Raw genomic sequence first — 57,509 nt, forward strand, 5'->3', positions numbered from 1 at the left:
CATCAGCGGCAAGCTCTACCTGCGCACGGCCTTCACTCCGGGAGACAAGGAAGTTTCCGCGGAAGGCCTCAGCGCGGAGTTCGCCGCCATCGCCGAAGAGTTCGACATGGAATTCGCCATCCACGATGGCCGCCCCCAGCGCCTGCTGGTGATGGTTTCAAAGTTCGGCCACTGCCTCAACGACCTCATCTTCCGCTGGCGCGCCGGCAGCCTGGGTGCGGAGATCGCCGTCGTGGTGTCCAATCACGAGGACCTTCGCCCCATGGCGGAAGCCGCCGGCCTGCAGTTCATCCACGTCCCGGTAACGGCCGCTACCAAGCCCGAAGCTGAAGCGCGCCTGCTGGAACTGGTGGCCGAGTACAACGCTGACCTGGTGGTCCTTGCACGCTACATGCAGGTCCTGTCCAACGACCTGTGCGCCAGCCTCCGCGGCCGTGCCATCAACATCCACCATTCTTTCCTGCCCGGGTTCAAGGGTGCCAAGCCTTACCACCAGGCCTATGACCGCGGCGTGAAGCTCATCGGAGCCACCGCGCACTACGTCACCGCAGACCTGGACGAGGGCCCGATCATCGAGCAGGAAGTGTTCCGGGTGGACCACAGCCTGGACCCGAACGCACTGGTCACGGTAGGCAGGGACGCCGAATCACAGGCACTGTCCCGTGCAGTTAAGTGGCACTGCCAGCACCGGGTCCTGCTCAACAACACCCGCACCGTCGTCTTCCGCTAACGCCAACGCCTCTTACGCAAAACAGGAGAAACAACCCATGAGCGCATCACCACGCGTTGTCATTATCGGCGCCGGCATTGTCGGAACCAACCTTGCCGACGAACTCGCCACCCGCGGCTGGACCAACATCACGGTGGTGGAACAGGGCCCGCTGGAACTTGCCGGCGGCTCCACGTCGCACGCGCCGGGCCTGGTGTTCCAGAACAACCCGTCACGGACCATGACCGAATTCGCCACCTACACGGTCAACAAGTTCCTCTCCCTGAGCAAGGACGGGGAGTCCTGCTTCAACCAGGTAGGCGGCCTGGAACTGGCAACCACCCCCGAGCGCCTGGCCGACCTCAAGCGCAAGATGGGGGTGATGACCTCCTGGGGAGTCGAAAGCCGGATCATCGACGCTGATGAATGCGAAAAGATCTACCCGCTGTTGAACACCGGTAAGCTCACCGGCGGCCGCGAGGTCCTGGGCGGCCTGCTCATCCCCACGGACGGGCTGGCCCTGGCTGCCCGTGCCGTGCAGCTGCTGATCGAGCGTTCCCGCGAGCGCGGCGTGACCTACCTCGGCTCCACCGCCGTGACCGGCATAGAACAGACCGGCGGTAAGGTCACCGGCGTCGAAACGGCCGACGGCGTGATCCCGGCGGACATCGTGGTGTCATGCGCAGGTTTCTGGGGCCGTGAACTCGGCAAGATGGCGGGCCTGGAAGTCCCGTTGCTGCCACTGGCCCACCAGTACGCCATTAGCACCCCGCTGCCCGAACTCGAGGGCGTCAACGAGCTCCCCAAGGGCGCCAGCAAGCCCATCCTGCGCTACCAGGACAAAGACCTGTACTACCGCGAATGGGGCGACCGCATCGGCATCGGCAGCTACGCCCACCGACCCATGCCGGTAGACATGTCCGCCCTGCCGAAGGTCTCCGCAGAGGAAATGTCGGACCACCGCATGCCCTCCCGCCTGGAGTTCACCCTGGAAGACTTCCTGCCCGCTTGGGAGGACAGCCAGGACCTGCTGCCGGCACTGCGTAGCTCCGAGATCCAGGACGGCTTCAACGGCATCTTCTCCTTCACCCCTGACGGCGGCCCGCTCATGGGCGAGGCGCCCGACCTCGAAGGCCTGTTCGTGGCCGAAGCCGTCTGGGTCACGCACTCGGCCGGCGTGGCCAAGGCAATGGCGGAGCTGCTCGTCGAGGGCCGTTCCCGCACCGACCTGCACGGCTGCGAGCTCACCCGCTTTGAGAAAGTCCAGACCAGCGACGCGTACGTCAGCGAAACGTCCCAGCAGAACTTCGTGGAAATCTACGACGTGCTGCACCCGTTGCAGCCCAAGGAATCCCCCCGGGACCTTCGGGTCAGCCCGTTCAACGTCCGGCAGAAGGAGCTGGGTGCATTCTTCCTGGAGTCCGCCGGCTGGGAGCGGCCGCACTGGTTCGAGGCCAACCGCGTCCTGCTCGAGGAGCTTCCCGCAGAATGGCAGGCGCCGGAGCGCGACGAGTGGTCCGCCATGTTCTCCTCCCCCATTTCGGCGGCCGAAGCGTGGAGGACGCGTACCGCCGTCGGGCTTTACGACATGACGCCGCTGAAGCGGCTGGCCGTTGTGGGGCCTGGGGCCCAGGCTCTGCTGCACCGGCTCAGCACCGGCAACATCGCCAAGAAGCCCGGCGCCGTCACGTACTGCCTGCTGCTGGAGCACGACGGCGGCATCCGCAGCGACGTGACCGTCGCCCGGCTCGCTGAGGAACAGTTCCAGCTTGGCGTGAACAGCAACGTGGACTTCGACTACCTCCGGGTCGAGGCCGGGAAGCAGTCAGCCGCGGATCCGGCGCAGTGGGTCCACGTCTCGGACATCACCGGCAGCACGTGCTGCATCGGGCTGTGGGGGCCGCTGGCGCGTGAAGTGATCGGCAAGCTCAGCACGGACGACCTCTCCAACGACGGCCTGAAGTACTTCCGCACCAAGGAAATCTCGGTGGGCGGGATCCCCGTCACGGCCATGCGGCTCTCCTACGTCGGCGAGCTCGGCTGGGAGCTGTACACCACCGCCGAATACGGGCTGAAACTGTGGGACCTGCTGTTCGAGGCAGGCCAGGAACACGGCATCATCGCCGCCGGGCGCGGTGCGTTCAACAGCATGCGGCTCGAGAAGGGCTACCGGCTGTGGGGAACGGACATGACCTCGGAGCACCACCCGTACCAGGCCGGCCTGGGCTTCTCGATTGCCAAGGACAAGACGGGCTTCGTGGGCTGCGAGGCCCTGGCCGCGCGGAAGGAGCAGCCGCTAGACAAGGTGCTGCGCTGCCTGACCGTGGACGACGGCACGTCCCTGGTCCTGGGCAAGGAACCGGTGTACGTCAACGGCGAGGCCGCCGGCTATGTCACCAGCGCCGCCTACGGCTACTCGATCCGCAAGCCCCTTGCCTACGCCTGGCTGCCTGCCGCAGTGTGCGAGGGCGACGCCGTGGAGGTTGAGTATTTCGGCCGGCGCATCGCGGCCACCGTCTCAGCCGAACCGCTGTTCGACCCAGGCATGGAGCGGCTGCGCGGCTAGGTTCTCTTACGCCGGAACGACGGCGACACACCGGTAAAGCCGGTGTGTCGCCGTCGTTCTCGGTTTAAAACGGGCAGGAGGGCTCGCGCAAAAGGTTCCTAGCCTGCCGCGTATGCATCCGTCTCGCGCTGCAGGCGCCGGGTGATCAGTTCCACCCGGCGGGACATCCGGGTGCCCACCTGGAGCCGGTCGCCGGGCCAGCTGGAGGCCTCCCACGAGTCTTCGAGCGCCTTGGCCAGGGCACGGGAAAGGGCGTAGACCTTCCAGGCGTGCTTCATGTAGTGGACCGCGCGCCTCTTGTATCCGGGGGCTTCCCGCACGAGTCCGACGGCGGCCCGGGCCAGGGCTTCACCCAGCAGTTTCTCCCCGATTTGAATTCTTTCCATGCGGACCTTCACCATCCCCGGTGCGCAGACTGACTCTTACTTGACCCTTCCCTTCGAGTGTGGCGAACGTAGCTCAGCGTCGGCTCAAAGAAGTGCAAGGATTGGCTCAAGGTCCGGCCAGGGAGCCGACCGAGTATGTTGGGAAGCTGACGAAAGGTGGATCTCCATGACGGAACCGGACTGGGTAAAACACGCAATCTGGTGGCAGGTCTACCCGATCGGCTTTGTCGGCGCGGAGCAGGCTGCCGCTGAACGGGCGTCCAAGGCGCCGACGTCCGAGGCGCCGGGCCAGACTGTGGCCCATCGGCTGGGGCAGCTGGTTCCCTGGCTTGACTACGTGCTGGAACTCGGCGCGTCCGGGCTCGCGCTGGGGCCCGTCTTCGCCTCGGAAACCCACGGCTATGACACCACGGACTACTTCAGGATCGATCCCCGGCTGGGCGATGACGCGGACTTTGACGAGCTCATCGCCCAGTGCCACGCCCGCGGACTGAAAGTCCTGCTGGACGGCGTCTTCAACCACGTGGGGCGCAGCTTCGGGGCGTTCCAGGGTGTGCTCACGGACGGTCCCGGGTCTCCTGCCGCCTCCTGGTTCCGCCTGCGGTGGCCGGAGTCCGGATGGGCGCCGGGGACCGAACCGGGCTACGAGGATTTTGAGGGCCATCATCACCTGGTGGCGCTCAACCACGATGAACCGGCAGTTGCCGCCCTGGTCACGGACGTGATGAAGCACTGGCTAGGCCGGGGAGCGGACGGCTGGCGGCTGGACGCGGCGTACGCTGTGCCGGCGTCGTTCTGGGCCCCGGTGCTGGCTGAGGTGCGCCGCGAGTATCCGGACTCCTATTTCGTGGGCGAGTACATCCACGGCGACTTCGCCGAGGAGGTGGAGCGGAGCACGCTCGACTCGGTCACGCAGTACGAACTGTGGAAGGCCGTCTGGAGTTCACTCAACGATGCCAACTTCTACGAACTCGCATCCGCGCTCGAGCGGCACAACGGGTTCCTGGACACCTTCGTGCCGCTCACGTTCGTGGGCAACCACGACGTCACCCGCCTGGCCAGCAAGCTGACGAACCCGGACCAGCTGGCGCTTGCGCTCACAGTCCTCCTGACCGTGGGCGGGACGCCCTGCATCTACTACGGAGACGAGCAGGCTTTCCGCGGCGTCAAGGAGGACCGGGCCGGCGGAGATGACGCCGTCCGTCCGGCGTTCCCCGCGGGGCCCGCAGAACTGGCGGAGGACGGCTGGTCCGTCTACCACCTGCACCAGGAACTGATCAGCCTCCGACGGCGGCATGCCTGGCTGCACCGGGCCCGCACCACGGTCCTGGCGCTCAGCAACGAACACCTCGTTTACCAGGTCCGCGGCGACGGTAAGGCAGCAGCAGGTAGCACAGAGGAGGGCGGCGCAGGCGCCGCGCTGACAGTCGCGCTGAACCTTTCCGGCACGCCGGCGGACCTGCCCGTACCGTCCGGGTCAGGCGGCCTCCTGGCCGGGCGGGCCCACCGGCATCCGGATCGGGATGCCGTGGGCCTGCCCGGTTACGGGTGGGCAGTGCTCGGGAACAGCTAGCTGCTTTAGCCGACCGACGCCGGCTGGGCTGCCGCGCCTTCAGGGTGCGGCGTTGTTTCCGCGGGGTGCGGCACGAAGCGGACGAACATGGCCTTGAACCCGGGGGTGTTGGATTCACGGGCCACGTTTTCCTTGTGGACCAGGGCGTTGGCCTCGGGGAAGTACGCCGCGGCGCAGCCCTTGGCCGTCGGGTAGGCCACCAGCCGGAACTTGTCCGCCTGCCGGTCGTTCCCGCGGAACGTGCTCACCACGTCCACCAGGTCCCGGTCCTTGAAGCCGAGTTCGGCCAGGTCCTCCGGATGCACCAGGATCACCCGGCGGCCGTCCGAGATGCCGCGGTACCGGTCATCCACGCCGTAGAACGTGGTGTTGTACTGGTCGTGGCTGCGGATGGTCTGGAGGACCAGGTGGCCCTCGGGCGGGGTCAGATACTCCAGCGGGCTGACCGTGAAACGTCCGCGGCCGATGTCCGTCTTGAAGGACCGGGTGTCCCGTGGCGGGTTGGGCAGCACAAAGCCGTTCCTGGTCCGGATCCGCTCGTTGAAGTCCTGGAAGCCCGGGATGACGCGGGAGATGTGGTCCCGGACCACGTCGTAGTCCGCGGCCATGGCCTTCCAGTCCACCGGGTGGTCCTCGCCGAAGGTGGCGTCTGCCATCCGGGCGATGATCACCGGCTCGGCGAGAAGGTGGTCGGAGACCGGGTGGAGCCTGCCCTGCGTGGAGTGGACCACGGACATGGAATCCTCCACGGACAGGAACTGGGCACCGCCCGGGTGCTTGTCGTCCTTGTCCGTCCGGCCCAGCGTGGGCAGGATGAGCGAGGTGCGCCCGTGCACCACGTGGGACCGGTTCGGCTTGGTGGACACGTGCACTGTCAGGCCGATGCGCTGCATCCCGGCTTCCAAGGTCGCGGTGTCGGAGCAGGCCAGGGAGAAGTTGCCGCCCATGGACACGAAGACGTCCACGTCGTCGCGTTCGAAGGCCTCCATCGCTTCCACGGCGTCGTAGCCGTGGCCGCGCGGTGACTGGATCTTGAACTCCTTGTCCAGTGCTTCCAGGAGCCATTCCTTCGGCTTCTCCCAGATGCCCATGGTCCGGTCGCCCTGGACGTTGGAGTGTCCGCGGACCGGGCAGGCGCCGGCGCCGGGCTTGCCGAAGTTGCCCTGCAGGAGCAGGACGTTGACCATTTCCTTGATGGTGTCCACCGAGTGGGGCTGCTGCGTGACGCCCAGTGCCCAGCAGAAGATCGTGGCCTTGGACCGGACCAGCATCCCGGCCACGTCCTCGATCTGCTTCCGGGCCAGGCCCGTGGCCTTCTCGGTCTCCGCCCAGTCCAGTTCGCGGCGAGCGTCGCGGTAGGCGTCGAAGCCGTCCGTCTGCGCGTCGATGAAGGACCGGTCGACGACGGTGCCCGGGTTCCGCTCTTCCTCCGCCAGGAGCAGGTGGCCGAGGGCCTGGAACAGTGCCAGGTCCCCGCCCACCTTGATCTGCAGGTACTCGTCCGCCAGCGGTGTTCCGTGCCCCACCACGCCGGAGACGGTCTGCGGGTCCTTGAAGTTGAACAGGCCGGCCTCCGGCAGCGGGTTCACTGCCACCACCTTGCCGCCCTTGTCCTTGCATTCCTTCAGCGCCGAGAGCATCCGGGGGTGGTTGGTGCCGGGGTTCTGCCCCACCACGAAGATGAGCTCGGAGTCGTGGATGTCATCCAGGGAGACGGTCCCCTTGCCGATGCCGATGGTCGGGTTCAGCGCTGATCCCGACGATTCGTGGCACATGTTCGAGCAGTCCGGCAGGTTGTTGGTGCCCAGGGCCCGCGCGAACAACTGGTACATGAACGCGGTCTCGTTCGCGGTGCGCCCCGAGGTGTAGAAGACGCAGCGGTCCGGCGTGCTGGCCCGGATGTGTTCACCGATCAGCTCGAACGCGTCCGCCCAGGAGATCGGCGAGTAATGCGTCTCGCCCTCGCGGATCACCACGGGTTCGCTGAGCCGGCCCTGGTTGCCCAGCCAGTACTCCGTTTTCCCTGACAGTTCGGCGATGGAATGCCGGGCCCAGAATTCGGCACCGACCGTGCGCAGGGTGTTCTCCTCGGCCACGGCTTTGGCGCCGTTCTCGCAGAACTCCGCCGTCTTGCGTTTCTTGTCCGATTCAGGCCAGGCGCAGCCGGGGCAGTCAAAGCCGCCACGCTGGTTCAGCCGGAGCAGCGAATGGGCCGTCCGGGACACCCCGGCCTGCGCCACGGCGCGTTCAAGCGCAACCATCACAGCCTTGACGCCGGCCGCTTCCCTCTTCGGCGGGTGGACTTCAAGCTCGTCCTCGTTGATGTCCGCAACCGGCGCCGGCTGCCTGCCGAACCTGGGAGGTTTCATTGGTCCACCTTGGCCAGCGTCTCGCGCTCGGCCCCGATGGTGGTGTTGTCGCCGTGGCCGGTGCGGACCACCGTGGCAGCGGGCATGGTCAGCAGCCGTTCGCGGATGGAGGCGAGGATGGTCGGGTAGTCGCTGTAGGACCTGCCCGTGGCGCCCGGGCCGCCGTTGAACAGCGTGTCCCCGGAAAACACCGTCCCCTCCTCCTCGAGCTGGAAACACGTGGACCCGGGCGAGTGGCCCGGGGTGTGGAGGGCGCGCAGGGTTGCCCCGCCTACCCGGAACACATCGCCGTCCGCGAGGTAGCGGTCCGGTTTGATGTCGGGATAGACCTGGTCCCACAGCACCAGGTCGTCAGGGTGCAGGTAGATCGGGGCGCCCACGGCCTCGGCCACGGCACGTGCCGCGCCGATGTGGTCGTTGTGCGCGTGCGTCAGCAGGATGGCCAGGACCTTCCGGCCGCGGACCTGGCTGATGATGGCCTCCGCATCATGCGGGGAGTCGATGATCACGCATTCGTCGTTGTTTCCCACGATCCAGACGTTGTTGTCCACATCCCAGGTGCCGCCATCGAGCGAAAACGTGCCCGAGGTGACCAGGTTCTCGATGGTCACGCTCATACGGCGGCCGCTTCCGGGGCAGTCTCAGCGGCAGTGACGGTTTCGGCGGACGGGTGGATTTCGACCACGGAACGCAGCACCTTGCCCTCGTGCATCTTGGCGAACGCCTCTTCCACCTGGTCGATGGTGATGCGTTCGGTCACGAACGCGTCCAGGTCCAGGTTGCCCAGCTTGTAATGCTGCACCAGCATGGGGAAGTCCCGGGACGGCAGGCAATCGCCGTACCAGGAGGACTTCAGGGAACCGCCGCGGCCAAAAACATCCAGCAGCGGCAGCTCAAGCTTCATGTCCGGCGTCGGCACACCCACCAGCACCACGCGGCCGGCGAGGTCGCGGGCGTAGAACGCCTGCTTGTATGTCTCGGGGCGGCCCACCGCTTCAATCACGACGTCGGCGCCGTTGCCGCCGGTGAGGGCCCGGATGGCTTCGACGGGATCTTCCTTGCTGGAGTCCACTCCGTGGGTGGCGCCCAGGGACTTGGCCATTTCCACCTTGTTGGCGTCGATGTCCACCGCGATGATGGTGGTGGCGCCGGCCAGCTTCGCGCCCGCGATGGCGGCAATGCCCACGCCGCCGCAGCCGATCACGGCGACGGATTCGCCGCGCTTGACCTCACCGGTGTTGATCGCGGCGCCAATGCCTGCCATCACGCCGCAGCCGAGCAGCCCGACGGCGGCGGGATCGGCGTCGTCGTCAACTTTGGTGCACTGCCCGGCGGCGACGAGCGTCTTCTCCGCAAAAGCACCGATGCCCAGCGCGGGCGAGAGCTCAGTGCCGTCCTCCAGCGTCATCTTCTGCGTCGCGTTGTGCGTGTTGAAGCAGTACTGCGGCTGGCCCTTGGCGCAGGCGCGGCATTCTCCGCACACGGCGCGCCAGTTCAGGATCACGCGGTCGCCGGGAGCCACTCCGGTGACGTCCGGTCCCACCGCGCTGACCACGCCGGTAGCCTCGTGGCCCAGCAGGTAGGGGAAGTCCTCACCGATACCGCCCTGCTTGTAGTGCAGGTCCGTGTGGCACACCCCGCACGTGAGGATGTCCACCAGTGCTTCACCCGGCCCCGGGTCCGGCACCAGGATGGTCTCCAGCGAAACCGGAGCGTTCTTCTCCTTGACGACAACGGCTTTTACTTTGTGCACCATGATTCTTGTGTTCCTTTCCTGAGCCCGGGGGGCTCGCTGGCAACGGCACCCATTGCCAATCTAGCTGACTCGTTGCGGTTCCAAATCTTCTTCTAGCGGCTCAAGGCCCTGATCGGCGCCCTGGCCGGGGCCTTGGCCGGCGCCCGAAACCCGGACCTGATCCGGGCCCGGGCCCGGGACGGCGGCGTGCGCTACTGCCCGGACTGCGGCGGGCACTGCGGCGTGCTCCGCCAGGACGCCCGTGCGGTGCCTGATCCTCAGACGGTAGAGCAACGCCCCGCCAATCGCGACTGCACCGACGAAGATGACGCCGCCCCACTGGAGGTACCACTCGAACGGCGGCACGGAGTTGTAGATCTCCGGGCGCGGCCAGATCAGGTTGAGGGTCATGGCACCGCCCCACAGTACGGCGAGGATATTTACCGGCATCCCCCATTTGCCCAGGCTGAAGCCGGGTTCGGTGTCGTCTTCAGCCAGCGGCCATTTCTTCTGCAGCCGCTTCCGCAGCATCGGCACCGTGACCAGCAGGTAGGACAGGTAGATCAGGACGATGCTGATGCTGGACATGATGGTGAAAATTGCCGGCTGCGTGATGTTGACGATCAGCGGGACGACGGCCAGGATGCCGATGACGATGGCGGCAACAGTGGGCGTCTTGCGGGCCGGATCCACTTTGCTGAGCTGGCGGCTAAAGGGCAGGTTGTTGTCCCGCGCCATGGCGAACATCATCCGGATGGCGGCGGCGTGGACGGCCAGGGTGCAGACCACGACAGCCACCACGATGCAGACCAGGAATGCCTTGCCGAAAGGCCCGCCCAGCACGGACAGGACCACGTACTGCAGTCCGCCGTCCGCAGCGCCCACCTTCGGGTCGTTCAGGTCCGGCGCAGCCAGCAGCCCGCCGAGGAGGATCAGGCCACCGAGCACGAACGATGCGGTGACGGCGCGGAGGATTGCTTTGGGGGCGGTGCGCTTCGGGTCCTTGGTCTCCTCGCCAAGGGAACTCGCAGTGTCGAAGCCGTACATGACGTAGCCGGAGGCCATGGCGCCGATGAGGAACACCCCGAAGAATCCCAGCGGGTGGTCGTCGCCGTAACCGGCGGTCTCGAAGAGGACTTCGGGACCGCGCACTACGTGCCAGCCCAGCGCCAGGATGAGCAGCACGGCCGCGGCCAGTTCCACAAAGACGCCGATGCTGTTGATCCGCGTCATCAGCTTCACGCCGAATGCGTTGATGAGGGTGGAGATGCCGATCATGATGCTGGCCAGGATCACGCCGTTGACGGCGAAGTCGTACGGACCGGTCCCGTCCCCGATGAACTGGAAGCCGGACCAGATCTGCGGCAGCGTGAGCTGCAGGGCCAGGGCGACCGCCCCAAGCGCCATCATGGAGGAGAGCAGGAGCAGCCAGCCGGCCAGCCATGCCCACGTCCCGGAGGAAAGCCGCTTGGCCCAGTTGTAGACCGAGCCGGCCACCGGGTAGCGGCCTGCCAGTTCGGCGAAGCACAGTGCCACCATCAGTTGGCCGGCGAAGACGAGGGGCCAGGACCAGGCGTAGGCCGGCCCGGCCATGGAGAAACCGAAGTAGAACAGTTGAAAGACGCCGGTGAGGATGGAGATGTAGCTGACTCCCGCGGCGAAGCTGGCGAACTTGCCGATGCTGCGGTCCAGGGTCTGGGCGTAGCCGAATTCGTCCATGCCGCTTGAGTCGGCGCTTTTGCTGGGTGCCGATGTGGTGGGTTCTAACATCTGAGCTCCTAAGTTCGAATAGCACGATGCTGCCGGCCCGCTGCCTGAAGGCGCAGGCGTAATCAACGGCCGGCGCACAAACTGCGCCTGACCGGTTTCCCCATAGGTGATGCTTGGCTGGTGGCGCGCCTTACCTTTCGGTGGAAGTGCCGAACCAGCGGCTGGGACCCGGCCGGGTGTTCTGCCAGATGTGCTTGGTTTCCCGGTACTCCGCCAGGCCGAGCACTCCAAGTTCCCGTCCGTTGCCGGACTGCCCGAAGCCGCCCCATTCGGCCTGCGGGACGTAGGGGTGGTAGTCGTTGATCCACACGGTGCCGTGCCGCAGTGCCTGCGCCACGCGCTGCGCGCGGGATCCGTCACCGGACCACACTGCGCCGGCCAGGCCGTAGACGGTATCGTTGGCCAGCCGGATGGCCTCGGCCTCGGTCCGGAAGGTTTCCACGGTGAGCACGGGCCCGAAGGATTCCTCCTGCACCACGCCCATGGTGCTGTTGCAGCCGTCCAGAATGGTGGGCGGGTAGTAGCTTCCCGCAGCCAGGTGCGGCTGTCCTGGGATGATCCCCCCGCACACCAGCCTCGCCCCTTCGGCCAGCCCCGACTGGACGTACGCGTGCACCTTGTCCCGGTGGGCGAACGAGATCAGCGGACCGGTCTCGGCCGTTTCGTCGAACGGACCGCCCAGGCGGATCGTGCGGGCCCTGCGGGCCACCTCGGCAACGAATTCCTCGTGGATGGACTCCTCGACGATCAGCCGCGCGCCCGCGGAGCACACCTGCCCGGAGTGCAGGAATACGGCGGTGAGGGCGAAGTCGACGGCGGCCTCCCGGTCGGCGTCGGCGAACACAATGTTGGGGTTCTTCCCGCCGAGTTCCAGGGCAACCCGTTTTACCGTGCCTGCGGCCGCGGCCATGATGCGCTTCCCGGTGGCCAGGCCGCCGGTGAAGGACACGAGGTCCACCCGCGGATCGGTGCTGAGGACGGCGCCCACCTCCGGCCCGGTGCCGGTCACCAGGTTGGCCACGCCCGCAGGCACCCCCGCCTCGCGGAGCGTCTCCATGAGCAGGACGGCCGTGGACGGTGTCAGCTCGCTGGGTTTGAGGACAAAGGTGTTTCCTGCCAGGAGCGCCGGTGCCACCTTCCAGGACACCTGCAGCAGGGGGTAGTTCCACGGTGTTATCAGCCCGCACACACCCACCGGCATGTGCACGATCCGGCTGACCGCATCCGGGTTTCCGGTGTCGATCACCCGGCCCGCGTCCGTGCCCGCGATGCCGGCGTAGTAGCGGAAGCAGGCGGTGACGTCGTCGATGTCGTACTCCGCTTCGACGTACCTCTTCCCTGTGTCCAGCGCCTCCGCCCTGGCGTAGTCGGCCTTGTCGCGTTCCAGCAGCTCGGCGACCCGCTGGAGAACCCTGCCCCGCTCGCGTTCCGGCGTTCGGGGCCACTCGCCGTCGTCGAACGCCCTGCGGGCGCTGGCGACCGCCGCTTCGGCGTCGGTCGCGGTGCCTTCGGCCACCACGGCAACGGCGGTTCCGTCGGCCGGGCAGCTGATGGTCCGGGTCCGGCTACCCGCCGACGGCGACCATCCGCCGTCGACATATACGCCCCGGGCGAGTTCCACTTGGGTTTCGATCGTCATGTTGCCTCCCTAGCCCTTCGCCGCTGCGGCGGCGGCCTGGTCCCGCATCAGCGGGCTGTGCCCATGGCGGTAGAACTCGGCATGCCGCGGGGCCAACGGGGCCGTTCCGGCAATCAGGTCGGCTGCCTTCTCGGCGAGCATCATCACCGGGGCGTAGATGTTGCCGTTGGTCACGTACGGCATGGCCGAGGCATCCACCACGCGGAGGCCCTTGACCCCGTGCACGCTCATGTCGAGCGGATTGACCACGGCCATCGGGTCCGATTCCGGCCCCATCTTCGCGGTGCACGACGGATGCAGGGCTGTTTCGGCGTCGCGCGCCACCCAGTCCAGGATTTCGGCGTCGGTCTGGACACTCCGGCCAGGGGAAAGCTCCCCGCCGTTGAAGGGGCCCATGGCGGACTGGCCGAGGATGTCGCGGGCGATATGGATGGCCTCCACCCATTCGCGGCGGTCCTGGTCGGTGGAGAGGTAGTTGAACACCATGGAGGGGTGCACGGTGGGATCCGTGGATGTGATCTTGAGGCTGCCGCGGGCGTCGGAATACATGGGGCCGATGTGCACCTGGTAGCCGTGCTTCGCATCCGCCTTTTGGCCGTCGTACCGCACGGCGACGGGGAGGAAGTGGAACATCAGGTTGGGGTACGCCACCTCATCGTTGGAGCGGACGAACCCGCCGCCCTCGAAGTGGTTGGTGGCCGCGGGACCCTTGCGGCCCAGGAGCCACTGGAGGCCGATGAGCGGGTAGCGCCACAGGTCAAGGTTCGGCTGCATGGACACCGGCTGGGTGCAGGCGTGCTGGATGTAGACCTCCAGGTGGTCCTGCAGGTTCTCGCCCACGCCAGGGAGGTGGACCACGGGCTTGATGCCGAGCGACTTGAGGTGGGTGGCGTCCCCGATGCCGGAAAGCTGCAGCAGCTGGGGGGTATTGATGGCGCCGCCGGACAGGATCACCTCTCCGGCGTTCACCTGGTGCGTCCTGCCGTTGCGGCGGTAGGTGACGCCGGTGGCAACGTTGCCCTTGAAGTTCACCTTCGTGACCAGGGCGCGGGTGCGGACCGTCAGGTTGGGCCGCTTGGCCCCGGGGCGCAGGTAGGCCCGGGACGCGGAAAGCCGCTGCCCCTTGTGCACGTTCCGGTCAAACGCCGCGAAGCCCTCCTGGCGGTAGCCGTTCACGTCATCCGTCAGCGGGAATCCCGCTTCCTGTGCTGCCTTGAAGAAGGCTTGGAACAGCGGGTTGGTGGCAGGGCCGCGCTCCAGGACCAAGGGTCCCGAGTGGCCGCGGAGGTCATCGTCCGGATCCGCCGCGAGCGCGTTTTCCATCCGGTTGAAGTACGGCAGGCAGTGCGCGAAATCCCAGGTTTCCATCCCGTCGTCGGCTCCCCAGCGTTCGTAGTCCAGCGGGTTTCCACGCTGGAAGATCATGCCGTTGATGGAGCTCGAGCCGCCCAGGACCTTGCCGCGGGCATGGGCCACCCGGCGTCCCCCCATATGCGGCTCCGGATCCGACTGGTAGCGCCAGTCATAGAGAGGATTCCCGCTGGGGAAGGTCAGGGCAGCCGGCATCTGGATGAACAGATCCCAGGGGTAGTCGCTTCGTCCCGCTTCCAGAACCAGGACGCTGCGCGTGCCCCCTGCGCTCAGGCGGTTTGCCAGCACGGAACCGGCACTTCCCCCACCGACGATGACGTAGTCGTAGCTGGTCTCTGTCATTCTGCAAAGTCTCCTTGTACGTCGCGAGGACCCGGCGTCGCCGTTCCTTGATCGAGAAGCAGGCCTGCGCACCGCGGATTAGGGTTCCGCTAATTGCGTATTACACAACACGATGCACATAGCGCGTACTGGAAAATATGACAGCCGTCACAAGGGGTGTCAATAGGTCACCGGAGTACTACGCCCGGGGGTCCGGCGCGGCATCACGGCGGACTTCCTTTGCGACGTCCTCAGACGCAACAGCGTCGCTTCCAGCGCAACCCACCTCACTCCATCACACTTTCAGCGTGCGCTCGCCCAGCACTTCAGGGGCTGAAAAGTTCACAATTCCGAAACGCAAAGGTATTGACTGTGTTACACGTCACGCATAATCTGGTGCAACAGCGTTGCGCTGAATGCAACCACAAACAATTTGGTGGATACATGAGTAACGAAACTTCCTCTCCCGCTCTTGCGGGAGGACTGGGCGCGGAGCAGGATGGCGTGCATGAAGGCCGCCGCGCCGGCCGCAGCACCTTGAGCGGCCAGAATTTCCAACCTGCTGACAACGATGTCAGCAGGGAAACGCGCCGGAGAGTCATCGCGGCCAGCTTCATCGGCAACTTCGTCGAATGGTTCGACTACGCCGTCTATGGCTACCTGGCCGTAACGATCGCGACGGTATTCTTCCCTGAATCGAATCCCCAGACCGGGCTCCTGCTGACTTTCGCCCTGTTCGCGATTTCATTCCTGGTGCGCCCCCTCGGCGGGTTCGTCTGGGGCCATATCGGTGACAGGGTGGGCCGGCGGACCGCTCTCTCCCTGTCGATCCTGATCATGTCCGGAGCGACTTTCTGCATAGCTCTCATTCCGGGCTACGACACGATCGGCATCTGGGCTCCGATCCTGCTGCTGATCATCAGGGTCGTGCAGGGCTTCTCCGCTTCAGGGGAGTACGCCGGAGCATCGGCGTTCCTGGTCGAATACGCCCCCGCCAACAAGCGCGGCGTCTACGCCGCGGTGGTTCCTGCAAGCACCGCAGCAGGCTTGCTCCTTGGTTCCCTGCTGGCCGGCCTGCTGACGGTCCTGCTCAGTTCCGACGCGATGCAAAGCTGGGGTTGGCGCCTGCCGTTCCTGCTGGCTGCCCCGATGGGACTGATCGGACGCTACATCCGTACCAAGCTCGAAGACACCCCGGTGTTCCGCGAAATGGCAGCAGAGGACGAGGCGGTCAAGGCACCTGTTTCCAGCCTGTTCCGGAACCACTGGCGGCAGCTGCTGCAGGCCGTCGGAGCTGTGCTGCTGAACGCCGTCGGCTTCTATGTGATCCTCAGCTACATGCCCACTTATCTGTCCTCAGAGCTGGGCCTGGGCGCAACGGAATCCTTCCTGGCCACCACCATCGCGTTGGTCACGTACATCGGGTTCATCTTCCTTACCGGAATGCTCTCGGACCGTTACGGCCGCAAGAAGGTGCTCATCAGTGCATCCGTCGCCTTCATCGTGCTGACGGTGCCGGCATTCGCCCTCCTGGGAACCGGGAACTTCCTGATTATCATCCTGGTCCAGATCCTGCTGGGTGCGATGCTCACCCTCAACGACGGCACGCTCCCCAGCTTCCTGGCCGAAATGTTCCCCACCCGTGTCCGCTACAGCGGCTTCGCGGTCAGCTTCAACCTCTCCAACGCCCTCTTCGGCGGCACCGCCCCGTTCATGGCAACCCTCCTTATCGCTGCCACCGCCAGCGATCTGGCACCGGCCTGGTACCTCGTAGCCGCGGCAGTGATCTCCCTGATCGCCGTTTCGCTCTCCCGGGAAACCTGCAAAGAACCGCTGCGCCACGAATAGCCAAACTTCTTCCACTCACCTCACGTAACTGCACCACGGAAAGGCAACACCACCATGACCATCACAGCATCCGAGAACGCAACGTCCGTCGCCGAGCTGGAGCGCACCAAGGTCCTGAAAAACGGGGACAAGGTGAAGCTCACATTCTCCGACACGGAGTTCGAACGCCGCCTCGCCGGCCTGCGCCGCATCATGGCAGAGAAGGACCTGGACGCCGTCGTCCTGACCAGCTACCACTCCATCAAGTACTATTCCGACTTCCTTTTCACCACCTTCGGCCGCTCCTACGGCATGGTGGTCACCAAGGATGACACCGTCACGGTCACCGCCAATATCGACGCCGGCATGCCGTGGCGCCGCAGCTACGGCGACAACATCGTGTACACGGACTGGCGCCGGGACAACTACATCTTCGCCATCCAGGAAGTGCTTCGCACCCGCGGCATCAACCCGCGCCGGCTCGGCGTCGAGGACGACTCGCTGCCGCTGGACAACCGCAACAAGATCCAGGCCGCCTTCCCGTCGGCAACCCTTGTGGACGTCGCGCAGGCCGCAATGCGCCAGCGGATGATCAAGTCCGCCGAGGAGATCGAGGTCATCAAGCACGGGGCGCGCATCGGCGACCTCGGCGGCGAGGCCATCCGCAACGCCATCACGGCAGGCATCACCGAGTACGAGGTCGCCCTGATCGGCACCGAGGCCATGGTCCACGAGATTGCCCGGACCTTCCCGGATTCCGAGATCCGCGACACCTGGGTCTGGTTCCAGTCCGGCATCAACACCGACGGCGCCCACAACTGGGCTACCACACGCAAGATCCAGGAACACGACATCCTGTCGCTGAACTGCTTCCCCATGACCTCCGGCTACTACACCGCCCTGGAACGCACCCTGTTCTACGGCGAACCGGATGCCCGCTCGCTGGAACTGTGGAACATCAACGTCGAGGTCCACAAGCGCGGCCTGGAACTGATCAAGCCCGGCGCGGTATGCAAGGACATCGCCGCCGAGCTCAACGAGATCTACGTCGGCTACGGACTGCTCGCCAACCGCACCTTCGGCTACGGCCACTCCTTCGGTGTCCTGAGCCACTACTACGGCCGGGAAGCCGGGCTCGAGCTGCGCGAGGACATCGACACCGTCCTGGAGCCGGGCATGGTGGTTTCCATGGAGCCGATGATCACGGTCATGGACGGCCAGCCCGGTGCCGGCGGCTACCGCGAGCACGACATCCTGGTGGTCGGCGAAGACGGCGCGGAGAACATCACCAAGTTCCCGTTCGGCCCGGAATACAACATCATCGGGGCCTGATAAGCACCGCAGTTACCACCGCCCGAAAGCGGCGCCACGTCCTTCGTGGCGCCGCTTTCCGGCTTACATACGGAATGATGGTGCACACCATGACCTCTGCAGAAGCCCCCGAAACCAGCAGCAACGGCGACGCCAAAGGCACGTCCGTCATCGTCAACGCCATCGCGGTGCTTCGAAGCTTTACCGCCGACGAGCCGCTGCTCGGCGTCACCGAGATCGCCAACCGCGTCGGCCTGCACAAGAGCACCGTTTCCCGCATCCTGGCCACGTTCGAACAGGAACACCTGGTGGAGCGCGACCCGGAGACCCGCAGGTTCCGCCTGGGACTGGGCCTCATCGCCGTCGCCGGACCGCTGCTGGCGGAACTCGAAGAGCGCCGCGTGGCCTACCCCGTCCTGCGCGAACTGACGGAGCAGACCGGCGAAACAAGTGCCCTCATGGTGTGGAACGGCTCCGAGTCGATGTGCGTGGAGCAAATTGCCAGCCACCACCAGATCAAGCACACCACCCCGCTGGGCGCCCGGTACAACGATGCCCTCAGCGCTTCCGTGCAGGTCTTCCTCGCCGCCGAGCCCGCCGAGCGCGTGCGGGTGTTGCTCCGCAGCGGCGAAATTGCCTATCCGGGGCTGGACGACACCAGCCTGGAGGCCTACCTGATCCGGCTCGGCGATGTCGCCCGGCGCGGCTGGGCCACCAATTACGGGGAGTCGTCACTGGACGAGGTCGGCCTGGCTGCCCCCGTGTTCGACCACCGCGGCGACATCGTGGCGGCCGTCCTCATTCCGGCACCGCGCTTCCGGGTCTCCCCGGACACGCTGCAACGCCTCGGCGAATCCTGCAAGGCGGCCGCGGACCGCGTCACAGCCCGTCTCGGCGGCGCCTCCCCCGCCCGCTAACCCCGGCTCCCCGCGCCCGACGCTCTCTCACTTCCCGCCGGTTTTTCCCCGACGCTCTCTCACAGGTGAGAGAGCGTCGGAAAATAGGCGACCACAGGTGAGCGAGCGTCAGGTGGGGATAATACGGAACAGGAACTTGGTCCGGACCATCACCCACAGCAGCGCCACGATCAGGGCATACCCGGCGGTGTTGAGCCAGATGTTCCCCTGCTGCAGTGCCGGGATGTTCGCCACCACCGCGATCAGCACCACGTGCATGATGAAGACGTACAGCGTGGCCCGCCCCAGCGGAATCAGCAACCAGCCGACAGCGCGTTCGATCGGCGTCCAGTAGGCCGTGAGGAGCGCGTAGGCCGTCACCAGCAGGGTGAGGACGTTCAGGAGCCGCCCCGGTTCCAGGTAGGTCCGCCCGAAAAACTGGTCGTAAACGGCGCGATAGTTCGCGTCGGACGTCAGCGCCAGCCGGACATCGTATTCGTTGGCCAGGTACGGGTTTGCCCAGGACATCAGGACGAAAGCCACAGTGACGGCGGCGCAGACACCAACCACCCAGCGGTGCGCGGAGAACCAGGCCACGAGGGTCCGCCGGTAGTAGCCGCCCACCAGGCCCAGTACAAACAGGATCTGCCACACCAGCAGCGGGAAGGAATCCTCGAACTGGGACGGCAGGATCCTGAACCGGAACACCGTGCCGGCGACGTATAGCGCGGTAGTGGCAGCGAGCACCCACAGCACCTTGCCGCGGGCCAGCGCGAGCAGGATCAGCGGGCTGACCAGGAGCATGATCACGTAGAGTCCCATGACGTTGAACTGCCATGGCCCGAACTGCAGGAGCAGCACCGCAGGGATGACGGCACCGGACACCGGGAACTGCAGCAGGCCCTGCATGCCGGTGTAGAGGTCGTAGGTCCGGCCCGCGCCTGACCTGCCGGCGCCGCCGGTCCCCTGGTCCGTGAACGAGGTCAGCACGTCCGAGTTGAAGGCCGGGATGAGGCTGAGGGCGAACACCAGGACAACAACTGCCAGCGCCGTGACGTACAGCTTGCCCGCCCGCCTGCCGGTCTTTTGGGCGACCTCGCCGATGTTGTCCTGGGCCTTGGGCCCGTAGACCATCCCCAGCACCAGTCCGGACAGCAGCACGAACAGTTCGGCGCCGGAGACGAAGCCGATGGTTTCCTGCGTGAACAGCTGAAAGAGGGATGTCATGCCCACGTGGTTCACCACCACAAAGAGGATGGCCAGCCCGCGCATCAGGTCCACGCGGGAGTCGCGCGGGGATTTGTCCGAATACGTCCAGCCCTTCGCCGGGCGCACCCGCACCGGCAGGAACCACAGCAGGACCGCGCCTGCCAGCAGGGCGGCTGCCGCGATCCCCGCCGGCACACCGGACAGCGTGTTGCCGGGTGCCCCGCCGAGCCCGTCCACAGTCCTGGTGACCGGTCCTGTGACGAGCGTGGACTCCTTGAGGGCCGCCCCGGCGTCGGCTGCCACGTCCGCGTTCCGGGTGAGGCGCCAGTCAATGATGGTGTTGCCGGCGTCACCCACGTCCGTCTTCTCGTCCCAGACGACGGCGGCAATCCGTTCCAGTTTGCCCGGCGCGGCCTCGCCCAGCACCTGCTTCCACCAGCCGGACTTGATGTCGGTCTCCGACGGGCCGCCCGCCGTCGGACTGAAGTATGCCGCGGTCTGGAGCAGCAGCGGCTTGTCCCGCTTGACCGCGTAGGACTCGTAAAAGTCGGAGTCACCGCCGTCGGAACTGGTCCCCTCACCGGAGGCGGCCCCCCGGGCGGTCCCGTTCAGCAGGGAGGCCAGTTCCCCGTCCCTGGGCAGTGTGTTGACGGCGGCTCCGCCGCCCGTGTCGTCATGCACTGCCGTCAGGCCCGCCCAGTCAACCACGTCGTCCCCGGGGTAGTACGGGGCGTAGGGTGCGTCCGAACCGTTCCAGGCGCCGTCGGAATTCGTGTCCAGTGCGGCGAAACCCGCGGTGCCGGGTGCCGGGGCATCACGGTTCCTGGTGAACGGATAGTCGCGCGCCTGGAACGGCTGCCACACCATCACCGCATTTGATTCCGGTTCGAACGCCTGGGCCACGGCACGGAACGCCGTCACGTAGTCTCCGGGTTGCTGGCCCCAGGAAACCCAGCTTGAGTTCATGTCCGGGGCGAAGCGGATCAGCAGCTTCCCGGGAAAACCCTGCGCGAGACCCGCAAGCTGCCCGGCAAAATCGGCGGCACCGGCTGCGCCCACCTCTGCGAGGGGCACTGTGGGATTCACTGTGAGCAGCGCATGGGCCCCGGAGGCGGCACTCTGGGCCAGGAACTCCCGCAGGTAGCCCTTTTCACCGCTCCTGATGGGAAAGGAGACGTCGTGGCCGAGCACCGCCGGGGTTGCCTGCAGCCGTCCGGCGAACCCGGCGGCGTCGTCCTCGCCCCACTCCAGCACGCCGCCCAGGAGCGGTCTCCCCGATGAGGAACCGAGGTCCTCGCCGCTGTTAATGTTCGACGCCGGAAGGGCGGCTTGCGCTGCCGCTCCGGCTTGCGCTGCCGCTCCGGCTTGGGCTGCCACGGCAGCCTGCGCGGCCCCCGCCGGAAGCAAGAGCACCAGGGCGAGCACCAGGAGCGCGGTCCGGCAGAAGGCTTTAAGCGGATTCATGCGGGGCGCCATTCGGGAAGAGGGCCGAGACGGTCGTTCCGCCGCCCGGGGTTTCCGTGAGGGAAAGCTCTCCGCCGTGCGACTGGACGATCCGCACGCAGGTAGCCAGCCCCAGGCCCGAGCCGGGTGCGTCGCCGGGACGGTGCAGCCTGACCAGGGGTTCAAGGACCCGTTCGCGGTCGGCGGCGCTGATGCCCTTGCCGTTGTCCGCCACCCGGACGGTGACTCCGCGGTCGTCTGCCAGCGCGTAGACCCTGACTTTGAGTTCGTGCGCGGGGCTGCGGTAGTTGGAGGCATTGCCGAGAAGGTTCTGCAGCAAGGCCCGCAGCTGCGCCGGGTCAGCCACCACGTCCGCGTCCTCGCAGCTTAGCTCGGCGCCATGTCTGAACACGTCGCCCAGGTCGCTGACCGCCGCTGCAACGGTGTCCTTAAGGGAGACCGGCCGCGGACGCAGCATTCCGCCCACCTGGGAGTAGCTGAGCACGTCGTCAAGCATGGAGAGCATCCGGCGCCCGCTGCCCCGGATGCGTTCCAGGTAGCCCGCAGCCGGGCTGTCCGGACGGATGTCCTCGTCATCCTCGCTCAGTTCCACATAGCCAAGGATGGTGGTGAGCGGGATCCGCAGGTCATGGCTGACCCGGCCGGCAAAATCAGCGAGCTTGCGGTTGCTGCGGGCGAGTTCTTCCAGGGCGTGCTGGAGCTGCAGGGTGCGGTGCTGCAACTCCAGCACTTCCACCACCTGTGCCGCGAGGACATCCAGCATGGCGGTCTGTTCGGCGGAGATGGTGGCCGGCGCATCGGAAAAGATGCACAGGGAGCCCAGTGTGAAGCCGGAATCGGTCACCAGCGGGGACGAGGCGTAGAACCGGACGCTCGCGATTTCTCCGGTCACAAACGGATTGGCCGCAAACCTGGGGTCCGCGGAAGCGTCGGGCACCACGGTGGTGCGGCCCTGCTGGAAGACCTGTGCGCACATCGAGTCTTCGCGTGCGCACAGTCCGGGTTTCAGGCCCGCAGCCGCGAGCTGGACCTGCTGCTCGGGAGTGATGATATTGACGGCGCTGAAGGGCACGCCGCAAAGCTTCGCCGCAAGGTCCACCAGGAAGTTCAGTGCGCGCGCCGCGCCGGCACTAGAACTCTCTTCCAACAGTCCGTACTCTCCCCGCACGGAGCGCCGTGCCAAGTCAGCGCTGACAAGGCTGTGCCCATCTGCTTGAGCCACTTAAGTCCCTTCCATCCCCAGAGCACCCGGCCAAGCGCCACAGTCCCCGCAGCAGGAGTCTAGCGGAGCGGATTGCCGCTCACGGGGGTGAGGTAGTCTCTTGACACCAACCGCAAATTTCAGGTTGACTATTACGCATGCTGAAATAACAGTTCCATGATGCGGAATGTAGGCGACTGCGGCGGCCCTGACCGGATCCGTGGCGGCCACTACAGCGGGGCACTCCCTTTTCCGCATAGCCGACGCCATGGATGCCAGCATTTGCACGAGGGATGAACAAGCATGCAGCTTGCCGTATTCAACGGGGCGGACCGCGCGGAAGTCACCGCGGCGCTTCGCCCCTGCATCGACGTCCAGCGCTGGGTGGACCAGATCGCGGACGCACGACCCTTTGCCAGCAGCAAGGCCCTGCTGGACTTCGCCCGCGACGCCGCCGACCCGTTCACACCGGACGAGGTGGAGTCGGCCATGGCCCACCATCCGCGGATCGGGGAACGGCCCGCCGCTTCCACCACGGAGGCTTCCATGTCCCGATCGGAACAGGCCGGAGTGGATCCCGCGGACCAGGAGATCGCCACGGCATTGGCCGAAGGCAACCGCGCCTATGAGGAAAAGTTCGGCCGGGTGTTCCTGATCCGGGCCGCCGGACGCACCGCCCCGGAAATCCTGGCGGCGCTGCACGAGCGCCTCAACCACACCCCCGAAGAAGAAGACGCCATAGTGGCCCGGCAGCTGCGCGAAATCGCCCTGCTGCGGCTCGAAGGAGTGATCAGCGAATGACCGTTTCACAGGTGACCACCCACATCCTTGACACGGGAGCCGGTCGCCCGGCTGCCGGCGTAGCCGTCGGGCTGTACGCGCGCGACGGCGGCGGCTGGAGCCTCGTTGCCTCGGGCACCACCGACGGTGACGGCCGGGCGAAGGACCTCGGTCCGGAGCTGCTCCCGGCCGGGACGTACCGGCTGAACTTCGCCACAGGCGCCTACTACGAGGGCCTGGGCACGGCCACGTTCTTCCCGGAAGTGGACCTGGTGTTCACCGTGTCCGACGCCGGGGAGCACTACCACGTGCCGCTGCTCCTGAGCCCGTTCGCCTACTCGACGTACCGCGGCAGCTAGGCGCTGGAGGAAGAGCCCGGGGCAGTAGGCTAGAGGGCATGGCTTCTGAAGACACCCCCGCCGAGAGGCGCGAAATCACCGTGCGCCGAGCACCCAAATACGTGCCGTTCCTCATACTTGGCGGACTAGTGGGCGTCATCGTTGCGGCGGTCATCGCGTTTGCGTTGCCCGGAGACCCGAGCTACGAACCCAGCTCGGTCTTCGGCTTCTTCCTGGTCCTTTTCGGCGCCGGCGGCGTGATTCTGGGCGCCATCGTTGCCCTCCTCCTGGACCGGCTCAGCGTCCGCCGCGCCGAGCACGCCGTCGTCGAGGCCGTCCCGGAAGAGGCCCCGGGCAACGAGACGGACGACGGCGAGGACAGCGGCGCCGCGGCCGGCCGTCAGTCATAAACGGGCAGCCGGAAAAGTCCTACCCCATCACGTGAGATAATCGACCAGTGGCACGCGGCGATGGAAAACTTTCTCATGATCTTCTCCCTGGCGAAAAAGGCCCCCAGGACGCTTGCGGCGTCTTCGGGGTCTGGGCACCAGGTGAAGAAGTAGCAAAACTCACCTATTACGGGCTGTATGCATTGCAGCACCGCGGTCAGGAGTCGGCTGGCATAGCAACCAGTGACGGCAAGCGGATCAACGTCTATAAGGACATGGGGCTCGTATCCCAGGTCTTCGACGAGACAACGCTGAACACCCTGACCGGGCACCTGGCCGTCGGCCACTGCCGCTACTCCACTACCGGCGCCAGCCACTGGGCCAACGCCCAGCCCACGCTTGGCGCCACCGCCACGGGCACCGTGGCACTGGCCCACAACGGCAACCTCACCAACACTGCCGAGCTCAATGCCATGATCATTGAGCGCAACGGCGGCCAGCTCAGCGGCGAAATGAAGCAGGGCAACACCTCGGACACGGCCTTGGTCACGGCACTGCTGGAGGGCGAAGAGGGCAAGTCCCTCGAACAGACCGCCATCGAGCTGCTGCCCAAGATCAAGGGCGGCTTCTGCTTCGTCTTCATGGACGAAGGCACCCTCTACGCGGCACGCGACACCTACGGCATCCGCCCGCTGGTCCTCGGCCGGCTGGAGCGCGGCTGGGTAGTCGCCTCCGAGCAGTCTGCCCTGGCGACCGTGGGCGCCAGCTTCATCCGCGAAATCGAACCCGGCGAATTCATCGCCATCGACGAAGACGGCGTGCGGTCCCAGCGTTTTGCGGAGCCGACGCCGGCGGGCTGCGTTTTTGAGTACGTCTACCTTGCGCGTCCGGACGCGGCCATCGCGGGACGCTCCGTGTACGAGTCCCGTGTGGAGATGGGCCGCCAGCTGGCCCGCGAAAACACCCAGGAAGCGGACATCGTCATCCCGGTCCCGGAGTCCGGAACCCCCGCCGCCGTGGGCTACGCCGAGGAATCCGGCATCCCCTTCGCGCACGGCTTCGTCAAGAACTCCTACGTGGGCCGCACGTTCATCCAGCCCTCGCAGACCCTGCGCCAGCTGGGCATCCGCCTCAAGCTCAACGCCCTCGAATCCGTAATCCGCGGCAAGCGCGTTGTGGTGGTGGATGACTCGATCGTCCGCGGCAACACCCAGCGCGCCATTGTCCGGATGCTCCGGGAAGCCGGGGCCGCCGCGGTGCACGTGAAGATCTCTTCCCCGCCGGTCCAGTGGCCGTGCTTCTACGGCATCGACTTCGCGTCCCGCGCGGAACTGATCGCCAACGGCGCCACCATTGAGGAAATTTCCCAAGCCATCGGGGCCGATTCGCTGGCGTACATCTCCGAAGACGGCATGATCGGCGCCACCCAGCAGCCGCGCGAACGCCTCTGCACCGCCTGCTTCACCGGCAAGTACCCCATCGAGCTCCCGGGCTCGGACAAGCTGGGCAAGAACCTGCTCGAGCGCACGGATCTCGGCGGCCTGCCCGCTGCCGGATCCGCAGCCAGCGCCCCGGCATCCGCCACCGTGGCTGTGGACTCCGACGAGGATCCGGCCGGGAAGGCCGGTGCCACCGGCTGCGACCCGGGACCTGATGCCGAGTTCGAGAACCTGCTGACCGAAGCCGACCTTGTGCCAGACGTGCACGCCGCCACCGCCGGCGCTGACAAGAAAGAGTCCGTATGACTTCCGCATCTTCCTCCGCCCAGAACGCCGGCATCACGTACGCCTCTGCCGGTGTTGACGTCGAAGCGGGCGACCGCGCCGTCGAACTCATGAAGGACGCCGTCAAGGCCACCCACAATTCCTCCGTGATCGGCGGAGTGGGCGGCTTTGCCGGACTCTATGACGTTTCGAGGCTCCTCACCTTCAAGCGGCCGCTGCTCGCAACCTCCACGGACGGCGTGGGCACCAAGGTGGCCATCGCCCAGGCCATGGACATCCACGACACCATTGGCTTCGACCTCGTGGGCATGGTGGTGGACGACATCGTAGTGGTGGGCGCCGAACCGCTCTACATGACCGACTACATCGCCTGCGGAAAGGTTGTCCCCGAGCGCATCGCGGACATCGTCCGCGGCATCGCGGCAGCCTGCTCCGTGGCCGGCACCGCCCTGGTGGGCGGCGAAACCGCAGAGCACCCTGGCCTGCTAGGTGAGCACGAGTACGACGTCGCCGGTGCCGCCACCGGTGTTGTCGAGGCCGACGCCCTGCTGGGGCCGGACCGCGTCCGCGCCGGCGACGTAGTGATCGGCATGGCCTCCTCGGGCCTGCACTCCAACGGCTACTCCCTGGTCCGCCGCGTCATCAACCACGCCGGCTGGGCCCTGGACCGCCAGGTCTCCGAACTCGGACGCACGCTGGGCGAGGAACTGCTCGAGCCCACCCGGGTCTACGCCGCAGACTGCCTGGACCTGGCCCGCACCTTCCCGGTTACGGCAGGCGCGGCCGTCCACGGCTTCAGCCACGTCACCGGCGGCGGCCTCGCGGCCAACCTGGCCCGCGTCCTCCCCCAGGGCCTCATCGCCACGGTGGACCGCGCCACCTGGGAACTCCCCGCCATCTTCAAGCTGGTTTCGGAACTGGGCAACGTCCCGCTGGCCGACCTCGAGCGCACGCTGAACCTCGGCGTGGGCATGGTGGCGATCGTCTCCCCCGAAGCGGCCGACGCCGCAGTGAACCGCCTCAATGACCGCGGCCTGCCGTCCTGGGTCATGGGCACCGTGGAGGAGAACTCGGACTCGATCGTGAAGACCGGCCCGGACTATGTCCAGGGTGCCAAGGGTGTTGACGGCGGCGCAGTCCGACTGGTGAACACGTACGCCTGAGCACCTCCCCCGAGCAACTGACCGAGTGCTCCGCAACCGCCGTCTAGCGAGCTGAAAACGGCAGTTGCGGAGCACTCGCCTGTTTAAAGTTCCAGCACGCTGAACACCCCGCCTTGGGGGTCTTTCAGCGTGGCAATAGTTCCTGCCTCTTCGATGTCGTCCGGCTCAACAAGGACCACGCCGCCTGCTGCCACCGCAGCTGCCACCGCTTCCGAGACGTCCGAAACGCCGAAATAGACCTGCCAGCCGGGTTCGAGCGTGTGCTGGGCATCGCCGGGAACCCTGGCGATCCCGGCCACCTCCGCACCGTGCACCATCAGCGTGGTGTACGTCCCCCCGTCGTCCTGCGGGTACTCGGTAACCTCGTGCCCGAACAGCTGCTGGAAGAACGCGACCGCTGCCTGCGGTTCGGCGGTCAACAGTTCGGCCCAGGCCAGCGCCCCGGCCTCGTTGTACCGGGCGGTGCCGGTATGCGTTCCCGGCTGCCACACCCCGGTGGTTCCGCCTCCGGGCGGCGCGACGAACACCATGACACCGGTGTCCGCCACGTCCTCGGGACCGAACTCCAGTGTGCCGCCCGCGTGCGGGGTTTCCTCGGCTATGGCGCCGGCGTCACCCGCGGCAAAGTAGATGTTCCACTGCGCGGCGGTCCCGGATGCCTCCTGCAGGGGATTCTGCGGCGCAATGACAGTGATGAGGTCATCGCCCAGGTAGGCCTTCGAATAGCTTCGCCCGTCCGGTGTGGGCAGGTCCTCGTAGCGCCATCCGAACACGCCTGCGTAGAAGGACTTGGCGGCCTCGACATCCTTGGCCTGCAGGTCCGTCCAGCAGATCTCGCCCGCATTGTACGTGCTGCGCTCGGTCATAAAATTGTTTCCCTTCGACCCCAACAGTGTAGGCGCACAGCAGAAAGGCCCGTCAGGGCGCACCGGAAACCGGCGCGCCCTGACGGGCCTGATATCTGAGGTCAGCACCCGGGGGTGCTGGGAAAGAAGAGCCGAAGCATCGTACGGATCACTGTGGTGAATGAACGACGGCGGCACGCCACTGAGTGCCTTACGGCAGGTTCAGGGGGCGACAACTAACCGATTCGACGGGTGTCAACCTCGTCGTCGTCGTCTTCCAAATCATCCGCGTACTTATCCACATAGGCCGAATAATCCGGCTCTACCGGCTCACTCGAGAAACGGCTCGGTGCACGACCCTCGGAGCTCTTGAGCTCGCGCTGAAGAGCCGTGTAGTCAGTATTCGGGGAATAGTACTTAATATCCCGAGCCTGCTTGGTAGCTTTTGCCTTTTGACGGCCGCGCCCCATGGCGTGACCCCCTTTTGTACTCGGACCGGAGGTGGTCACCATTGGCGTTAGTGAGGCCCCGGAATGTTTGGTCAATTTGTCGTACACCTAGATTACATGCTTTCAGCGGTAACTGCTCCCCGGAACGCGCCCCCGGCGGACAGCAGCCACGTTTACGCAGGTCCGGGCCTTCTTCGGCCCTCGGTTTTTTCTTCGGTAGAGTCGTTTGAGCGACTCCACGCCGACGGCCGCAGCCACGGCATAAGGCGGGGGAAAAGACGCCGGGAAGGGTGAATCTTCACGTGAATGACGAGAACGCAACGGGCACCAGCGACGGGAACCACAAGACATCCCCGGGGGCCGGGACGCCGCCCGTGGTGCCGCCTCCGCCTGCCAGGCCACCGACCAGCGGCCTCCCCATCCAGCAGCCCGCCGCGACAACAGAGGCCCCGGCCGTGACAACAGAGCCTGCGGAGCCTGCCCCGGGCGCCCGGCCTGCGAGCAATACCCGGAGAACCGCCGAACAAACCGCCGAACAAAAACAGAATCTGTTCAAGGCCGGCTTCGTGGTGGCCGGACTTGTGCTGCTGGGCCTTTTCATCTGGTGGCTGGCCTCCCTGATCGCCAGCGCAAACGAGCAGGCCGCCAGGCAGGACCCGGCCCCGGCTGTCTCGGAGACGTCACAGTCTGCGCCGGCAACCCGGAGCCAGCTTCCCCAGGACGGCGTGAGCGCCCTGGACTACCAGCTGGGCGACTGCTTCGAGAACTTCGATCCCGAAGCTACGGAATCGCGGGTGGTGGCCTGCACCACCGGCCACTCGGCCCAACTGGTCGCCCTGTACCGGTACCCGGAATCAGACTCTTATCCGGGCATCGCCGCGTTGCGGCAAAAGGGCCGCGAGATCTGCCAGGACGCCGGCCTCACCGACGCCGTGGCAAACTACGTCCTCATGCAGCGCAACGCCTATCCGAGCGACACCAGCTGGGAGAAGGGCGACCGGCGGGTGGATTGCTATGTCACGGCGGACAAGGGCAACATCATCATGGAATCCCTGATCCCCTAGGACCGCGCCGGACCGCGTCCACCCGCCCTTGCGCTGCTAGCCCTTCCGCCGCACTGACAGCCCGCTGCCGGCGAGGGCACGGCCATCGGGCGATTCCTGTCCGCCCAGGCTGGCAATGGTGAGTTCGTCGACGTCGGCCGCGGTGTCCACCAGTACGGTGTCGCCGTCCGCGATTTCCCCGGCGAGGATGGCCTTGGCCAGCCGGTCGCCGATCTCGCGCTGCACCAGCCTGCGCAGCGGGCGGGCGCCGTAGGCGGGATCGAAGCCCGTCATGGCCAGCCAGGCGCGGGCGCCCTCGGTGACTTCCAGGTCCAGGCGGCGCTCGCGCAGCCTTCCGCCAAGTTCAGCCACCTGGAGTTCCACAATCCGGGCCAGCTCTTCGACGTCCAGGGCGTCGAACAGCACCACTTCATCCAGCCGGTTCAGGAATTCCGGTTTGAAGGACGCGTTCACGGTTGCCATCACGGCGCTGCGCTTGGCGTTGGCATCCAGGGTCTGGTCCACCAGGAACTGGCTGCCAAGGTTCGAGGTCAGCACCAGGATCACGTTGCGGAAATCCACGGTGCGGCCCTGGCCGTCGGTGAGGCGGCCGTCGTCGAGCACCTGCAGCAGGATGTCGAACACCTCGGGATGGGCTTTCTCCACTTCGTCCAGCAGCACCACGGAGTACGGACGACGGCGGACGGCTTCAGTCAGCTGGCCGCCTTCCTCGTAGCCCACGTAGCCAGGAGGTGCACCGACAAGCCGCGCGACGGAGTGCTTCTCGCCGTACTCGGACATGTCGATCCGCACCATGGCGCGCTCGTCGTCGAACAGGAACTCCGCCAGGGCCTTGGCGAGTTCGGTCTTGCCTACGCCGGTGGGTCCCAGGAACAGGAACGAGCCCGTTGGCCGGTTGGGATCGCTGATGCCCGCACGGGCGCGCCGGACGGCGTCCGACACTGCAGTGACGGCCTTTTTCTGGCCGATCAGCCGCTTGCCGAGTTCCTCTTCCATGTGCAGCAGCTTCTGGCTTTCACCCTGGAGCATGCGGCCGGCCGGGATGCCGGTCCACGCCGAAATCACCTCTGCGATGTCACCAGCCGTGACCTCGTCTGCCACCATGAGTTCCTGCTTGGCGCCACCGCCGGCAACCCGTGCGGCTTCCGCCTCGGCGGCAGCGGACAGCTCGCGTTCCAGTGCGGGAAGTTCGCCGTAAAGGATGCGGGAGGCGGCAGCGAGGTCGCCTTCGCGCTGGTACTTCTCAGCCGCCGACCGCAGCTCGTCGATCCGGGCTTTCAGGTCACCGACATGGTTGAGGCCGGCTTTCTCAGCTTCCCAGCGGGCATTCAGTGCGGACAGCGCTTCCTTTTTGTCCGCCATGTCCGCCCGGAGCGCGGCGAGGCGTTCAACGGAGGCGGCGTCCTTCTCGTTGGCGAGGGCGAGTTCTTCCATGGTCAGCCGGTCCACCTGGCGCCGGAGCTGGTCGATCTCCTCCGGTGCGGAGTCAATCTCCATGCGCAGCCGGGACGCCGCCTCGTCCACGAGGTCGATCGCCTTGTCCGGAAGCTGCCGGCCGGAGATGTAGCGGTTGGAGAGTGTCGCCGCAGCGACCAGGGCGGAGTCCGCGATGGACACCTTGTGATGGGCTTCGTAGCGTTCCTTCAGGCCGCGGAGGATGCCGATGGTGTCCTCCACGCTCGGCTCACCCACGAACACCTGCTGGAAGCGGCGCTCCAGCGCGGGGTCCTTCTCGATGTTCTCGCGGTATTCGTCCAGCGTGGTTGCACCGATCAACCGCAGCTCGCCGCGGGCCAGCATGGGCTTGAGCATGTTGCCGGCGTCCATGGAGGAGTCTCCTGAGGCGCCTGCGCCCACCACGGTGTGAAGCTCGTCGATGAAGGTCACGATCTGCCCCTCGGAGCTCTTGATCTCCTCCAGGACGGCCTTCAGCCGTTCCTCGAACTCGCCGCGGTACTTGGCCCCGGCCACCATCGAGGCGAGGTCCAGGGCGATGAGGGTCTTGCCGCGCAGGCTCTCCGGGACGTCATTGGCGACGATCCGCTGGGCCAGGCCCTCGACGACGGCGGTTTTGCCGACGCCCGGTTCGCCGATGATCACCGGGTTGTTCTTGGTACGGCGGCTCAGCACCTGGATGATGCGGCGGATCTCGGCGTCGCGGCCGATCACCGGGTCCAGCTTGCCGGACCGTGCGATGGCAGTAAGGTCCGTGCCGAACTTCTCCAACGCCTGGAAGGTGTTCTCGGGGTCGGCGTTGGTGACCTTGCGGTCACCGCGGACACCCGGCAGCGCGGCGAGCAAGGCCTCGTGGGAGGCGCCGGCGTCCCGCATCAGCTTGCCGACGGCGTCACTGCCGGCGGAGAGGCCCAGCAGCAGGTGCTCGGTGGAGACATACGTGTCCCCCAGCTTGTCTGCCTCGTTTTGGGCATTCTTGATTGCCTGCAGGGCGGCGCGGGACAGCTGGGCCTGCTGAACGGAGGCGCCGGAGGACGCCGGGAGCGCCTTGATGGCGGTGCTCGCCTGGACGCTGACGGCGTCCGGATCGGCGCCGGTGGCTCGCAGGAGCGCGACGGCCACGCCTTCCCGCTGGTCCATCAGCGCCTTGAGCAGATGGGCAGGCTCAACCTGGGGATTTCCCGCCGTGGAGGCGTTCATGGCTGCTGCCGAAAGAGCCTCCTGGCTCTTGGTGGTGAACTTGGCGTCCAAAGAGAGCTCCTTTCGGGGATAGATCAACTCTTAAAGTTGAGTGTACATGACTCAACTTTGCAGACGGGGTCTACGCTCCATGTTTGCCGACGGCGAAATGGCTGTCTAGGGGCGATTGGCCCCCCGCTGACCGGCACCGGCAGGGGCGCCGGCCGCCAAGGCGTCCGGGCGTCAGGACGGGCCGACGCCGGTGATGACCGCGATCCAGCCCAGATGGCGCGAGACGGCGGCGTGGTCGTTGTAGAGGCCGGCGAACCCGGAGGGGTTGCCGGCCGGCAGGACGCTCGACGTCGACAGCACGCCAACCAGCTTCCCGGCGACAATGAGGGGCCCTCCGGAGTCCCCGGACAGCGGGTGCCCCGTCCGGGACTGCGTCCGCACGGACAGGCCGCCAAAAGCGTCCGAGCCCTGCCCCGCCACGGTTACACCGGCAGCCTTGACCTGGTAGGACATGGCACCCGACCCCTCAGCCTGGTCCCCCCAGCCGAATACCCGTGCGTCCGAGCCGGGAGCCGGGAAGGTTCGGGAGAGGCTGGCATATTGTCCGGGGTGCGGGGCGGAGAGTTTGAGCAGGAGAACGTCGCCCGTCGTCGACGGGTACCGGGCAGCGACTTTCCGCACGGAACCGCCGACGCCCAGGTACGGGCTGCCAAGACGGACTGACTGAAGTCGGGCAGAGTCGCAGTGTCGGGCAGTAATAACCCACTCCGCTGAAATCTGGCTGCCCGTGCAGCCCACCCTGGCACCCGCGGTGTCGTAGGCGATTTGGGCGGCGAATGGGGCGTCGGACATGGCCGCAGCCTCGCCGCCGGCAATGTTCGTGTCCGCCGGACCCGGGTCCGGCGGACCCGAAGCCAGGAAGGTGAGGGCTGGCGGATCGGGGACCGGCGAACCGAACGCCGGCGCCAGCGGCAGGGCAATGAGCAGCGCGACGGCGAAGATCACCCGCGGGGTGCGGCGACCCTGGAACCTCAGGCGACAACGCATTTTCACATGGTAGGACTGCGGCCCGGGAAACGTTAGCCCCTTAGGCGGGCATGCAGGAGGGCGGCTCCCCCAAGGAACCGCCCTCCGGCTGGCATGCGAGCCTGCGTATGACATGCGCACGGCCCGACACACAGGAACTTCTCTGGTGGACCGCCGCCCGCCGCGGGGCGGACAGGCGGTCCGGTGAAAACACTACAGCGCTTCAATGGCCTTGTCACGACTGTGACAAAATCGGTCATGTCCTGATGGGTATTCTGGAAGCCATGGACCAGACTCATGATGCCGGCAACCCCACCACCCAGCACATCTTCATTGACAAGGAAAGCCCGGCGGTCTGGCGTGCGCTGAACGGACTCGGCCTGAAGGCACGGGAGGCGGCCGACGAAGCCGGCATCAGCAGGGCGCTGACGGAGCTGCTCAACGTCCGCATCTCGCAGATCAACGGCTGCGCCTACTGCCTGAACATGCACGTTGCCGATGCGCTAAAGAAGGGCGAGACCACGCAGCGCCTCGCCGTGCTGTCCGCCTGGCGCGACACCGCTTTGTTCACTGAGAAGGAGCGCGCGGCCCTGGCATTGGCCGAGTCCATCACCACCCTGCCCGACGTCCACAGCCGTGAACGGGAGGACGCCTACGCGCGGCAGCACCTGAACACGGCCGAATATTCGGCGGTGAGCTGGCTGGTGATCACCATGAACGCGTTCAACCGCGTGTCCATCACCAGCCAGCACCCCGTGCGGCGCGATGCAAAGGCCGAATCCGAAACGCGCTAGGAAGCCTGTGCCCGCGCGGCCTTCACCAGCTCCGCGCAGCGCTCCCCGATCATCATGGTGGTGATGTTCGGGTTCACCGTGGTCAGCTCCGGCATCACCGAGGCATCCGCAACGCGCAGTCCGGACACGCCCTTGACCCGAAGTTCAGGATCCAGCGGGGACATCACGTCGTCCGACGCGCCCATCCGCACGGTTCCCGCCGGGTGGTAGACCGTGTTGTGGGTTTTGCGGATGTACTCCGTGATTTCCGCGTCGCTCTGAATGGCTTCGCCGGGATAGAGCTCCTTGCCCGCCCATTCGGCCATGGCCGGCTGCGCCACGATTTCCCGGGCCTTGCGGATGCCGGCAACCATCACGCGCATGTCGTGCGGGTCGGTGAAGTACCGCGGATCCACCTTAGGCTTGTCCCGGTAGTCGCGGCTGCGGAGCCGGACCGTCCCGCGAGACCTGGCGTGCGTGACATTCGGCGTCAGGCAGAAGCCGTTGTCCGTCGTCGGAAAGCCCTGGCGGACAGTGTGCATGTCGAAGGGCACCGAGCCGTAGTGGAACATCAGGTCCGGCCGGTCCAGGCCTTCTTCTGTGGTGGTGAAGATCCCGATTTCCCACCACTGGGTGGACGTCTCGGGCATGGGCTTCCTGGCTTCCCACTGGATGACGCCTTCCGGGTGGTCCTGAAGGTGTTCGCCGACCCCGGGGGAATCGGAGCGGACCGGGATGCCGAACTCTTCCAGCTGGGCGGCCGGACCGATCCCGGACAGCATCAGCAGCTTGGGCGAATCGATGGCCCCAGCGGACAGGATCACCTCGGACCCGGCGGTCAGCGTGTGCGTCTTCCCGAAGGAATTGTCCACGACGTCGACGCCGGTACAGCGGTTGTCCGCCGTGAACTTCAGCTCACGGGCACGCAACCCGGTCAGCAGGGTGAAGTTCGGACGGTCCACCACGGGGTGGATGTAGGACACCGACGACGACGAGCGGGTGCCGTCCGCGCGGCGGTTGATCTGGAAGAAGTTGGCGCCGTTGATCACGGTTTCGCCGGAGTTGAAGCGGACCCGGGGAATCCCGGTTTCCTCGCAGGCGTCCAGCAGGGCGCGGCCGCACGGGTCTTCCGCCGGCACATTCATCAGGTGGACCGGGCCGCTGTCGCCGTGGTGCGGCGCTTCCGGTCCGGCGTCCTCGTTGGTTTCCAGGTGCTTGTACAGGCGGTAGGCCGTCTCGGCGTTCCAGCCGGTGGCGCCGAACTTCTGCTCCCACTCGTCGATGTCCTCGCGGGGCGCCCAGAAGGCGATGCAGGAGTTGTGGCTGGAGCAGCCGCCCATCACCTTGGCACGGGCGTGGCGCATGAAGGAGTTGCCGTTTTCCTGCTCCTCGACGGGATAGTCCCAGTCGTAGCCGGATTCCAGCAGTTCCATCCAGCGGTCCAGCTGGAGGATGGCGTCCACGCCGCGGTCGTCCGGGCCGGCTTCCACGAGCGCCACTTCCACCGAGGGGTCCTCGCTCAGCCGGGAGGCCGCCGCTGCGCCGGCGGACCCGCCGCCGATGACGATGTAGTCGAAGTCAGTCTTGTCCAATGCTGTCATGCGCTTAGTTCCCCTCTGCGGTGACTGTGTTCCCGGCTGTGTTCCCGGCTGTGCCAGGGTCCGCGAACCAGCCCGTCACCTGCGGATCGATGTTGTGATAGACGTGCTTGGCTTCCTGGTATTCAGCCAGGCCCGTGGGTCCGAGTTCGCGCCCGACGCCGGACTGGCCGAAGCCGCCCCATTCCGCCTGCGGCAGGTAGGGGTGGAAATCGTTGATCCAGATGGTGCCGTGGCGCAGCTTGCGGGCCACGCGTTGGCTCTTGCCGGCATTCTGGCTCCAGACGGCGCCGGCCAGGCCGTAGTGGGTGTCATTGCCCAGCCGCACGGCTTCTTCTTCGGTGCTGAAGGTTTCCACGGTGACCACCGGACCGAAAGCCTCATCCTTCAGCACGGACATGCCGCTGGTGACCTGGTCCAGGACGGTGGGCAGGTAGTAGTAGCCCTTTTTGAGCTCGCCGTCGCCCCACGTACCGCCGCAGCGCAGGCGTGCACCCTCGGCGACGCCCTTGTCCACGTAGGCGGTCACCTTGTCGCGGTGGGCTGCGGAGATCAGCGGCCCTGTCTCGGCGTCGGGATCGAAGGGGCCGCCCAGGCGGATCTGCTCCGCACGGCGGACCAGCTCGTCCACGAACCGTTCGGCAATGGATTCCTCGACAATCAGGCGCGAGCCGGCGGAGCAGACCTGGCCGGAGTGCACGAAGGCGGCGTTGAGCGCGTTGTCCAGGGCGGCGTCGAAGTCGGCGTCAGCGAAGATGATGTTGGGGTTCTTGCCGCCCAGCTCCAGCGCTACCTTCTTGACCGTGGCGGCGGCCGAAGCTGCGATGGTCTTGCCGGTTTCGAGCCCGCCCGTGAAGGAGACGAGGTCAACATCCGGGTTTCCGGAAAGCACTGAACCCACGGTTTTCCCGTCGCCCAGGACAAGGTTGGCGACCCCGCACGGCAGTCCCAGTTCTTCCAGGACCTGCATCATCAGGATGGCGGTGTGGGGCGTCAGTTCGCTCGGCTTGAGCACGAAGCTGCAGCCTGCCGCGAGCGCCGGGGCGATCTTCCAGGCGGCCTGCAGCAGCGGGTAGTTCCAGGGGGCGATCAGCGCACAGACGCCTACGGGTTCGTATTCGATCCGGCTGACCACGGTGCTGCTGCCCGCGTCGACCAGCCGTCCGGAGTCCTGGCCCGCGATTTTGCCGAAGTACTCGAAGCAGTTGGCGATGTCGTCCATGTCGATTTCGCTCTCCACCAGGCGCTTGCCGGTGTCCAGCGTTTCGGCGCGGGCAAACTCGTCCTTGCGCTCCCGCAACCTCGCCGCGACGCGCAGCAGGAAGGACCCGCGTTCCAAGGCCGGGACACCTGCCCATTCGCCGCCGTCGAACGCCGCCCTGGCGGCTGCCACGGCGCGGACAGCGTCGTAGGCGTTGGCCTCGGAGACGACGCCGGCCAGTTCGCCGTCGGCCGGACAGCGGATCTCACGGGTGCCGCCGTCGGACGCTGCACTCCAGGTGCCGCCGATGAATAGCGTTGCGGTGGTCATTTCGCTGCCTCCTGCGTTTCGAAGTCTGATTCCCAATTGTCTTTAGCCACCTGGTCTTCGACCAGGACGGTGTTGCCCGGCGCTGCACGGTTCAGGTGCAGGAATTCCAGGTGCTGTTCGTAGTGGTCCAGGACATCGGTGATGACCTGTTCCTTCGTGTAGCCCATGAGGTCGTAGCCGTGGCTGCCCTCGAGGGAGAACACTTCCATCCGGTAGTAGTGGTCGTCCGGGTCCGCCCGCCGGGTGGCGTAGGACGGCGTCTCGTACTGCACCGGGTAGATCTGGTATTTGAACGGCCGCTCCTCGCCCATGGCGAGCTGCAGGTCCGCACTGTCGATCCCGCAGGACTCCACCGTGGACACCGAAAGCACGGTCTCGGCGCCCTGGGCCTTCAGTTCCTCGCTGACCTCCCGGAGCGCCGGCACGGCCACGGTTTCGACGAACCGCGTGGTCTGCCGGCGGCCGGGATAGCTCATGGCCCGGGTGAGGCGCTGGCGCCAGCTGCGGCCGCCGCGCTGTTCGCCCGCACGGCCGGTGATGATGCCCGGCAGGCTGGCGCGGTAGCTGTCGTTGAGCGAGTTCTCCACCCGCAGCGCCTTGTACAGCCCCAGCATGATGAAAACCAGGAGCAGGGACAGCGGCAGGCCCATGACAATTGTGGCGTTCTGCAGGGTGGCCACGCCGCCCACCATCAGCATGGCTAGCGTCAGCAGGCCGGTTGCCACCGCCCAGAACACGCGCATCCATTCCGGACCGTCGGCGTCCGCGTCCTTGAGGTGCGAGGTGAAGTTGGCCATCACCAGGGCTCCGGAGTCGGCGGAGGTCACGTAGAACAGCAGTCCCGTGAAGGTGGCGACGGCGGCCGTCACCGGAACGCCGGGGTACTGGGACAGCAGGCTGTAGAAGCCGCGCTCCGGGTGGCTCATCGCGGCTTCGCCGAAGGCCGCGTTGCCGTTCATGATCAGGTCGATGCTGGAGTTCCCGAACACGGAAATCCACAGCAGGATGAAGAGGAACGGGACGGTCATGGTGCCGAGCACGAACTGGCGGATGGTGCGGCCGCGGGAGATGCGGGCCAGGAACAGGCCGACGAACGGCGCCCAGGCGATCCACCAGGCCCAGAAGAACAGGGTCCAGGCATTCAGCCAGTCGGTGGGCCGGTCGTACGCGAAGGTGTCCAGGGTCATGGCCGGGAAACGGCTCATGACGTCGCCGACGTTCTGCACGATGCCGTCCAGCAGGAAGCTGGTCTTGCCGGTCACCAGCACGAACAGCATCAGGGCCACGGCCAGGATCACGTTGAGTTCGGACAGCCGCCGGATGCCCTTCTCGACGCCGGACACCACCGAGACAGTGGCCATCACCACGGACAGGGCGATCAGGCCGATCTGGACGGCGAGGTTCTCCGGGATGCCGAACATGAAGTTCAGGCCGTAGTTGAGCTGGACCACCCCAATGCCCAGCGAAGTGGCGATACCGAAGATGGTGCCGAGCAGGGCGGCGATGTCCACGGCATGCCCCAGCGGGCCCTCGATCTTCTTGCCGAAGATCGGGTACAGCGCGGAGCGGATGCTTAGCGGAAGATTGTGGCGGTAGGCGAAGTAGCCCAGCGCCAACCCCATCAGCGCGTAGAGCGCCCAGCCGGTGATGCCGTAGTGGAACAGGGTCCAGACCAGGGCCTGCCGGGCGGCCTCAGCGGTACCTCCTTCGCCCTGCGGCGGGGCAAGGTACTGGCTGACCGGTTCGGACACGGAGAAGAACATCAGGTCGATCCCGATGCCGGCGGCGAACAGCATGGCGGCCCAGGTGAACATGCCGAACTGGGGCTTGGAATGGTCCGGTCCGAGCTTGGTCTTGCCCACCCGTGACAGCGCGGCCACGAGGACGAAAACCACCACGGCCGTGACAATCAGGAAGTAGTACCAGCCCATGTTGGTGGACACCCAGCCCACCATGGACCCGATGACGGCCTCGGCGTTGTCCTTGGCGAGCATGGCCCAGAGCGCGATGCCCACCACGCCCGCAGCCGAGCCGAAAAAGACGGTCTTGTTGACCCGCGTGGTGCGTTCCGGCGCGGCGTCCTGCGACGGTGACTGGTTTGGTGGTGAGGGTGCGCCAGCGGCCGGCGCTGCGCCGGGGCGCGCTGAGGAGTTGTGGCTCATTGGTCCCATTTCAGTTTTTGAGGCTGCGGTCCAGACGCCGGGTCTCCCGGCCGCGCTGTGGCGCACGGAGGCGGGGGCCAGGGGTCGTATTGAGTCTGGCTTGGCTTTCGACGGTACCAACGCGGTCCGGCGGACCCCCAAGTTTTATGAGACTACTCACGCGTTTGGTGCCGTTTGCGGCCGTTTGTGGGAGTTTGCTACGCCGGGTAGACGGCTACCGCTGCCGCCTTGATCACGAAGTAGACGGTCATTCCCGGCGCCAGTCCCAGGTCTGCGGAGGCGGCCGGCGTGATATCGGCCGACATCCCGCCGGCGCGCACCCGGATCTGGTCCCCGTGCTGCTCCAGGTCGGTGACAGCGACGGCGAACGAGTTCCGCGGACTGCCGTGCGCGTCCGTCAGGAACACGGAAACGGCCGACGGCGGGAAGGCCGCCACGCCGGGCTGACCGGCGGGACCGGCGGGCCAGGCATCGTCCGGGAGGGCTTCCTCGTCCCGGTGACCGGCCACCTCCATGCCCTCCGCGGTCCGGAGCCCTGTGGCGGTAAGGGTCCCGGAAATGAGGTTGAGCCCGGCCAGCCCGGCGGCGAACCGGCTCCGGGGCCGCTGCAGGACCTGGCGGGTGGGCCCTTCCTCGGCGATCCTGCCCCCTTCGAGCACGATCACCCGGTCGGCCAGCATCAGGGCGTCCAGGACGTCGTGGGTGATGATGATGGCGCGGCGCCCGGCCAGGACCTTTTTCAGGAGCCTGCGGAGCAGCGGCGCGGCGTGGATGTCCAGGGCGGCCATGGGCTCGTCCAGCAGCAGTACTTCGGGGTTGGCCGCGAGCGCCCGGGCGACGGCCACGCGCTGGGCCTGGCCGCCGGAGAGCTCGGCGGGGCGGCGGGTTTCGAGGTCCGCCGCATCCACCGCGGCCAGCCATTTCCGGGCCGACTCCCGCGCCGCTTTCCTTGCCGTCCCGGCGCTGCGGGGCCCGAAGGCCACGTTTTCCAGGGCGCTGAGGTGCGGGAACAGCAGTGGTTCCTGCGCGAGCAGGGCCGTGCCGCGGTGGTGCGGTGCAGTCCAGGCGGTGGCGCCGCCGTCGAGGTTGAACAGCACTTTGCCGTCGATTTCGGCGCGGCCGGCATCCGGCCGCAGCAGCCCGGCGATGATGTTGAGGAGGGTCGATTTCCCGGCCCCGTTGGGGCCGAGAACCGCAACGGTTTCGCCCGGCGCGAGGCTCAGTCCGACGTCGAATCCGCGGGCACGCACGGTTGCCTGCAGGTGGAAGCTCACCGGGCACCGCCCAGACTTCCATCGTCCGGCCGGCCGGTGTCCAGCCTGCCGGCGGTGCTGTCTGCCGGCGAACTGCGTTGGCTCTGCTGAGCCGGGCGCCGGTAAGTCAGTCCCACCACTGTCACGGCGACAGCCACCAGGACGAGCGAAAGCGCGACGGCGGCATCGGCGTCCGTCTCCCGCTGCAGGTAGATTTCCAGCGGCAGCGTCCGCGTCACCCCCTGCAGGCTCCCGGCGAAGGTGAGCGTCGCACCGAATTCGCCCAGGCTCCGGGCGAAGGACAACACGGCGCCGGACGCCAGGCCGGGCAACACCAGCGGCACGGTGACGCGGCGCAGCACTGTGGTGGGGCGGGCACCGAGTGTGGCCGCCACAGCCTCGTATCGTCCGCCGGCCGTGCGCAGTGCGCCTTCCAAACTCACCACCAGGAACGGCAACGCCACGAAGGTCTGCGCGAGCACCACCGCCGTCGTCGAAAACGCAATTTGGATCCCGGCAGCCTCAAGGCTGCGCCCCAGCAGGCCCTGGCGGCCGAAGGTGTACAGGAGCGCGATGCCGCCCACCACCGGCGGCAGCACCAGTGGCAGCAGCACGAAGGCGCGCAGCAGCCGCTGGCCCCGGAAGCTCGAGCGGGCCAGCACCAGGGCAAGCGGAACGCCGAAAACGATGCACAAGACGGTGCTCGCGGCCGAGGTCCGCAGGCTGAGCGCAAGGGCCGTCAGGGAGGATTCGGACGTGACCAGCGGGATGAACTGGGGCCAGTTGACCCTGGCAGCCATCGCGGCCAGCGGCAGAAGAACGAACAGTCCGCCTGCCGCTGCGATGGCATAGATCCAGCGCGGGATGCCGTGGTAACCGCTCACGTTGGCTCGGTCCATCCTTAGGGAGCCCCGAAGCCCGCGTCGGCGAGGGTCTTCCTGCCGTCGGCGCTGGCCACCATGGCGACGAACGCTGCGGCCAGTTGCTTGTTCCTGCTGGCGCCTACGGTGGCGATGGGATAGGTGTTGACGGCCTTGCCGGCTTCCGCGAACGGGATTCCCTTCGCCTTGGTGCCGGCGGCCTTGACGTCGGTGACGTACACCAGGCCGGCATCGGCCTCACCCGACGTCACTTTGCCCAGGACGTCGGTGACGGATGATTCTTCACTGACCGGGGCAATCGTGACGCCGGCAGCCTTTTCAACGGCGTCCGCCGCGGCACCGCACGGGACCTGGCCCGCGCAGACCACCACTTTGACGCCGGGCCTGGCCAGGTCCGCGAAGGAACCGATCGACGCCGGGTTGGACGGCGGGACCGCTATCTGCAGGACATTGGTGGCGAAGTTCGTCGCCGCGCCGTCGAGGAGTCCCGCGTCGGCGAGCTTGGCCATGTTCGTGGTGTCTGCGGAGGCAAACACGTCAGCGGGCGCACCCTGGCTGATCTGCGTGGCCAGGTCCGAGGAACCGGCGAAGCTGAGTGTCACCTTGGTGCCCGGGTTCTTCTTCTCAAACTCGTCCGCGAGCGTTGTGAAGGTGGCTTTGAGCGAAGCTGCCGCAAAAACGGTGATGGTCCCGGAAAGCTGCCCGGCCGTGTCCGAGGATGCGCCGGCCGCAGGGCCGGCCGACGTCGACGCTGACGGAGCGCAAGCGGCAAGGCCTGCGGTGAGCGCCGCCGCTGTCAGCAGTGCCGCAAAGCGCGGTTTCCTGGTGTTCACACGATGCTCTTTCCCTGCGGCGTTTCAATGATCACGGTGGTGGCCTTGACCACGGCCGTGGCCACGGAACCGAGCTCCAGGCCGAGCTCGCGGACAGCTTCGCTGCTCATCAGGGACACGACGCGGAATGGCCCGCACTGCAGTTCCACCTGGGCCATGACCTTGTCTGCGGTGATTCCCGTGACCAGGCCGACGAAACGGTTCCGTGCGGAACTGCCCACCCGGGTGGGGTCATCCGGCAGCTGCGCCTGCTCGCGGGCCAGGGATGCCAGCTCGAACCCGTCCACGGCCAGGCGGCCGGATTCGTCCTTCACCGGGGTGAGGCTTCCGTTCTCGGTCCAGCGCCGGACGGTATCGTCGCTGACACCGAGGAACCGGGCTGCTTCCGCAATGCGTATGGTGGGCATTTGTCCAGCCTATTACCTCATATGCGGTTATGAAAGCATTATTCATCCGCATATCCGGTCCCATGACTTGGTGAGCACTCTTCCGCAAATCTCAGCCGTAGCACGCCGATACCGGCCGCAGTACGATTTTTCGTGGGGGCGAAGCCGCCAGCGCCGAGGAGCGTTGCCATGAAATGGATCAGGCCTGACAGTCCGGATTATGACGAATCCCGGAAGCTTTTCAACGCAATGATCGACCGGCGTCCGGCCGTCATTGCCCAATGCGGCACCCCCGCCGACGTTGCCCAGGCACTCCAGTATGCGCGCGACAACGAACTGCCCGTGGCCGTCCGGGCGGGGGGCCACTCGGTGGCCGGGATGTCCATGAACGACGGCGGCCTGGTGGTGGACGTCCGCCCCATGAAATCGGTCAAGGTGGATCCGGAAAGCCGCACGGTCACCGCCGGAGCGGGCCTCACCTGCGGTGAGTTCGATCGCGCAACACAGGAGCACGGCCTGGCCCTGACGGGCGGCCGCGTCTCCACCACCGGGCTGGCAGGCTTCACGCTGGGCGGCGGCTCCGGCTGGCTGGAGCGGGCCTTCGGCTTTGCCTGCGACGACCTGGTCTCGGTGGACCTGGTCACTGCCGGCGGCGACCAGGTGACCGCCAGCGCACGGGAGAACCCGGAACTGTTCTGGGCCTTGCACGGCGGCGGCGGCAACTTCGGCGTGGCCACGTCCTTCACGTTCGGGCTCCACGAACTGGGCCCGACGGTCCATGCCGGCATTATGCTCTGGCCGGGGAATGCAGCCACCGACGTCAGCCGCGGCTTCCGGGAACTTGCCCTGGCGGCACCCAACGAGGAATGTGCCACCCTCATCTATCTGACAGCCCCGCCTGAGCCGTTTGTTCCCGCGGAGATGGTGGGAAAGATGGCTGTTGCCGTGGTGTACATCTATGCCGGGGACGCCGGCGAAGGCGCCGAGAGGGCCAAGCCGTACCGCGCGCTCGACCCGGCAGTGGATCTTCTGGGAGACACCAATTACGCCGACTTCCAGTGCTCGCTTGACGATCCCCCGGGCATGTACAACTACTGGAGCGCCGACTACCACAATGAGCTTTCCGACGACGCCCTGGACGTCATCATCGATTCTGCGCGTAGGCTGCCCGGCCAGCACTCACAGCAGCTGATCGCACACTGGGGAGGTGCGGTGGGCGGACCGGCCGCGGCAGCCACACCGCTGCTGAACCGCAACGCCAACTGGGTCAGCCACCCCTTCGGGCTGGGTGAAACACCGGAGGAGGGCGAGGAAGCCAGGGCGTGGGTGAAGCATTTCCGCCACGACATCGCGCCATATGCCACCGGCGGGGTGTGGCTGAACTTCATCGGCGACGAAGGCCAGGCGCGGGTACGCGCGGCCTTCGGGAATGAGAACTTCGACCGGCTGTCCCGGGTGAAACGCGACTTCGACCCGGACAACGTGTTCCGCGGCAACCAGAACATTCCGCCCGCCCCGGAGTAGGGCGTGCCGGCTGCCGGGTATTAGGCGGTTTTCTCCAGGGTTCCCGGCTGGACGTTTTCGCGTTCCTCAAGGGCTCCGGTCACTGAGGCCGTGAGGCTGTTGGCGATGTGGGTGCGTGCGAGGTTGGCGGCGCCGGGTCCGTCGGGAGGCTGAAACACGGGACTCTGCCGCGCTGAAGCAGGTGTCCCACCCTCGGCACTAGAATTTCCCCCATGGCCGTCTACCTGGATCCGCCGCTCTGGCCAGCCCACGGAACCCACTTTTCGCACCTGATCTCGGACACCTCCCTCGATGAGCTGCACCGCTTCGCGGAGGCCGCCGGCATTCCGGAGCGCGCGTTCGACGGCGACCACTACGACGTCTCCGAGGCCAGGTACGACTCCCTGGTGGAGGCCGGTGCCATCCCCGTGGAGGCCAGGATCCTGGTCCGCAAGCTGATTGCCTGCGGACTCCGCATCCCCGCCCGCCAGCGTGGCAAGGCCCTCAAGGTGCCGCTCCTGAACCGCTGGAACGCCGTGCTGCCCGGCCACGACGCCCTGTTCCTGGACCTGCTGGACCGCTGGGGCGAGGAACACCGGAAGTACCACGGCCGCACCCACCTGCTGTCCGTCCTGGAGGCCCTGGACCTGCTCACTGAACCGGCTGACCCGCCACGCACCGTGGTTCTCGCCGCCTGGTTCCACGACGCCGTCTACCGCGGGATCGCCGGACAGGACGAGGAGGAATCGGCACGGCTGGCCGAGGACAGGCTCCTGCACGCCGGACTTACCGAGGATGAGGCGTACGAGGTGGGGCGGCTGGTCCGTCTCACTGCGGACCACCGCCCGGAGCCGGGAGACGACGACGGCGCCCTCCTGTGCGACGCGGACCTGTCGGTTCTCGGCGGCGAACCCAAGGCGTACGGCCGCTACCTCAGCGCCGTCCGGGAAGACTTCGCGCACATCGGCGACGCCGACTTCGCGGCGGGACGCGCCGCCGTCGTGCGCCACCTGCTGGATCTGGACCCGCTGTTCAACACGGCCCGCGGCCGTGAGCTCTGGCTTGACTCCGCCCGGCGAAACCTGGCGGGCGAGCTCGCGTGAGCGAGGTTCAGGCCGCGCACCGGCAACTGCCGTTTACGGTCCGCTTCGAGTGGGGCCGCAACGGCGCCATAGCCGTAGCGCCGGGAGCCGAACTGGCTGTGGTGGTGGATGTCCTGTGTTTCACCACCTGTGTGAGCGTCGCCGTGGACCGCGGCGCCGACGTGTTCCCCTATCGCTGGAAAGACGGCACCGCCGCTGATTTCGCCGCGGAGCAGGACGCAGTTCTCGCCGGCAGGCGCGGCGGGAGCGGGGTGAGCCTTTCCCCTGCCAGCCTGCGCTCCGCGCCGGCTCTGGACAGGGTGGTGCTTCCCTCGCCCAACGGCTCCGCCCTGGCCCACTCCCTGGCGGGTACCGTACCGCGGGTGGCCGCGGTGTGCCTCCGCAACGCCCGCGCCACCGCCGAGTGGGCGGCCCGGAACCTTCCGCCCGCAGCGGTGATCGCCGTCATCGCGGCCGGCGAAAAATGGCCCGACGGCGGACTCCGGCCCGCGCTGGAGGACGAGTTGGGAGCGGGGGCCTTCCTGGCCGCGCTGCCAGAGCACCGCCGGAACTGGTTCTCCCCGGAGGCGCAGGGGGCGATGGACGCGTTCACCGCTGCGGAGCCACGCCTTGGTGGCACGCTGCTGGAATCCTCCAGCGGACGGGAGCTCGTTTTCGGCGGCTACCAGGAGGACGTGGAGATCGCTGCTGAACTCAACGGGAGCGCCGCCGTCGCGCTTCTCGACGGCGGCGCGTTCCGCCGGGCTTAGCGGTAGCTGGTGACGAAGGGCCGGTCGGAGGGCACAATCTGCTTGCCGAGCGGCATCAGCGAAACCGGGATGAGCTTCAGGTTGGCGATCGCCAGCGGGATCCCGATGATCGTGATGGCCATGGCGAACGCGGTCACCACGTGGCCGATGGCGATCCAGATGCCTGCAACCACCAGCCAGATCACGTTGCCCAGCAGCGAGAACACGCCGTTGCCGCCCGGCTTGTCCACCACCATGCGGCCGAAGGGCCACAGCGTGTAGGACGCAATCCGGAAGGACGCGATGCCCCAGGGGATGGTCACGATGAGCAGGCAGCAGATGATCCCCGCGAAGAAGTACCCGAGCGCCAGCCAGAGTCCGCCGCAGACCAGCCAAATGATGTTGAGCAATGTCTTCATACAGCCATTGTCCACCGCGGGCGAGTGATCGGGAGTAGGGGACTGCCCTGAACGGGCCCTGAATCCCGGGTCCGCAGCGTCAGCCGATGATCGGCCGCTCTTCGGGCAGGTGGTAGAGCCGCGGATGCGCAGACAGGGCCAGGGCAGAGGCAACGGTAATGGTCCCGATCCGGCCGATGAACATCAGCGCCATCAGGACCCACTCCGCGCTGGCCGGCAGGTGGTAGGTGATGCCGGTGCTCACGCCCACTGTGGCGAAGGCGGAAATGGATTCGAAGAGCACCTTTTCGAGGCTGTAGTCGGTGAACATCAGGAGCAGGAGCGTTCCCGCGATGACCGCGGCAACCCCCAGCAAGGCAACCGAAAGCGCCTGGCGCTGTGCCGAGGAACTGATGGACCGGTGGGCGATGGTGACCTGCTCACGGCCCCGCACCTCGTTCCAAATGGCGAATCCCAGGATCAGGAAGGTGGTGATCTTGATACCGCCCGCGGTCCCGGCGCTCCCGCCGCCGATAAACATGAGGATGTTGGTGACCATTAGGGTTTCCGGCGTGGCGGCCCCGTAATCGATGCTGTTGAAGCCTGCCGTGCGCGGAAACACACTGCCGGCCAGCGCCCCGAGGAACTTTCCGCCGGTGCTGAGCGACCCCAGGGTTTCGGGCCGGTTCCATTCGAAGGCGGCGAAGAGCACGAAGCCGGCGGCGAGCAGCATGAGGGTGCCGTAGACGGTAAGCCGCACATGGACCGTCCACTCCTTGAACCGGAACCCGCCTCCCATCAAGGCGATGATGACCGGGAAGCCCAGGCCGCCGGCCACCACTGCCGCGCAGATCGGGATGATGATCCACGGGTCTTCAGCGAGCCCGACGAGGTTGTCGCTGTAGAGCGAAAAGCCTGCGTTGTTAAAGGCGGATACCGCGTGGAAGATGCCGTGCCACAGTGCCGTGGCCGGGTTGGCGTCATACGCGAACCAGAAGCGGAGCGTCAGGACCGCCGCCGTGCTGCCCTCGATGGCTGCCATGATTTTGGCGACCCGAACCAGCACCGACCGCACATCGCCGAAGTTCAGGGTGTGCGTTTCGGACTGCGCCACGAGCTGCCCGCGGAGGCCGAGGTTCTTGCGGACCAGCAGTGCGAGCAGGGTTGCCAGCGTCATGATGCCGAAGCCGCCCACCTGGATCAGCCCGAGGATGACCGCCTGGCCAAAGGGCGTCCAGAACGTGGCGGTGTCCACAGTTATCAGCCCTGTCACGCAGACGGCGGAAACCGAGGTGAACAGGGCGGGCATAGCGGTGTCGGAATCCGTGGGGTAATGCGAGGCGGGAAGCAGGAGCAGCCCGGCTCCCAGCATGATCACGGCAAGAAATGCCACCGGCACCGACCTGACCGGGTGCAGTAGCAGGCGCCTGATGCGGCTGTCGCCGGGCCGGATGTCTGTGCCCGCTTTTGCCGACCCGCTCAGCTGTGCCGCCATTGGAAATCCTCTCATCGGCGGGCATGCAAAGTGCTTCAGGCGCCGTGCCTCTATAACGTGCCTGTTGTTCGACGCATCACGGAGCGTAGCACCGCCCGGTTCCGGCTTAACCCGGTCTTTACGAAATCCTTACGCTGCCCCGTCACGGCGTCACGCCGGCCCGGGCGCATACTGTTGGCAGCGTCCCGGCGAAGGGCTAACGTCACAGCAAGGGACGGTCCGCAGAAGGAGGCGCAGCGTGACCATTGTTGACAATGCCGTCTATGTAAATGGCCGCCGGACCACCGACCCGGAAGGACTTGAGGAGACGTACTTCCTGCTGCGGCAGCGTGAGGGGATGGCCTGGATCGGGCTGTACCGGCCGGACTCGCAGGAACTGCGTTCCGTGGCGGACGAGTTCGAACTCAGCCACCTCGCGGTGGAGGACGCCCTGACCGGGCACCAGCGGGCCAAACTTGAGCACTACGGCGAAACCCTGTTCCTGGTGCTTCGCCCGGCGCGCTATCTCGACGACGTCGAAAAGGTCGAGTTCGGCGAAATCCACGTCTTCGTGGGCACAGACTTTGTGGTCACCGTCCGCCACGCCGAGTCACCGGACCTTGCCCGGGTCCGCCGCAGGATGGAATCGCAGCCCGAGTTCCTGGCACTGGGGCCGGACGCCGTGCTGTACGCCATCCTGGACCAGGTGGTGGATGAATATGAGCCGGTGGCCGCCGGGCTGGAAAACGACATTGACGAAATCGAGGATGACCTCTTCGGCGGCGACCCCGACGTGTCACGCCGGATATACGAACTTTCCCGCCAGGTCATTATGTTCCAGCGCGGCACCAGTCCCCTGGCGGGAATCCTGCAGGCCCTGCTCACCGGCACGCCCGAGCATCGGCCCGGCCCCGAACTGCAGGACCACCTGCGCGACGTCCTGGACCACGTCCTGCGCCTTGGCGAGCGGACCGCTTCCTTCAGGGCCCTGCTACAGAACGCGCTCACGGTCAACGCGGCGCTGGTGGCACAGCGGCAGAACGATGAGATGAGGCGCCTCACGGAATCCAGCTTCGCGCAGAGCGAGCAGGTCAAACGAATCTCCTCGTGGGCTGCCATCCTCTTCGCTCCAACCCTGGTGGGCACCATTTACGGGATGAATTTCCGCACCATGCCCGAGTTGGACTGGGTCTTTGGCTACCCCATGGCGCTGGGCCTGATGGCGGTCATGGGCGTGATCCTGTATGCAGCCTTCCGGCACAACAAATGGATCTGACGGCGCTCGGGGCGGCCCTGGCTGATGTAGCAGGCAGGGCCCGCGTTCCGGGGATGTCCCTGGCGGTCGTATCGCGGGACCGCGTGCTGTATTCGGGCGGGACAGGGTATGCGGATGTGTCATCATTGACGCCGGCAACTGCGGGCACGGCGTATCCGTGGTTTTCGATGACGAAACCGGTGACAGCCACTGCCGCCCACCGGCTGTCCGATGAGGGTCGCCTGGACCTGCACGCACCAGTCCACGAGTACCTGCCCTGGCTGCGCGCCCCCGGCCCGGTCCAGCCCACCGTATGGCAACTGCTCAGCCATTCGGCGGGGTTGGGCAATCCGCTGCCCGTGAGGTGGATTCACCCGGCGGACACGCCGGGGCCGGACCAGGAACGGATGCTGCGGCAACTGATGGCCCGGCGCAGGCCGTTCCGCTACCGGGTGGGAGGCACAGGACACTATTCCAACGTCGGCTACCTTGTGGCGGCGCAGATCATCAGCCAGGTCTCCGGCGAGCCGTTCACTAGCTATGTCCAACGCGAGATCCTCACCCGGCTGGGAATGGATTCAACCGGTTTTTCGTATCCGCCAGGGCGTCAGGCGGCCACCGGTTATGTTCGGCTCCCCCGCCCGCTCGCACCGGCGCTGGCACGGATCCTCCCGCCCGGAACGCTGGGGCCACGGCACGGCGACTATTCTTCGCTGAACCCGTTCCTGGTTGACGGCGCAGGCTACGGGGGCCTGGTGGGAACCGTGCTGGACGCGGCCGAGTTTGCGCGGCTGCACCTCAACGACGGTCTGGTCCCGGCTTCCCGAACCACGGCATCCGGAACCACGGTGTCCGGGGCTGCCGGCGGCCCGGGCGGGAACCGCATCCTGCAGGACTCCACGGCCCGGGCAATGCGCGAAATCCAGGTCCGGGGAAAGGGGTTTGACCACTCCGCAGGCTGGTTCCGGAAACACTCCCACGGGCCGCACGGATCCTACGTGGAGCACTTCGGCACGGGGCTGGGGTTTTGGAACATCATGCGCCTTTACCCGGAACGGGGCAGGGCAGTCGTGCTCATGTCCAACAGTTCCACGAGCTACGACTACGCCGCCCTGTTTTCCTTGGTCCTCCGCATACCTTGGACCTGAGCCGGTCCGGACCTGGGCCGCCGCGGCCGCCCGGCTTGCGCCGGACGGCCACGGGATTCCGGTCTAGCTCTGCTTGACCAGGGCCGCCTCGACGTTGATCTTGACCTTGTCACTGACCAGCAGCCCGCCGGCTTCGAGGGCCGCGTTCCACGTCAGCCCGAACTCCTTGCGGCTGATTTCGGCCTCGGCGCTGAATCCCGCCCTGGTGGCACCGAACGGATCGACAGCCACGCCGGTGAATTCCACCTCGAGTTCCACGGGCTTGGTGATGCCGCGGATGGTGAGGTCACCGGTGACGGTGTAGTCCTCGCCGTCGCCTTCGATGCCGGTGGCCCGGAAAGTCATCTCGGGGAACTGCTCGACGTCGAAGAAGTCCGCCCCGCGCACATGGGCATCACGGTTGGCATCGCCGGAGTCGAAGCTTGCCGTCTTGACGGTGGCGTGCAGGCTGGACGCAGCCAGGGACGTGCCCACGTGCGCTTCGGCCGAGGCGTCGGTGAAGCGGCCGCGGACCTTGCTGATGCCGGCATGGCGGACCGTGAACCCGATTTCGCTGTGGGACATGTCGAGTGTCCAGATGCCGGGGGTAATACCTTGGGGCAGAGTCACAACGGGTCTCCTTTGACTCGGGTGGCGGGCGTGGCCGCCGGGTTCTTCGGGGTGCTCCCCAGCTGAATGCTAGCGAACACCCTCAGCCGCGGCTAGCCTCGGCACCGGACGCCCCCGCCGCAGGCAGAGCCGCGGCCGGGGACCACTTGGGTTGCCAGCCGATGGCGGGGGCGATGTGGCGGGCAACAGTGCCGAGGAGTTTGGCGTTGAAGTCCACGCCCAGCTGGTTGGGGACGGTGAGGAGCAACGTGTCGGCAGCCTGCACCGCGGCGTCTGCCGCAAGTTCCCCGGCGATCGCCTCAGGCTCGCCCACGTAGCTCTTCCCGAACCTTGCCACGAGCCCGTCGATGATGCCCACCTGGTCCCGCTTTTCCCTTAGGGCGCTGAGCCCGAAGTACCGGCGGTCCTCCTCGTCCACGATCGGCAGCACGCTGCGGCTGACCGAAACCCGCGGCGTGTGCTGGTGGCCTGCGCCGGCCCAGGCGGCACGGAACATGCTGATCTGCTCCGCCTGCAGCTCGTCGAAGGGCACGCCTGTGTCTTCGGTCAGCAGCGTGGAGCTCATCAGGTTCATCCCCTGCTCCGCGGTCCACACCGCGGTGGCGCGGGATCCGGCACCCCACCAGATCCGGCGGGCAAGATCGGGCGAGTTCGGCTGGACCGGGAGCTTGCCGGGTCCGCCGCCGTAGCGCGGATCCCTTTCGGCCACCCCGGCGCCGGTGATGGCGTGGCGGAACACCGCGGTGTGCCGGCGTGCCATGTCTGCCGGGCTCTCGCCGTCGGCCGGAACATGACCGAACACCGCGGCTCCGTCCCGGGCCGGTTCGGGCGAACCGCGGCTGACACCCAGCTGCAGCCTCCCGCCGCTGATCAGGTCCGTGGCGGAGGCTTCCTCGGCCATGTACAGCGGGTTCTCGTACCGCATGTCGATGACGCCGGTGCCCATCTCGATCCTGCTGGTGCGCGCGGCGATGGCGGCCAGGAGCGGGAACGGGGACGCCTGTTGCCGGGCAAAGTGGTGCACCCGGAAGAATGCGCCGTCGATCCCCAGTTCCTCAGCTGCCACGGCGAGGTCGATACCCTGCAGCAGCGCATCCCGGGCCGTGCGGGTACGGGACCCCTCAACGTTGCCCCAGTGGCCGAAGGAAAGAAATCCGATGCGCTTCATGACTGCGGCAACAAGAACCGTGCGCTATCCATTCCGGCTGAGGCCGTGTACTCCGTCGGGACGGCGCTAAGCCTTCGCCGCCAGCACGAACGCCCGGATCTTCGCCAGGTCCTTCACCCCGCGGGAACTTTCGACGCCGGAGGAGACATCCACTCCCCACGCACCGGCTTCCTTCGCGGCCCGGGCGACGTTAGCGGGGTCGAGGCCCCCTGCCAGCAGCCAGTTTCGGCCGGCCAGCCCTTTCGCCTGCACCGAGGCGTAGTCCCAGGCCTCGCCGGAGCCCGGAACAGCGGCGTCGATCAGCAGCAGTTCCTCGCCCCAGCTGCCGAATGCTTCCGGGGAGGCACCCATGGTGACGGCCCTGATCACCTTCATGCCGGCGTCGTGCGCTGCCTTGACGTCCTGCGGGGTGCGGTCCCCATGGAGCTGGATCCAGTCCAGGCCGGCGTCGCGGGCGACGGCGATGGCGTCCGCCACGGCCTCGTGGCGGAATACGCCCACGGCCGGGGTGCCGGGCGGAACGTCGGCAAGAAGCTCCCGCGCCCGGGCGGGCGTGACCTCGCGCGGACTCCTGGTCAGGACAAAGCCGACGGCGTCCGCACCGGCGCCGGCCGCTTCCCGGACTGACTCGGGCGTACTCAGCCCGCACACCTTGACGAACATCCCTGGCTCCTCCTGCCGTGTTTCCTCCACCTGACGTTAGCAAGCCTGCGAAGCGCTCACCGACACCTCTTCACCGGCGCCGCTGCGGGCCCGGCCCGGCGTCAGGCCGCTAGGCTGGTCGGATGGAGATCATCCGCTATGCCGAACTCAGGGCCGAACCGTGGCGCAACAAAGGCGGTGTCACCCGCGAACTGGCCAGCCATCCGAAGGCCGCCTCCGCCCAGGACGGCGCGTGGGACTGGCGGGTGAGCATCGCCGAGGTGTCCAAGGCCGGCGCGTTCTCTTCTTTTCCCGGCATGGACCGAGTGCTCACGGTGATCGAAGGCGAACTCCTCCTGCTGACGGTAGACGGCACCGAACACCCGCTGGAGAAATACCGGCCGTTCCGGTTCTCCGGCGACGCCGACACCGCCAGCGCACTGCCCACGGGCGACATCCGCGACCTCAATGTGATTACCCGTAACGGGGCGTTCAAGGGGTACACGTCCATCATCGAGCTCTCCAAGAAGCGCGCCCACCCCGTCTTCGAAGGCCAGCTGGGCATCCTGCTGCAGGGCCAGGCCACTGTCACCCCCGGCATCGCCGGCGTCGGGGACACCCCGGGCGACGGCGAAGCACCAGAAGCAGCCCGGGCATCAGGCGAGCCGGAGACGCTGGGCCGCTATGACGCCGTCGTAGGTTCCGGCTCCAATACGCCGGAAATCCTGGGCCGGGGCTTCCTTGCAGTCGTGTCGATAGACCGCGTTACCGCCTAGCCCGGCTACAGGCTGGCGGCCGACGCCTGCAGGTCCTCCCGCGCTGCCGGCCGCCCGTTCGGGGTAAGCGCAGCGGCGATCACCACCGAGCTGGCCGAGGCCCAGGCCTGCGGGCGGCAGCTCGCGGGGAACGGCACGGGGGTGCGCATGGTGTCGGAGCCGTGGCCGCCAAAGAGCTCCGGCAGCCGCCAGTCGTTGGCTTCGGCCACGTGCAACAGCCCGGCGGCGAGCTGCGCAGCTTCATCCGGGTATCCGTCCGCCAGCATGCCGCTGATGATCAGGGCCGTGTCGTGGCTCCAGACGGCGCCCGCGTGGTACCGGGTGGGCCAGTAGCCGCCATTGGTGGTGGACAGGGTCCGGACGCCGTAGCCGGAGAACATGGTGGGGTCCATGACGCGGCGCACGACGATCCGCTGTTCCTCCTCATTGAGGATTCCGGTGCCGAGTAGGTGCCCCATGTTGGAGGTCACGCCGTCCACCGGGCGCTTGTCGGCATCAAGGGCGAGCGCCGGGTAGGGACCCAGTTCGTCCTCGCACCAGAACTGCGCCCGGAAGCGCTCGGCCATGCCTGCCGCGTAGTCGCGCCATTCCTGCGCCCCGGGACGTCCGAAGGCGTCCAGGATTTCCGCACCCACCACGGCGGCCTCGTAAGCATAGGCCTGGACCTCTGCGAGCGCGATGGGCCCCTTCGCCAGTGAGCCGTCGTGCCAGCGGATGGCGTCGCCGGAGTCCTTCCAGCCCTGGTTCACCAGGCCCTGGCCGGAGGCGTCGAGGTATTCCAGGAAGCCGTCCCCATCCAGGTCGCCATGGTCCCGGAGCCATTCGAGGGCGTCCTGGAGGTTGGGCAGGAGTTCCTCCACCTCGGCATCCGGCATGCCGGCTTTCCAGGCGTCGTGCAGGAGGCAGATCCACAGCGGCGTGGCGTCAATGGTTCCGTAGTACACCGGCGGCAGGCGCAGGGCCTGACCGCTCTCGGCCATGGTCAGGACGGTCCTGCGGACCTCGTGCAGGATCTTGCCGGGCTGGACGGCCGTGGTGTGGTCCGTCTCGGTGCCCTGCCGGCCGGCGAGCGCACGGAGGGTTCCGCCGGCGATGGCCGTGTTGATGGGCAGCAGCATGCGCGCCGCGATGATGGAGTCGCGCCCGAACATGGTGAAGAACCACGGGGCACCGGCCGCCAGGAACGTGTCACGCGGATGCGAGTAGTGCGCCAGGCGCAGGCTGTTGAGGTCGCTGACGGACCGTTCCAGGAGCCTGCTGAGCCGCGGGTCGTTTGAGGCCGGAGCCACGATGGGTTCCCCGTCCGCGGCGAGCATCGGGGAGTCCTCGTCCGTCAGGTCCACTGCCCAGGCCAGCTCCACTGGCACCCCGGGAAACACCTGCACGGCCCAGTCGATGGTCACCGTGTTGCCATTGACGCCGACGGTTCCGTTGCCCGCCGTCAGCGCCAGGGTGGTGTCCTGGTCCCGCCAGGACCAGGTGGTCCCCTGCGGCTCCACCGGGGCGCCGCCACGCGCGCCCTGCTTGATGTCTTCCATCGTGGTGTTGTCCGCGCCAAGGGTCAGCCGGACCGTCAGCGACACCGGCTCCCGCATGGCCGACTCAAGACGCAGCGTCTCAGCCACCCGGCCGGAGCAACCGGTGAGGCTCTCGGTGTCCGCGCCGGGACGGATACGGCCGGATTGGGCCGAACGCGTACGCACCAGGGAGAGCAAAGGGTCCGCCACCTCGGCGTCCGCGCGCACAAAATAGATGTAGTCGGTTTCCTTGGAGGAACGCAGCTGGGTGGACACCCATTCAGGCTCCCGCCCGTCCACCGTCAGGACTGCGGTGTTGAGCACACGGTCATCACCGCAGTAAATACCCTGCGCGCCGATATGCCGGACCTGACCATGGGCGTCGGACCAGGCTTGGATGGGAGCGCTGAAAACGCCCGAGAGATTGTGCAGGTATGGCTGTTCAGAGGCCACGGTGAAACAACTCCTGTGCTGCTGGGTTTCGGGGGCGGAGGCTGGCGTCCGCTTTACCGGGCGTGAACCTGGGCGCACGAATTTGATCGATCAAATTTGTGCGGTTAAATCGTCTCACACGTTAGTGTGGGAAGGAAAAGTCCGCCGTGGCGCGGCAACGCCGGGACGCCCGCCGGCCACCGGCCACCGGCCACCGGCCGCATTTAGCCACTCAGTACCCGCGTCCTAAGGAGACCCGCTTGCCCCGGCCCACCCTCGCCAGCCTGGCTGGCGAACTTGCCGTGTCGCGGCAGACCATCTCGAATGTGCTGAACGCCCCGCACAAGGTCAGGCCCGCCACCCGGGAACGCGTCCAGGCCGCCATCGCCGCGGCCGGCTACCGGCCCAGCGCCGCGGCCCGCCAACTGCGGACCCGGCGTTCCATGAACCTCGGCATGCGGCTCCTTCCCGCCACGAACGGCATCAACGGTGCCGTCCTGGACCGCTTCCTGCATGCGCTCACGGAAGCGTCCCAGTCGGCCGGCTACCGGCTCACGCTCTTCTGCGCCGACTCGGACCGGGACGAAATACGACAATACGGGCAACTTCTGGACGTTGCCGGTCTGGACGGATTCATCCTGACCTCCAGCACCCCCGACGACCCCCGGACCCGGTGGCTGCAGGAACGCGGCACGCCTTTCGCCGTTTTCGGCCGGCCCTGGGATGCCGCCGGGCACCCCGCAGCGGCGGACCACCCCTGGGTGGATGTGGACGGGGCAGCCGGAACGGAAGCGGCCGTGCAGATGCTGCTGGCGCAGGGCCACTCGCGGATCGGATTCCTGGGCTGGTTCACGGGCGATCCGGTGGGTGCGGACCGCCGCCGGGGCTGGGAGCGCGCCATGACCGCGGCAGGGCGGGGCCAGGATGTGCCGGGACTCAGCGTGGAAGCGGAGGACACCGTTGCCGGCGGCGCGTCCGGAGCGGGCCTGCTGGCATCTAGGGGCGCCACGGCCATGGTCTGTTCCAGCGACTCCCTGGCGCTGGGAGCCATGGAGAAACTCCGGGAATCACGGCGTGGCGGGTCCTCTTCCGGGCAGGCTGCCGGCAGGGGCGCCCGGCCGGGCGCCGGGCCGGACGGCCCCAGCGGCCGGACCGCCGTCGTGGGCTTCGACAACACTCCCGTGGCTGCGGCGCTGGGTCTCTCCAGCGTCGCCCAGCCCGTGGAGGAGGCGGCTCGCCACATCATCCGCGTGCTGGCTTACGAGTTGGCGGAAAGCGGATCTCTTGCCGGTTCGGGCACCGGCCGAACCGCCGGCGGGGCCCTCACTGCAGCTCCCGCCCCGCCGGAAAGGCAGCTCCTCCTTGCACCGCGGGTGGTGGAACGGATTCCGCTGCCGCTGGCGGCACCCGGTAGCAGCTAAGACCAAGCGAGAGGCCTTGATGTTTCCGCATCAGTGCCCTAATGTCCCCAGCTACTGGCTGAACTTCTGGAGCCGAGCATGAGCGACAAGGAATCTGCATCAACCGCGGGCGACGCCCGGCCCGCCGCCCATCAAGCCGCGCCCGTCCCCCGGACCGCGCCCCTCCATTCAACGGTGCCGTTCGTAGCGATCGGCATAACCTGCGGGATTGCCTGGGCCGCAGGATTCCGCAGCTACATGGTGGAGCTGGTGGGCCCGGAGTCCACCTTCACCTGGTGGGGAACCTTCGGCGCGATCCTCCTGCCCGGGGCAGTTGCCGGCGGGTTACTGGGCTGGGCGGAAGCACTGCGGCGGGCAGGCGGCCGGCGGGGCTGGCGCTGGCTCGCCCTTGCGCCCCTCGCGTTCGCCGTCGCTCCCCTGTTCATGCCGGGCGCGATTGCCGGCCTTCTCACCGAGGGCCTCGGCGGAGGCGCCATCGCCGTCTCACTGACGGGGATCGGCGGCGGCTACGCCCTCTCCCGCCGCGGGCCGCTCTGGGCAAGGCTTGCCTGCGGACTCGTCAGCGCTGCCCTCGCCGTGGCACTCGCCCTGACGGGGCCCGGGATCGCCGGCCCCAGGCTCGCCATCACCGAACCGCGCGGCGCCTGGTTTGCGGTGCTGGCCGCATCGTTCATCGCGGTGCTTGCCCTCGCCGCGTCGATCCCGCACCGGGCCCCACCCCTGCCCAAGCAGCCCCGGTGAGCTTGGCCACCAACGGTGGCCGCCCGGCTTCGGGCGTTGCTACGCTGGGACCAAGGCTTTCCCTTCCGGAGCCTCCGGACGACGGTTCAGTACCCGGCACGCGACAAGACTGGCCAAAGGATCTGTCATGTCGTGGTTAATCCTCATTTTCTCCGGCGCGCTCGAGGCCGTCTGGGCCGCAGCGCTGCACCGGACTTCCCAGGCCACAGGCCGCCGGCGCGTGCTGCCCGCGGCGGTCTTCCTGGTCTCCGTCATCGCCAGCACCGGCGGCCTGGCCATCGCAATGCAGTCGATCCCCACAGGCACCGCCTACGCGGTGTGGGTGGGTGTCGGCGTGGTGCTGACCTCCGCCTACGCGATCGTCACCAAGGTGGAACGCGCGACGGCGGCGCGACTGCTGCTGCTG

Annotated in this window: 49 protein-coding genes and 1 riboswitch (2 of these 50 only partly in view); of the genes, 22 read left to right on the plus strand and 27 right to left on the minus strand. The window is 67.0% G+C overall.

What is annotated here, in order from left to right; genetic code table 11:
* Together purU and ARTH_RS18835 are read left to right on the plus strand one after the other, a co-directional pair.
* A protein-coding gene (gene purU, locus ARTH_RS18830; RefSeq protein WP_011693542.1) for a formyltetrahydrofolate deformylase crosses the window boundary here: on the plus strand, positions 1-730 show its 3' portion. 200 nt of this gene lie to the left of the window's left edge; the window shows 730 of its 930 coding nt (coding positions 201-930); its start codon lies beyond the left edge, outside the window; it ends in the stop codon at positions 728-730.
* Positions 731-767: 37 nt separating this feature from the next.
* Positions 768-3,275 (plus strand): GcvT family protein, encoded by a 2,508-nt coding sequence (locus ARTH_RS18835; protein WP_011693543.1) that lies wholly within the window; start codon positions 768-770, stop codon positions 3,273-3,275.
* Positions 3,276-3,373: 98 nt separating this feature from the next.
* Here ARTH_RS18835 and ARTH_RS18840 read toward each other — a convergent pair whose 3' ends face one another.
* Positions 3,374-3,661 (minus strand): hypothetical protein, encoded by a 288-nt coding sequence (locus ARTH_RS18840; RefSeq protein ID WP_011693544.1) that lies wholly within the window; start codon positions 3,659-3,661, stop codon positions 3,374-3,376.
* A gap of 166 nt (positions 3,662-3,827) precedes the next feature.
* Between ARTH_RS18840 and ARTH_RS18845 the strand changes: the two genes are divergently transcribed.
* Positions 3,828-5,234, plus strand: coding sequence for an alpha-amylase family glycosyl hydrolase (locus tag ARTH_RS18845; protein WP_011693545.1), 1,407 nt, complete (start codon positions 3,828-3,830; stop codon positions 5,232-5,234).
* 5 nt (positions 5,235-5,239) lie between these two features.
* Here the strand turns inward: ARTH_RS18845 and ARTH_RS18850 are convergent, their stop codons facing one another.
* The 6 genes from ARTH_RS18850 to betA form a co-directional block, all read right to left on the minus strand.
* The gene (locus ARTH_RS18850) at positions 5,240-7,603 is read right to left on the minus strand and encodes an FdhF/YdeP family oxidoreductase (protein ID WP_011693546.1); all 2,364 of its coding nucleotides are present in this window, start codon (positions 7,601-7,603) and stop codon (positions 5,240-5,242) included.
* A complete protein-coding gene (locus ARTH_RS18855; protein WP_011693547.1) occupies positions 7,600-8,220 on the minus strand; it encodes an MBL fold metallo-hydrolase in 621 nt (206 codons plus the stop codon). Before ARTH_RS18855 ends, ARTH_RS18850 begins: the two co-directional genes overlap by 4 nt.
* On the minus strand, positions 8,217-9,359 hold the full coding sequence (locus ARTH_RS18860; RefSeq protein WP_011693548.1) for an S-(hydroxymethyl)mycothiol dehydrogenase: 1,143 nt from the start codon (positions 9,357-9,359) through the stop codon (positions 8,217-8,219). The genes ARTH_RS18855 and ARTH_RS18860 overlap by 4 nt, the downstream gene beginning before the upstream one ends.
* Before the next feature lie 60 nt (positions 9,360-9,419).
* Complete coding sequence (locus ARTH_RS18865) at positions 9,420-11,108, minus strand: APC family permease (protein ID WP_011693549.1); 1,689 nt, start codon at positions 11,106-11,108, stop codon at positions 9,420-9,422.
* Positions 11,109-11,238: 130 nt separating this feature from the next.
* Entirely contained in the window at positions 11,239-12,747 is a 1,509-nt protein-coding gene (locus ARTH_RS18870) for an aldehyde dehydrogenase family protein (protein WP_011693550.1), read from the minus strand.
* Between the two features lie 9 nt (positions 12,748-12,756).
* Positions 12,757-14,460, minus strand: coding sequence for a choline dehydrogenase (betA, locus tag ARTH_RS18875; protein ID WP_011693551.1), 1,704 nt, complete (start codon positions 14,458-14,460; stop codon positions 12,757-12,759).
* Positions 14,461-14,883: 423 nt separating this feature from the next.
* Here betA and ARTH_RS18880 point away from each other — a divergent pair, with 423 nt between their 5' ends.
* From ARTH_RS18880 to ARTH_RS18890, 3 genes are all read left to right on the plus strand, one after another.
* The gene (locus ARTH_RS18880) at positions 14,884-16,287 is read left to right on the plus strand and encodes an MFS transporter (RefSeq protein ID WP_011693552.1); all 1,404 of its coding nucleotides are present in this window, start codon (positions 14,884-14,886) and stop codon (positions 16,285-16,287) included.
* Positions 16,288-16,341: 54 nt separating this feature from the next.
* On the plus strand, positions 16,342-17,598 hold the full coding sequence (locus ARTH_RS18885; RefSeq protein ID WP_011693553.1) for an aminopeptidase P family protein: 1,257 nt from the start codon (positions 16,342-16,344) through the stop codon (positions 17,596-17,598).
* Positions 17,599-17,687: 89 nt separating this feature from the next.
* Positions 17,688-18,494 carry an IclR family transcriptional regulator gene (locus tag ARTH_RS18890; RefSeq protein WP_011693554.1) on the plus strand — a complete coding sequence of 269 codons (807 nt, stop codon included), beginning with the start codon at positions 17,688-17,690 and terminating at the stop codon, positions 18,492-18,494.
* Between the two features lie 108 nt (positions 18,495-18,602).
* On the opposite strand, the gene opgC is transcribed toward ARTH_RS18890, so the two are convergent.
* Entirely contained in the window at positions 18,603-21,146 is a 2,544-nt protein-coding gene (gene opgC / locus ARTH_RS18895) for an OpgC domain-containing protein (protein WP_071067515.1), read from the minus strand.
* Positions 21,133-22,368, minus strand: a complete 1,236-nt coding sequence (locus ARTH_RS18900; RefSeq protein ID WP_011693556.1) for a GAF domain-containing sensor histidine kinase — start codon at positions 22,366-22,368, stop codon at positions 21,133-21,135. Before ARTH_RS18900 ends, opgC begins: the two co-directional genes overlap by 14 nt.
* Before the next feature lie 282 nt (positions 22,369-22,650).
* Here ARTH_RS18900 and uraD point away from each other — a divergent pair, with 282 nt between their 5' ends.
* From uraD to purM, 5 genes are read left to right on the plus strand one after another with little or no spacing between them, the layout of a single operon-like run.
* A complete protein-coding gene (uraD, locus tag ARTH_RS18905; protein ID WP_011693557.1) occupies positions 22,651-23,148 on the plus strand; it encodes a 2-oxo-4-hydroxy-4-carboxy-5-ureidoimidazoline decarboxylase in 498 nt (165 codons plus the stop codon).
* Positions 23,145-23,486 carry a hydroxyisourate hydrolase gene (gene uraH / locus ARTH_RS18910; RefSeq protein ID WP_011693558.1) on the plus strand — a complete coding sequence of 114 codons (342 nt, stop codon included), beginning with the start codon at positions 23,145-23,147 and terminating at the stop codon, positions 23,484-23,486. Before uraD ends, uraH begins: the two co-directional genes overlap by 4 nt.
* A gap of 38 nt (positions 23,487-23,524) precedes the next feature.
* On the plus strand, positions 23,525-23,875 hold the full coding sequence (locus ARTH_RS18915; protein ID WP_011693559.1) for a hypothetical protein: 351 nt from the start codon (positions 23,525-23,527) through the stop codon (positions 23,873-23,875).
* A gap of 47 nt (positions 23,876-23,922) precedes the next feature.
* On the plus strand, positions 23,923-25,599 hold the full coding sequence (purF, locus tag ARTH_RS18920) for an amidophosphoribosyltransferase (RefSeq protein ID WP_011693560.1): 1,677 nt from the start codon (positions 23,923-23,925) through the stop codon (positions 25,597-25,599).
* A complete protein-coding gene (gene purM / locus ARTH_RS18925; RefSeq protein ID WP_011693561.1) occupies positions 25,596-26,741 on the plus strand; it encodes a phosphoribosylformylglycinamidine cyclo-ligase in 1,146 nt (381 codons plus the stop codon). Before purF ends, purM begins: the two co-directional genes overlap by 4 nt.
* 83 nt (positions 26,742-26,824) lie before the next feature.
* Here the strand turns inward: purM and ARTH_RS18930 are convergent, their stop codons facing one another.
* Complete coding sequence (locus ARTH_RS18930; RefSeq protein WP_011693562.1) at positions 26,825-27,607, minus strand: VOC family protein; 783 nt, start codon at positions 27,605-27,607, stop codon at positions 26,825-26,827.
* A gap of 215 nt (positions 27,608-27,822) precedes the next feature.
* Positions 27,823-28,056, minus strand: a complete 234-nt coding sequence (locus ARTH_RS18935) for a DUF3073 domain-containing protein (protein ID WP_011693563.1) — start codon at positions 28,054-28,056, stop codon at positions 27,823-27,825.
* Between the two features lie 281 nt (positions 28,057-28,337).
* Between ARTH_RS18935 and ARTH_RS18940 the strand changes: the two genes are divergently transcribed.
* Positions 28,338-29,099, plus strand: coding sequence for a septum formation family protein (locus ARTH_RS18940; RefSeq protein ID WP_011693564.1), 762 nt, complete (start codon positions 28,338-28,340; stop codon positions 29,097-29,099).
* Positions 29,100-29,135: 36 nt separating this feature from the next.
* Here ARTH_RS18940 and clpB read toward each other — a convergent pair whose 3' ends face one another.
* Together clpB and ARTH_RS18950 are read right to left on the minus strand one after the other, a co-directional pair.
* The gene (clpB, locus tag ARTH_RS18945; protein WP_011693565.1) at positions 29,136-31,805 is read right to left on the minus strand and encodes an ATP-dependent chaperone ClpB; all 2,670 of its coding nucleotides are present in this window, start codon (positions 31,803-31,805) and stop codon (positions 29,136-29,138) included.
* 171 nt (positions 31,806-31,976) lie between these two features.
* Positions 31,977-32,792 carry a S1 family peptidase gene (locus tag ARTH_RS18950; protein ID WP_083812719.1) on the minus strand — a complete coding sequence of 272 codons (816 nt, stop codon included), beginning with the start codon at positions 32,790-32,792 and terminating at the stop codon, positions 31,977-31,979.
* Between the two features lie 263 nt (positions 32,793-33,055).
* On the opposite strand from ARTH_RS18950, the gene ARTH_RS18955 reads away from it, so the two are divergent.
* Positions 33,056-33,565, plus strand: a complete 510-nt coding sequence (locus ARTH_RS18955; RefSeq protein WP_011693567.1) for a carboxymuconolactone decarboxylase family protein — start codon at positions 33,056-33,058, stop codon at positions 33,563-33,565.
* Here the strand turns inward: ARTH_RS18955 and ARTH_RS18960 are convergent.
* The 7 genes from ARTH_RS18960 to ARTH_RS18990 all read right to left on the minus strand — a co-directional run bounded on the left by ARTH_RS18960 (position 33,562) and on the right by ARTH_RS18990 (position 42,209).
* The gene (locus tag ARTH_RS18960) at positions 33,562-35,145 is read right to left on the minus strand and encodes a GMC family oxidoreductase (RefSeq protein WP_011693568.1); all 1,584 of its coding nucleotides are present in this window, start codon (positions 35,143-35,145) and stop codon (positions 33,562-33,564) included. The two genes, ARTH_RS18955 and ARTH_RS18960, sit on opposite strands and share 4 nt — an antisense overlap.
* Before the next feature lie 4 nt (positions 35,146-35,149).
* Entirely contained in the window at positions 35,150-36,673 is a 1,524-nt protein-coding gene (locus ARTH_RS18965; RefSeq protein ID WP_011693569.1) for an aldehyde dehydrogenase family protein, read from the minus strand.
* Positions 36,670-38,844 carry a choline BCCT transporter BetT gene (gene betT / locus ARTH_RS18970; protein WP_011693570.1) on the minus strand — a complete coding sequence of 725 codons (2,175 nt, stop codon included), beginning with the start codon at positions 38,842-38,844 and terminating at the stop codon, positions 36,670-36,672. The genes ARTH_RS18965 and betT overlap by 4 nt, the downstream gene beginning before the upstream one ends.
* A 188-nt stretch (positions 38,845-39,032) precedes the next feature.
* Complete coding sequence (locus ARTH_RS18975) at positions 39,033-40,109, minus strand: sulfate/molybdate ABC transporter ATP-binding protein (RefSeq protein WP_011693571.1); 1,077 nt, start codon at positions 40,107-40,109, stop codon at positions 39,033-39,035.
* Entirely contained in the window at positions 40,106-40,987 is an 882-nt protein-coding gene (locus ARTH_RS18980; protein WP_011693572.1) for an ABC transporter permease, read from the minus strand. The genes ARTH_RS18975 and ARTH_RS18980 overlap by 4 nt, the downstream gene beginning before the upstream one ends.
* A gap of 2 nt (positions 40,988-40,989) precedes the next feature.
* Positions 40,990-41,802, minus strand: coding sequence for a molybdate ABC transporter substrate-binding protein (gene modA / locus ARTH_RS18985; RefSeq protein ID WP_011693573.1), 813 nt, complete (start codon positions 41,800-41,802; stop codon positions 40,990-40,992).
* Complete coding sequence (locus ARTH_RS18990) at positions 41,799-42,209, minus strand: TOBE domain-containing protein (protein ID WP_011693574.1); 411 nt, start codon at positions 42,207-42,209, stop codon at positions 41,799-41,801. Before ARTH_RS18990 ends, modA begins: the two co-directional genes overlap by 4 nt.
* A 168-nt stretch (positions 42,210-42,377) precedes the next feature.
* On the opposite strand from ARTH_RS18990, the gene ARTH_RS18995 reads away from it, so the two are divergent.
* Positions 42,378-43,712 carry an FAD-binding oxidoreductase gene (locus ARTH_RS18995; protein WP_011693575.1) on the plus strand — a complete coding sequence of 445 codons (1,335 nt, stop codon included), beginning with the start codon at positions 42,378-42,380 and terminating at the stop codon, positions 43,710-43,712.
* A gap of 20 nt (positions 43,713-43,732) precedes the next feature.
* Here ARTH_RS18995 and ARTH_RS23990 read toward each other — a convergent pair whose 3' ends face one another.
* Complete coding sequence (locus ARTH_RS23990; protein WP_156810712.1) at positions 43,733-43,870, minus strand: hypothetical protein; 138 nt, start codon at positions 43,868-43,870, stop codon at positions 43,733-43,735.
* 54 nt (positions 43,871-43,924) lie between these two features.
* On the opposite strand from ARTH_RS23990, the gene ARTH_RS19000 reads away from it, so the two are divergent.
* Together ARTH_RS19000 and ARTH_RS19005 are read left to right on the plus strand one after the other, a co-directional pair.
* Positions 43,925-44,794 carry a DUF4031 domain-containing protein gene (locus ARTH_RS19000; RefSeq protein ID WP_011693576.1) on the plus strand — a complete coding sequence of 290 codons (870 nt, stop codon included), beginning with the start codon at positions 43,925-43,927 and terminating at the stop codon, positions 44,792-44,794.
* Positions 44,791-45,543 carry a 2-phosphosulfolactate phosphatase gene (locus ARTH_RS19005; protein ID WP_011693577.1) on the plus strand — a complete coding sequence of 251 codons (753 nt, stop codon included), beginning with the start codon at positions 44,791-44,793 and terminating at the stop codon, positions 45,541-45,543. The genes ARTH_RS19000 and ARTH_RS19005 overlap by 4 nt, the downstream gene beginning before the upstream one ends.
* On the opposite strand, the gene ARTH_RS19010 is transcribed toward ARTH_RS19005, so the two are convergent.
* Together ARTH_RS19010 and ARTH_RS19015 are read right to left on the minus strand one after the other, a co-directional pair.
* Positions 45,540-45,941 carry a YccF domain-containing protein gene (locus ARTH_RS19010; protein WP_011693578.1) on the minus strand — a complete coding sequence of 134 codons (402 nt, stop codon included), beginning with the start codon at positions 45,939-45,941 and terminating at the stop codon, positions 45,540-45,542. The genes ARTH_RS19005 and ARTH_RS19010 overlap by 4 nt on opposite strands.
* Positions 45,942-46,020: 79 nt before the next feature.
* The gene (locus tag ARTH_RS19015) at positions 46,021-47,415 is read right to left on the minus strand and encodes a TrkH family potassium uptake protein (RefSeq protein ID WP_011693579.1); all 1,395 of its coding nucleotides are present in this window, start codon (positions 47,413-47,415) and stop codon (positions 46,021-46,023) included.
* A 238-nt stretch (positions 47,416-47,653) separates the two neighbouring features.
* On the opposite strand from ARTH_RS19015, the gene ARTH_RS19020 reads away from it, so the two are divergent.
* Both ARTH_RS19020 and ARTH_RS19025 read left to right on the plus strand, forming a co-directional pair.
* Positions 47,654-48,670 carry a magnesium and cobalt transport protein CorA gene (locus ARTH_RS19020; protein WP_011693580.1) on the plus strand — a complete coding sequence of 339 codons (1,017 nt, stop codon included), beginning with the start codon at positions 47,654-47,656 and terminating at the stop codon, positions 48,668-48,670.
* Positions 48,661-49,797 (plus strand): serine hydrolase domain-containing protein, encoded by a 1,137-nt coding sequence (locus ARTH_RS19025; RefSeq protein WP_011693581.1) that lies wholly within the window; start codon positions 48,661-48,663, stop codon positions 49,795-49,797. The genes ARTH_RS19020 and ARTH_RS19025 overlap by 10 nt, the downstream gene beginning before the upstream one ends.
* A 63-nt stretch (positions 49,798-49,860) precedes the next feature.
* Here the strand turns inward: ARTH_RS19025 and ARTH_RS19030 are convergent, their stop codons facing one another.
* From ARTH_RS19030 to ARTH_RS19040, 3 genes are all read right to left on the minus strand, one after another.
* The gene (locus ARTH_RS19030) at positions 49,861-50,406 is read right to left on the minus strand and encodes a YceI family protein (protein ID WP_011693582.1); all 546 of its coding nucleotides are present in this window, start codon (positions 50,404-50,406) and stop codon (positions 49,861-49,863) included.
* 82 nt (positions 50,407-50,488) lie between these two features.
* A complete protein-coding gene (locus ARTH_RS19035; RefSeq protein ID WP_011693583.1) occupies positions 50,489-51,574 on the minus strand; it encodes an LLM class flavin-dependent oxidoreductase in 1,086 nt (361 codons plus the stop codon).
* A 66-nt stretch (positions 51,575-51,640) separates the two neighbouring features.
* The gene (locus ARTH_RS19040) at positions 51,641-52,237 is read right to left on the minus strand and encodes a phosphoribosylanthranilate isomerase (protein ID WP_011693584.1); all 597 of its coding nucleotides are present in this window, start codon (positions 52,235-52,237) and stop codon (positions 51,641-51,643) included.
* Between the two features lie 122 nt (positions 52,238-52,359).
* On the opposite strand from ARTH_RS19040, the gene ARTH_RS19045 reads away from it, so the two are divergent.
* Complete coding sequence (locus ARTH_RS19045) at positions 52,360-52,992, plus strand: HutD/Ves family protein (RefSeq protein WP_011693585.1); 633 nt, start codon at positions 52,360-52,362, stop codon at positions 52,990-52,992.
* Positions 52,993-52,997: 5 nt separating this feature from the next.
* Here the strand turns inward: ARTH_RS19045 and ARTH_RS19050 are convergent, their stop codons facing one another.
* Positions 52,998-54,962, minus strand: coding sequence for a glycogen debranching N-terminal domain-containing protein (locus ARTH_RS19050; protein WP_011693586.1), 1,965 nt, complete (start codon positions 54,960-54,962; stop codon positions 52,998-53,000).
* Positions 54,963-55,201: 239 nt separating this feature from the next.
* Here ARTH_RS19050 and ARTH_RS19055 point away from each other — a divergent pair, with 239 nt between their 5' ends.
* The 3 genes from ARTH_RS19055 to ARTH_RS19065 all read left to right on the plus strand — a co-directional run.
* A complete protein-coding gene (locus tag ARTH_RS19055; RefSeq protein WP_156810713.1) occupies positions 55,202-56,362 on the plus strand; it encodes a LacI family DNA-binding transcriptional regulator in 1,161 nt (386 codons plus the stop codon).
* 78 nt (positions 56,363-56,440) lie between these two features.
* A complete protein-coding gene (locus ARTH_RS19060; RefSeq protein ID WP_011693588.1) occupies positions 56,441-57,103 on the plus strand; it encodes a hypothetical protein in 663 nt (220 codons plus the stop codon).
* Positions 57,104-57,153: 50 nt separating this feature from the next.
* A riboswitch (guanidine-III (ykkC-III) riboswitch) is annotated at positions 57,154-57,221 on the plus strand.
* A 9-nt stretch (positions 57,222-57,230) separates the two neighbouring features.
* On the plus strand, positions 57,231-57,509 hold the 5' portion of the coding sequence (locus ARTH_RS19065; protein WP_011693589.1) for a DMT family transporter. It continues 45 nt past the right edge of the window; the window shows 279 of its 324 coding nt (coding positions 1-279); its start codon is at positions 57,231-57,233; the stop codon falls past the right edge of the window.

Source organism: Arthrobacter sp. FB24 (assembly GCF_000196235.1).
Classification (GTDB): Bacteria; Actinomycetota; Actinomycetes; order Actinomycetales; family Micrococcaceae; genus Arthrobacter.

Coding starts and splice junctions, on each gene's coding strand:
- ARTH_RS18995 (WP_011693575.1), top strand. CDS start 42,378: ATGAAATGGATCAGGCCTGACAGTCCGGATTATGACGAATCCCGGAAG.
- ARTH_RS18855 (WP_011693547.1), bottom strand. CDS start 8,220: ATGAGCGTGACCATCGAGAACCTGGTCACCTCGGGCACGTTTTCGCTC.
- ARTH_RS18845 (WP_011693545.1), top strand. CDS start 3,828: ATGACGGAACCGGACTGGGTAAAACACGCAATCTGGTGGCAGGTCTAC.
- ARTH_RS18890 (WP_011693554.1), top strand. CDS start 17,688: ATGACCTCTGCAGAAGCCCCCGAAACCAGCAGCAACGGCGACGCCAAA.
- ARTH_RS19010 (WP_011693578.1), bottom strand. CDS start 45,941: ATGAAGACATTGCTCAACATCATTTGGCTGGTCTGCGGCGGACTCTGG.
- ARTH_RS18885 (WP_011693553.1), top strand. CDS start 16,342: ATGACCATCACAGCATCCGAGAACGCAACGTCCGTCGCCGAGCTGGAG.
- ARTH_RS18930 (WP_011693562.1), bottom strand. CDS start 27,607: ATGACCGAGCGCAGCACGTACAATGCGGGCGAGATCTGCTGGACGGAC.
- betT (WP_011693570.1), bottom strand. CDS start 38,844: ATGGGACCAATGAGCCACAACTCCTCAGCGCGCCCCGGCGCAGCGCCG.
- ARTH_RS18965 (WP_011693569.1), bottom strand. CDS start 36,673: ATGACCACCGCAACGCTATTCATCGGCGGCACCTGGAGTGCAGCGTCC.
- ARTH_RS18865 (WP_011693549.1), bottom strand. CDS start 11,108: ATGTTAGAACCCACCACATCGGCACCCAGCAAAAGCGCCGACTCAAGC.
- ARTH_RS18880 (WP_011693552.1), top strand. CDS start 14,884: ATGAGTAACGAAACTTCCTCTCCCGCTCTTGCGGGAGGACTGGGCGCG.
- uraH (WP_011693558.1), top strand. CDS start 23,145: ATGACCGTTTCACAGGTGACCACCCACATCCTTGACACGGGAGCCGGT.
- ARTH_RS19045 (WP_011693585.1), top strand. CDS start 52,360: ATGGAGATCATCCGCTATGCCGAACTCAGGGCCGAACCGTGGCGCAAC.
- ARTH_RS18835 (WP_011693543.1), top strand. CDS start 768: ATGAGCGCATCACCACGCGTTGTCATTATCGGCGCCGGCATTGTCGGA.
- ARTH_RS19040 (WP_011693584.1), bottom strand. CDS start 52,237: ATGTTCGTCAAGGTGTGCGGGCTGAGTACGCCCGAGTCAGTCCGGGAA.
- ARTH_RS19025 (WP_011693581.1), top strand. CDS start 48,661: ATGGATCTGACGGCGCTCGGGGCGGCCCTGGCTGATGTAGCAGGCAGG.
- ARTH_RS18955 (WP_011693567.1), top strand. CDS start 33,056: ATGGACCAGACTCATGATGCCGGCAACCCCACCACCCAGCACATCTTC.
- ARTH_RS18935 (WP_011693563.1), bottom strand. CDS start 28,056: ATGGGGCGCGGCCGTCAAAAGGCAAAAGCTACCAAGCAGGCTCGGGAT.
- ARTH_RS19060 (WP_011693588.1), top strand. CDS start 56,441: ATGAGCGACAAGGAATCTGCATCAACCGCGGGCGACGCCCGGCCCGCC.
- ARTH_RS18860 (WP_011693548.1), bottom strand. CDS start 9,359: ATGGTGCACAAAGTAAAAGCCGTTGTCGTCAAGGAGAAGAACGCTCCG.
- ARTH_RS18870 (WP_011693550.1), bottom strand. CDS start 12,747: ATGACGATCGAAACCCAAGTGGAACTCGCCCGGGGCGTATATGTCGAC.
- ARTH_RS18960 (WP_011693568.1), bottom strand. CDS start 35,145: ATGACAGCATTGGACAAGACTGACTTCGACTACATCGTCATCGGCGGC.
- ARTH_RS18840 (WP_011693544.1), bottom strand. CDS start 3,661: ATGGAAAGAATTCAAATCGGGGAGAAACTGCTGGGTGAAGCCCTGGCC.
- ARTH_RS18950 (WP_083812719.1), bottom strand. CDS start 32,792: ATGCGTTGTCGCCTGAGGTTCCAGGGTCGCCGCACCCCGCGGGTGATC.
- ARTH_RS18850 (WP_011693546.1), bottom strand. CDS start 7,603: ATGAAACCTCCCAGGTTCGGCAGGCAGCCGGCGCCGGTTGCGGACATC.
- betA (WP_011693551.1), bottom strand. CDS start 14,460: ATGACAGAGACCAGCTACGACTACGTCATCGTCGGTGGGGGAAGTGCC.
- purM (WP_011693561.1), top strand. CDS start 25,596: ATGACTTCCGCATCTTCCTCCGCCCAGAACGCCGGCATCACGTACGCC.
- ARTH_RS19015 (WP_011693579.1), bottom strand. CDS start 47,415: ATGGCGGCACAGCTGAGCGGGTCGGCAAAAGCGGGCACAGACATCCGG.
- ARTH_RS18980 (WP_011693572.1), bottom strand. CDS start 40,987: ATGGACCGAGCCAACGTGAGCGGTTACCACGGCATCCCGCGCTGGATC.
- uraD (WP_011693557.1), top strand. CDS start 22,651: ATGCAGCTTGCCGTATTCAACGGGGCGGACCGCGCGGAAGTCACCGCG.
- ARTH_RS19035 (WP_011693583.1), bottom strand. CDS start 51,574: ATGAAGCGCATCGGATTTCTTTCCTTCGGCCACTGGGGCAACGTTGAG.
- ARTH_RS19000 (WP_011693576.1), top strand. CDS start 43,925: ATGGCCGTCTACCTGGATCCGCCGCTCTGGCCAGCCCACGGAACCCAC.
- ARTH_RS18990 (WP_011693574.1), bottom strand. CDS start 42,209: ATGCCCACCATACGCATTGCGGAAGCAGCCCGGTTCCTCGGTGTCAGC.
- opgC (WP_071067515.1), bottom strand. CDS start 21,146: ATGAATCCGCTTAAAGCCTTCTGCCGGACCGCGCTCCTGGTGCTCGCC.
- ARTH_RS18915 (WP_011693559.1), top strand. CDS start 23,525: ATGGCTTCTGAAGACACCCCCGCCGAGAGGCGCGAAATCACCGTGCGC.